This window comes from Collinsella sp. AF33-16, assembly GCF_003475325.1.
Lineage (GTDB): Bacteria > Actinomycetota > Coriobacteriia > Coriobacteriales > Coriobacteriaceae > Collinsella.
In genome coordinates this window covers 1-57,671 of record NZ_QRQC01000015.1, presented here as the reverse complement: position 1 = coordinate 57,671, position 57,671 = coordinate 1, and the positions used below count along the sequence as shown (strand labels likewise).

The window sequence follows — 57,671 nt, the reverse complement described above, 5'->3', positions numbered from 1 at the left end:
CGCCATCTACGTGGCGACCGGCGCTGGCCTGCCCAAGTTCCTCAACGTCCCCGGCGAGAACCTGCCCAACGTCTTCTTCGCTAACGAGTACCTCACCCGCGTGAACCTGATGAAGGCCAACAAGTTCCCCGAGTACGACACCCCCACCAAGCACGGCAAGAGCGTCGTCGTCTTTGGTGGCGGCAACGTGGCTATGGACGCCGTCCGTACCGCCAAGCGTCTGGGCGCCGAGCACGCCATCATCGCCTATCGTCGTACCGAGGACGAGATGCCCTGCCGTCGCGCCGAGCTGCACCATGCTAAGGCCGAGGGCGTCGAGGTTCTGCCGCTCGTCTCCCCGCTCGAGTTTGTCGCTGGCGAGGACGGCTCCGTGTGCGCCGTCAAGGTCCAGAAGATGGAACTCGGCGAGCCCGACGAGTCCGGCCGTCGTCGCCCGGTGCCCATCGAGGGCGCCATCGAGGAGATCCCCTGCGACGTCGCGATCTCGGCTATCGGCACCAACGCCAACCCCTTCGCAAAGAAGATCGGCGGCAAGATGGAGCTCAACAAGTGGGGCTACATCGTTGCCGACGAGGAGACCGGCCAGACCACCGATCCCCGCATCTGGGCCGGCGGCGACATCGTCACCGGTGCCGCTACGGTCATTCTGGCGATGGGCGCCGGCAAGAAGGCCGCTGCTTCCATCACCAAGAGCCTGCTGGGCGAGTAATCACCCACAGCGCTAGCCATCAAACGGCAGAGTCCCCGTCGAGCACACGCCCGGCGGGGACTTTTTCTATGCCGACCGCCCAAACCACCACGATGGGGCAGACACCTTTGTGGTGGTTTGGGACTTGCCCGGTCGTTTTGTCTCAATCTGTAACAGCTGGAGTCCGTTGAGCCCTGCAGTTGTTACAGATCGAGATATTGTGCCGGCCGCCCACGCCGCATCTCAATCTGTAACAGTTAGAGACCAAATATGCCGCCTGGTGTTACAGATCAAGACGTTGGGCTGACGGCCGAACGGTTCATCTAAATCTGTAACAGTTAGAGCCATTTTCGCTGGCTTGGTGTTACAGATCGAGACTATGCAAAAGCCGAGGATAGGCACTGCCGCCAAGGCCTTCCCCTCGGCCTAAAACAAAAACCACCACAAAGGTGCCTGTACCCTTTGTGGTGGTTTTTGGTCGGCTAGCCTTCGAGTTGAGCCACTTTGTAGCGGTAGGCAGCGGCGATGACGTCTTTACAGCCCTCGCGTCCCAGCTTAGCGCGGTTGACGACGATATCCTTGCCGCTCGTCATCTTCCACTTTCCGGCGCTATAGCGCTTATAGAACGCCTCGCGCGCCTTCTGCTGCTGCTTGACCAGCTTGGCGCCCTTCTTTTTGTTGAGACCACGCTTTTTGCGCACAATCTCGACGCGGTCCTCAAAAGGAGCGGTCACCAATACGGCAATGTGGTTGGGGTTGTTACGCAGCAGGTAATCGGACAGGCGGCCTTCGATAATGCAGCTCTCGGTCTCGCCCAGGTCCAAGATCACCTGGCTCATCTTTTGGAACAACTTGTCCGAGTACGAACGCGCATCGTAGCGGTCGGGTAGGAACGCCATGTTCTCCACGGCCAGACGCTCGTCGTAGGCGGCCATCTTATCGAGCGACTCGCCCGCGCGCAGCGACGCACGCACCAGCAGCTCGTTATCGTACAGAGGAATCCCCAACTCGTCGGCAAGCATGCGACCAATCTCGTGGCCCTCGGCGCCAAAGTCGCGCGCGATGGTAATGACCACAGGATTCTTCTTGTTCTCCAGATCGCTCATCGCGATTCCTTTCTCTATGTGACAAAGGGGCTGTCCCTTTGCCACATTCTACGCTGCCACGATACGACGTTGATACGCTCGGACCAGCAGCGAGATACCAAAGTTGAGCACAAAGTACATCGCAAATACCAGGCCGTAGAGCATAAGCACCTGCGACAGGTCAATCGCGTGGGCCATCACGACGTTTGCCGTGTACATGAGCTCGGCCACGTTAATACCCGAAAGATACGAGCTGTCCTTAATGACGGTCGTGCACTGGCTAAACAGCGCCGGAATGATCGTCTTAAACGTCTGCGGCAGAATGATGTAGCGCATGGTGGCAAAGAAGCCAAAGCCCTGGCTCTGCGCTGCCTCAAACTGGCCGCGCGGAATCGAGTTGAGGCCTCCGCGCACAATCTCGGCCATAACGGCGCTGGTAAACAGCGTAAAGGCGATGGTCGAAATCACAATGTCCAAACCCTGCACCGTAAAGTAGATAAAAAGGATCCACAGCAGGTTTGGCGTGCAGCGGAACAGCTCGATATAGGCGCTCACCAAAATACGGAACGGGCGGGGCGCATAGCTTTTAACGAGCGCCAGCACCGTGCCAAAGATGAGCGAGAAAAAGATCGACAGCGCCGAGATCTCGATCGTCTTAACAAAGCCGCCCCAAATGTAGAGCAGGTTGGTCGCGTTGAAGATTTCCATGCGCTAGGCCTCCTCTACGTTGTCGAGTCCCAGCTCGGCCAGGCTCACGCCGCGCGGGCGCTCCTTGGAGCGGCGCTCGAGCCACTGCACCAGCATGGCGAGCGGAAAGCAGATGATGAAGTACATAAGGCAGCAGACGATGTATCCCTGCAGGTAACCGTACAGACTCACAAAGTTGTCGGAACGGTACATAAGGTCGCCGCCGGCCACAAGCGCCAGCACCGACGTGTTCTTGACCAGGTTAAGCGCCTGGTTACACAGCGGCGGCAAAATGATCTTGAATGTCTGGGGCAGCACGATGTACCAGTACGCCTGCGCACGGGTGAAGCCCTGGCTCTGGGCCGCCTCCATCTGACCGCGCGGAACCGCCTCGATACCAGTGCGGATGACCTCCGAAATGTAGGCCGCGTGATACAGGCCCACACCCAAGAAGCCCAACACGAACGGCGCGATGCGCACCGGCTGGTCGGCACCGGTTATGGCCTGCAAAAACTGCGGACCGGCCATGTACATAAAGAGCACCTGCACGGGCAACGGGGTGTTCTGGTAAAACTCCACGTACACGCGGCTTATGGCGCGCAGCACGCGCGAGCGAGTGGTAGAAAACACGCCCAGCAGCGTGCCCAGCACCAGCGACAGCAGCAGACCGGCAACGACCACCTGCAGCGTCACGCCAAAGCCCTCCCAGAAGGGCCCCATGTTTTGAAATGTCGTCGACCAACGGTCGGCGTCAAATAATCCTTCGAGCATTTGATTCCTTCCTTGGACGATGCGCCTATACAAGACCCCAGGTCTTGACCTCTTGGTCGAGCCAGCCGTCGGCCAGGCGATCGCAAATCACCTGATCGACCACGGCCGAAAGGTCGCAGCCCTTCTTGGTCGCCACGCCGTAGCCCTGCTCGCCAAACTTGACCTCGGGCTGCAGCAGCTCAACGGTCTCGTTCATGTAGCCGGCCAGCGTGGAGCGGTCCATGGCAAAGACGTCGATATTGCCGGCGTCGAGTGAACTCTTGATGATGGGGTAGCCGCTAAAGGCCCTAAACTCGGGCTTGCAGCTAAAGCCGTTGTCCTTGATCATCTGCTCAATCAGGCCCTGCGTGGTAGCACCCTGGCTCACGCCGATGACCTTGCCGTCCAGGTCCTCAATCGAGGTAAAGCCCGAACGCTTCTTGACCATGAGTCCCACGTAGTCGGTGCGGTACGGCGTCGAGAAATCCCAGCTCTTCTTGCGCTCGTCGGTGATGGTGTAGGTCGCCGCGACCACGTCGAGCTGGCCGTTATCGATCAGCGGGCCGCGCGTCTTGGGCGTTACGTCGGTAAACTCGACAAGCTCCTGGGCACGGGCCTCCTTGTAGCTCACGCCAAAGACGGCGGCCGCGATCTGGTAGCACAAATCGACTTCCATGCCCTCAAAGCGACCCTTAGCGGTGTCGTAATAGCCGTAACCGGGAACGTCCTTCTTAACGCCGGCATTCAGATGGCCACGCGACTTAATGGCCGCAAGCTTAGACCCCTTGTCGGAGCCCTCGCCGCTGGTGGAGTTGCCGCAACCGGTAAGCGCGGCCCCCGTCAGCGTAAGCATACCGGCGCCCGCCAGCTGCAAAAAGTGACGGCGCGACACGGCCGCCCTCGTCATATCCGTCATGTCCACCACCGCACCTAGTGCAGAATCTTGGACAGGAACTCGCGGCAGCGCGGGTTCTCGGGATTATCGAAGAAGTGCTCGGGCGTGCCCTCCTCCAGGATGCGGCCGTCCTCCATAAAGATGACGCGGTCGGCCACCTGGCGCGCAAAACCCATCTCGTGCGTCACGCAGATCATGGTGATGTCCTCCTGCGCAAGCTCAATCATAACGTCCAGAACCTCCTGGACCATCTCGGGGTCGAGCGCCGAGGTCGGCTCGTCAAACAGGATGATGGGCTGCTTGGTGCACAGGGCACGGGCGATGGCGATGCGCTGCTGCTGACCGCCCGAGAGGTTCTGCGGATACTCGCCGGCCTTATGCGCCATGCCGACGCGCTTGAGCGCGGCGATGGCGATCTCGGTCGCCTCCTCCTTGCTCTTCTTTTGCAGCTTGATGGGCGCGAGCGTCAGATTGCCCAGCACCGTCATGTTGGGATACAGGTTGAACTGCTGAAATACCATGGAGCTATACTTGCGAGCCATCTCCAGGTGGTTCTTCTTGGTAAGCGGCGTGCCGTCGATGATGACCTCGCCCGACGTGGGCTCCTCAAGATAATCGACGCAGCGGATGAGCGTCGACTTACCCGAACCAGAGGGCCCGATCATTACGAGCTTCTCGCCGCGCTTGACGGTGAGATTGATATCTTTGAGCACATGCAGGTCGCCAAAGTACTTGTTGAGATGCTTGATCTCGATCATGTCTGCCATGAATGTCCCTTCCCTGCGTTTACACGAGTTGAACTATTGTACGGAAAGAACGACGTTTCCGCAGCCCACACTACATTCCCGTAAAGAACCCGCAACCTTTAACCCACTCATTGGGGACAGACTTAAATGAGTACCCACTCATTGAGTACTCATTTAAGTCTGTCCCCAATGAGCGCCGAAAATAATACAACCGCCCTTGTTGAGCATAAGTCAGCGAAAACCCGTACACGCGAGCAAGGTGACGTGAAATGAAAGGGCGCAGACCTTATGGTCGCGCCCTTGAAATTGAACGTCAGATTGCCGCGTGTACGGGTTTGCAGCGTCGAGCCGTTACGCGATTTGGTAAAACCGCGTAACAAATTACGCGAGTTTAGCTCCGACGATCTTTGCCGCCGCAGGCTTGTCGAAGTTGCCGCCGGTGGCCTTGCCGAGTGTTCCCATGACCTGGCCCATCCGCTTCTTGGACGTGGCGCCCAGCTCGGCGATGACCTGCTCAATCAGGGCCTCGAGCTCCTCGCCCGAAACCTGCGCGGGCAGCAGGCTCTCCAGAATCTTGACTTGCTCGGTCAGGTTGTCGGTACGCTCCTGGTCGGTACCGGCCTTAATGGACATCTCCAGCGTCTCGCTCGTCTGCTTAATCAGACGCTTGATCATGCTGTTGACGTCTTCCTCGGTCACATCGCGACGCTCGTTGACCTCGATGTTCTTCACTTCGGCCTTAACCTGGCGAATGATAGACAGGCGAACCTTGTCCTTGGCCTTCATGGCCGCAATCATTTCCTTCTGCAGCTCTTCGTTGGTCATCTGCAAATCCTCCTCAATAGTGCGGGCGGCACTCACACGAGCGCCGCCCCATGGTTACTCAGTCGTCGACGAATCGTCGGTCGAACTCTTGGTGACGCCCTTCAGGCTGACGTTGTACGGCACGTCCTTGGGCATGGGGTTAACGGTGATGTCGGCATCCTTCTTGTACTGCTCCAGCCACTCGCTGTACGCAGTGCTCTCTGCCTGCGTCTTCACCACGTTGGAGACATACTTCTTGATGGCCTTGGGCACCTGTTTAACGTCATCAACCTGATTATCAACGTGGAAGTAGTCGGTGCACTTGATGACATGATAGCCATACGTCGACTCGACCACGTCGCTCACATCGCCCTTGCTGAGCCCCTCGAGCGCAGTCTGGTAACTGTCGACGAAGGTGGTGAGCTTATCCCAACCCACATCGCCCTTCTTCTCCTTGGAGCCGGTGTCGTCGGAATACTTTTCCACGGCGTCCTCAAAGCTCAGCTCGCCGGAGTTGATCTTGTCCAGGCACTCCTGCGCCTTGGCCTTGGCGGCAGCCTTGTCCTCGTCAGATGCGTCGGAATCGACCTTGATCAAGATGTTCGACGAGCGGCGGGCATCGTTGTAGTTGGACAGGTTCTCATTGATGTAATCGACAATCTCGCCGTCCTTGGGCTTGCTGGTGGGTGCCACGGCATCCTTGAGCTTCTGCTGCGCCAGGCTCTCCTTGAGTGAATCCTTGTAGGTGTCCTCGGTGTAGCCGTAGGTCTTAAGCGTCTTCTTAAAGGTCTTGGCGCCGCCCGCGCTCTTGCACGCGTCCTTCCAAGCCTTCTCGACCTCCTCGTCCGACACCGTCACGCCGTTTTCCTTCTGCGCCTGCTGAAGCAGAATCTGCTGCGTGTAGGAGTCGATGAGTTGCTTGCGGTACTTCTTGGGTGTGAGGTCGTTGTCGACCAGATACTGCGCCCAGTCCTTGTCCTTGGTGTAACCGTAGGACGTGCGCATGCTCATGATCTGCTTGGTCACGGTGTCCTCGGTGAGGTTGGTGCCGTTGATAGTAGCAGCCACACCGCCGGTAAGCTTGTAGCCCGAGGTATCCTCTGCCTGCGACATGAGACCGGAGCACGCCATGGCCGAGACGGAAAGCAGCATCGCCAGCACGCCGATGACCACCAGAACGATCTTGACGGTCTTAGACACGTACGTCTTGCGCTGCTTCTTACGAGAGCTGGAGGCGGCGCAAGCCTGCTGCTCGGGCGTCGGCGCGGCCTCGGAGTTCTTTTTCTTATTTGCCATAGTTGGCCTTTCGCATCACGAATCGAACAAACGCCATTGTGTCACAACGCAGCCCCCGCGACAAAGGGGCAACCCTGGCACTTGGGGACGTTCCTTTTCTGCCGGCAGTTAGGGACAGTCCCCAAGTGCCGGCTTTAAAAGTGGCGACGGATGGCGTCGACCATGCCTTGGGGCGTGGTCTGGCCGAGCACATCGGCTGCGACATCCGCGTCCATAAAGATATTCATGAGCGCTTGCAGGGCCTCGACCTGGCCGCCCGGCTCGGCAATACCCAAATTGATGACGATCTGCGCCGGCACGGGGGCACCCATGCCGGCCATAGCATTGAACGTCACGGGCGCGGCGGGCTTTACCACCGCGATATAGGGCTTGGCCACAAACCCCGGGTCGGTATGCGGAATGGCAATGTTTGCCGCCGGCATGGCAAGGCCCGTGGGATAGGCATCCTCGCGCGTGCGAACGGCGTCGAGCCAACCGTCGGCAATGTAGCCACGTGGTGTAAGCTCGCCCTCGAGCCGCGCAAACACCTCATCCGGCATCGCACACTCCCAATCAAAAAACACCAGCTCAGGCGTAAACAGCGCTTCGTTATCCGCCATACCGTCCTCCAAAGTTGCATGAGGGCCACAATGCTCAATATGATAGCGAAACGGGGTATGCAAGGTTAGCCGAGGATCCCGATGAGCTCGAGTGCGCGCGCGGGCGTCAAGCATACCTCGGGCATCGTCTCCAACATGCGTCGGTCGCTCGTGACTACGTAGTCAACATCCACCGTATCGCCCGAGGCGATAATGAGATTGTCCTCGAGGTCCGGCATGCGCTTGCCAAGCATGCGCGCCATCTCGCACTCCGCCATCGAAAGCGGGGAAGCCGTTGCCACCTGCATCATATGCTCGACGCATGCCCATGCAGCCGGACCGAACGAAGTGTTAATCCCATTCACATTCCGTCGAGCTAGACGCCGAGGCAAGATGTAGAACACGTCCTTTGCCGTCGTTGGCGCGTACAGAAGGTCGATCTTTCCCGCTTCGGCCAGTTCAACCAATCTTCTCACGTTGTCGAATGCGCCCTCTTGCAGGTAGTAATCAAGCCAAACATTCGTGTCCACCAAGAGCCGCTTTGCCTCAATCATCGGCAATTCGCCTCTATGTCGGCAATCATCGCGTCATACATATCATCGCGTACGGCATCCCAGTTGTCCGCCGATGATTCGCCTGGCGCAAAATCTGAGAAGCTCAACCCCAATGAGGAAAAAGCCAGACCACACCCCTGTTCGGCAAGACTCTTCGCACGGGGCGTCTCGCACTTATCCGTCACCATAAATCCCGGCAACGTTTGATGCTCGGCAAGATAGGTCCAAAGCGCACGAATGGCGTCACTCGGCCCCAGCCCATTACGAGTCAGGACCGCATCGCCACCGGCCTTGAGCATAGGGTCGATTCGTGTGTTGAGCTGCACCGTTGCTGTACCCATAGCGGCTCCTCTCTACTTGCTAGCAGTATAGCAAACAGAGTAGACCACACAAAAGGGCCCTGCCCGCGCACGGACAGGGCCCTGTCAGATTGGTGGTCTCGAGAAAGTTGGTGTAGCGCCCGATCCGAAGCGAGTCGGCCTGGCGTCCAAGAACCTAGAATACGGTTGATGCCCTATGCCGCCGACCGGCATATGAAAGACAGCGGGCCAAAAGCCCCATGGCTTCTAGCCCGCAGAAACATCGATGTTTCCAAATGATCGCAGCTTGTGTTTCAAGCGCTTTTCTACGCTACCGGCGGATGCAAATCCCAATCGGGAAAGCAGTTTGCAAAGCCTGAGAGATTTTGAGTCAAAACATTGTTCTCAGCTTGCTTCAGTCGCTCGTCCTCTTCAAACAGACTATCGAGCTCGCTCAATGCATCGAAGTCCTGCATCGCGGCATCGTTATGGTCGAAATCAGTCACTTCATCAGTCATCTATTTCACTCCATTCATGGTTATCGAGTCAATCCTATCGGCTAGGCAACCTTATCGAGCTTAAGCAGGTCGCTGCGCTCGGCCGCCGCTTCCTTCGCGCTCTTCCACTGATTAAGCGCCAGATCGATCTCGGAACAGCCTTCCTGGATCCGTTTGGAGTATTTGGCCTCGATCTCTTCTGCCTCCGCAGCGCGCTGCTTGCTCGAGAGGCCCGTCTTTACTAGACAATAGCCAGCCCCCGCAAGAAGCAGAATGCCAATAACCTGGTTTACAAACGCAAAGAAAGCTACTCCCAAAACAGCGAGGACAACGGCCGCTATCTTGTGGCTCTTGTTGCCCTTCGCAACCTTGACATCAAGCTCAGCGAGCTCCTTTTTCTTCTCTTCACCGACATAGCGAACATAATCGCCGCGCAGCGCATTACCCTCATCGCCGGTAACCGCCCTGCTTGTCCATCCGTCGAAGTCAAGGGTGATCGCCTGCGGAAATTCGGGGATATCGCTCTTGCGATACCGGTTGAAACCACCGTTGATATAGGAACCCAAAAACTGAATCGCGGTCTTCTTCTTATGCACATCCACAGACGCACTCTGGTCGCGCATCGAGCGTGTCATCTGGTCGATGATGTTCATCGTCTGCTGACGCTTCTCATCGCGGCGACGATTGACGAGCTCTCGGGCGCGCTCTACGTCTCCGCCAAATGCCTTGACCGCAAGAAGATACTCCTCCTGGCGGCGCAAATTTCGCTCCTTGGAGTCATCGGAGTTAACGAGCTCCATCAAATGCCTGTCAACCTGCTCGGCAAGCGTCCTCTCGTCAACATCAGAAGCCTTGAGGTCGGCGAAGTCATTGGAGATGCTCTCGATTGCCTCGACTTTTCCGAGATACTTATTGATGTAGTCAAACTCCTTGACCACCACCTTGAGCGCCGGATATCTCGAGCTCATATCCTCCTCGTAGCCGGTAAAGTACTCCGCCCATGACTCTGACTGCTCATTCTCGAACTCAGGGCTCTGATTTCTGATCTGCTCGATCCAGCCCGCCATATAGTCGTCGCACAGGTGCTTTTCGTCGGTTCCGAAGATGCCGTTGATATAGGCATCGATGTAGACCATCGCATCGGCATCGATGCGGGCGGCGTTTTGCGTCGAGAAGTAGCGCGCTAGCCATTCGTAGCACGTAGCCGTGCGGTTATTACGTCTGCAGATCAGAGCCATCGCAAGCGACGTGTGCTCGTTGTCACGTTTGACAGCCTCACGTATTGCGCGCTCCGCAAGATCTCGGTTGTTGTTGATCCATGCCGCAAGGGCAACCAGGACAGGCGCCAGCCAGTAGTCCGGGGTAGAAATCATTAACTCCTCGGAGACCGTCGAAATCGTCGCCTTGCGCACGAGCGCTGCATCGGTTGCCTGGAGAATACCGACCATGGTGTTTCGAACCACCGAGTAGTTGCCGAATTTCTTGTCCATCTCCTGCCGGACGCTCACGAGCTCCGTAGTCGCCTGCTCAAGTGCGGCGGTACGACGCTGTTCGAGCATCATCTCGAGAAAGTCCTTTCGGAGCTTTTTAAGGTCCTTCCGCACTTCCTCCATTTGGGATTCGACCTTATCGACCTTCGTGGTCATCTGGTCAACTTTTGTTCCAATAGCGGCGATCCTGCGCTCGATAAGGGCAGTATCTAATCCCGAATCACTCATCTGTACCACCTTTCAGTTTGAACTGTTTAGATCATCCAATAGCTTTAAGCGAGTAAGCACCCGCCATCCGCTTTATTGAGAGGCCATGCTTCGGTATTGCTCGGACACCTGCTGATAGGCCACAAGAAACTTCTGTTTGTATTGGCTTGCCTTCATCGAATTGACGATGCGCCCGACGGGCTCCACATAGTGTTCGAGAAAGTACGAGGTCCTTCTTCGTAACGCAAACGAACCATTTTTATAGGGGGACCCGGGGTTCTCTCTAATGCCCTTGAGTAGTGCGAGACACGTTTTGGGTATGTTGCAGTTGGCGGCGATATCTTGATAGAAGCTCTCCCGCTCTGCGGTCATAAAGTCTTCCGAAGCATACCGCGCTATGCAGAACGGGCACACAGCATCGATAAAGCTCTCAAGCCGAGACCGATCCTCCATGCTCTGCATATTGGCGACCACGAGCGATACCATCTGAACCTCAAAGTCACGCATGTTGTAGAGCGTCGACTCAAACAAGTCGATCAAGTCACGCACTTCGTCATATTCGAGAGGGATATCTTCGGCCCTTTTAAAGAAAACCGTCATCGAACCCGAAAGACCTTCGCAAAACTCATCGCAGTACGCAACCATAAACTGTGCTGCCGCGTTGTCTTGCATCATATTGAGCACGTCCGCGGCAAATTTGCGGGCCTCCGGAAAGTTACCACCCTTAAAAAACTTGATGGCATTGTCCTTGGCAAACGCGATTTTGCCCGTGGCCCCCAGACGCGCCCGCGAATAGTACATCTCGCGACCGCACTGGTTGCAATGAACCTTTCGAGTTGCGGGGTCAAACTCGACATCGGTGCTGCCGCAGCCCTCACAAGTTATACCGTTGATTTCCAATAGCTTCCCCCACTTCAACCATCAAAGTGCCCTGGCAAAAAGCAGCGCGAGCCCTTATTTGACAGCGGTCAGCGCCGCATTGCGCTTTTTCCAGATATTGCGCGCATCATGGACAAGGCCAACCGTAACATCTGCCGGCTCATCGGCACTCATGGAATTCGAGACCGCCTCAAGCGCGGCGGAGAACTGTCGCTCGATCTCTTGAACATGGGGTTGCGACATGTTGGAACTAAAGGAGATGTCATCCTTAAGCGCTTTGAGTTCGGCTTTGACCTGAGCGTCCTGCGCCACGGCGAGGAGCTGTCCCACATACGATCCGAACTGCGCCGTTTGGACCGTCTTTGCGGCCACGGCAGCAACCTTTTGGTCAACCTGGCGGCCATTGAAGCTTAGACCCATCTGCACAAGGACAAGCACAGCAAGAAGGACAACGTTTACGACGACTGGAATCATGCTGCCGCCCCACCCATATGCCGCAAACACAAAGTACGTGTTGGCCAGAAGGGCAACGACAAAGTAGGCACAGCTGGATGCGACCGGCAAATAATGGATTTCGGTCGTGCTTTTGACCGTGGACTGCTTATCGGACATGGCAGCCGAAATCGAAGCCGCCGCAAAAGCCAAAACCCCAAAGCCAAGCGACATAGCAAAGACGATAGGGTTCATCAGCGCGTTTTTGCAGACAAACATGATTACAAGCCACGCCACCAAGACGATTGCCTCGCCCAAAATGACACGTTTAACAGAACCGTTCATCTTTGTTTCTCCTTATTGGATCTTAGTTCCACAATCGGGGCAGAATTTGGTCCCTTCGGGCAACTCGGCTCCGCAGCTCGGGCACCTTGGCGAGATCAACCGGTTCCCGCATTCCAGGCAGAACTTGGCACCGACCGGGTTAAGATGCCCACACGCCAAACACGCAACACCCTGCTCGAGCTTTTGTCCGCATTCCAGGCAGAACTTAGCACCCATCGGATTAACGTTTCCGCAACTGGGACACACGGGACCGTTTTGCATACCTGCGGACGCGGAAGCCGTTCCAACCATGGGAGCAACAGCGCCCATGGCCTGGTTGGCCAAGTTGGAGAAGCCAGCTCCAAATGCACCGCCCATGCCAACGCCCATGCCGAGTCCCATGCCGGCTCCCATGAGGCCCGATGCGGCACTCCCCTCATTGCCCGCAGCACTCTCCATTACGTCCATGCCGCGCTCCTGCTGATAGTTGTAGCCTTCGCGCGCACGCTTCCTGGCAAGTGCCTCGGACTCGATGTCCATCTGGGCAGCGTTACCCTGCGCCTCGAGAATGCTCCGCTTACGCTGGATCTTCATCTCGTTGATGGCAGCAAGATCCTCTTCGAAGGGCTTGATGCTGTTGAACGAGAAGTTATCGAGCGTGAGACCAAACTCATCGAAATAGTTAACGAGCTTGCCCTGCATCTGAGACGAGAAGTCGCTCAGATGCGTCGCAATTTTAAGAACGGAAACCTCCTGGTCAACAATCGCCTTGGCAAGCAGGTCAGGAACATACTCAAGGATTTTTGCCCGCATAAAGGAAGTAAGTTCTTCTCGCGTATAGCGATCTCGCGTGCCCACGACCTTAACGAGGAACTTCCTCACCTGAATGGGAACCAGGCTCGAGTCATTCTGCTCGATATGCGCGCCAAACAAACCGAAGGCGCGAACATGAACGTTGACGTCTTCCTCAGGGTCTTGGACAATGATGGGCTCGGTCGTGCCCCAGCGCAGCTCGTTCATGTAGTTAGTATTGATAAAGTACACAACGGAATGAAACGCCGAGCTACCGCCGGTAAGCGAATGGGCGGCATTGCGGAACGGGGCGAATCGGCTGTCTCCCGTGTCGAGCTTGATCTTGCACGGACCGACAAACACGCTTACCTGAGAATCGCCGGCACCCGTAGCGTCAGTAGAACTGCCCGCCCCCATATTGTTGGTAAAAACGGCAATCTGCGATTGCGCAACCTGAAGATAGGACCCGTTGGGAAAATCCTCGTAGGGATAGCGGAATGAGACAAGCGAGGCATCTTCGTCGTTGCCAGGCTCCCATTTGATATTGTCGACAGAAAAGGCACCGAGAATTCCGCTGTGCCTTTCTTCCTTTTCGTTATCGCTATGGAACAGTGACATGCTGATTCCTTTCGTTAATCCCAAACCACGCGTTCCGCGTGTCTAATAAATTGTGAACTGCCGAGTCGACAGGCGCATCGAAAGCCTGTGCGCCTCAATCTGTCCCCAACTTAGCTTGGCTAATTATAGCCCTCAAGTCATCTCATTTAGCCACCCCCGATGAGCGGCAATAATGTCGCACCTTTGGTCAACTGACGAAGAACCGGGAGGGTTCGAACCCCAGATGCCCTTTTGGGGCATACCCGCTGAGCGGGCGAGCGCGTTCGGCCTCTCGGTCAGCTCTTCGTAACGTCCGTTTTAGCCGCAACTAAACTCGTCGGATGGAACAAGGGGAAAGGCATAAGAGCTGCGCGCGCTGTAATGCCAAAACGGCTCGGTTAAAGTTACCAGCTCTCGTGATAGGCCATAATCGACCGACATGGGTACCCTTCGGAGCCGCATTCCGCAGACGCTACGACCTTTCCGTCTTTATAAAACTCGACGTACCAAACGTACGTTGCCGCCCCCTCCCAATAGTTTGGCTTATCAGCGACCTTGTACGCAATAGAGGCGTCATCTGGCACAATCAACTCGCGCTTGGCGTTTGCAATGAACGCATCCATGTCGGCGATCACGCCATCGCCGCGCGCAGCGGCCTCCCCATCGTCGCTGCTATCGGATGCCGCTTCAGATGGTGCTTGAGATGCGCCAGATCGATCGTCCGCAGTGCCAGAGCCGTCCTTCAAAGAGCCCTCCGAAGGCTCCACCCCTTTGAATGCCTTCCACATATCGCTGCTTGCGGACGGCATTTCAATGTCGGCCTCCGGATACTTCCCGGCGAGCTCGTCAAGAATTCTGCACGCTTCCTCACGCCCCTGGACCATCGCCTCCTGCGGTTTGCCACCATCCTCAACGGTCCTCACCAAGTAGGCGCCATTCTGCCTATCGAATTCCTTATTTTGAATTTGCACCGCGTCTACGACCTCAGGACCCTTTGCAGTAAGCGAAATATAGAAATCTGCCTGGTTACAATCCTGACTACAAGTAAATTTAACGATGCCGTCCTTACAGACAGTAATGACTTGGCTCTCACCCTGAGCAATAAAACCGTCATACTGATTCGTCATATTGCTGGAGCCTTCTACCATCTCTGACGAAGGCATAACCGAAACGGCCTCTCCATCAACAAAGCAGTAGGCACCCACAATCGCCGAAATATCGTTCTGCGCATCGACAAACCCAACAAGCAGCTCGTCAATTCCGTCGCCATTCAAATCATCGAAAGCATAGTAGTAGCTTAAAAAGCCGGGGGCAGTCTGGTTGTTATAAACGAATATCTGCCCCAGTCCAGAATCATCACCGCGTCCCTGGGCCCAGTCGTCGTAGCTGGCAGCACCAGCCCCCTTCCGCTCGCAATAGCCCGCAAAGTCCTCGTAACGCGCAACCACGCCCTCGTAAGCCCTGCGTGCTTTCTTGTTTGTTGCCGCGACTTTCTTTTTAGACGACTTCTCCTCGACTGCAGCCGGCTGCTCCTGCTGCTGCGCTTGAGGCAGCACAAAGGCTTCGTAAGCTTTGGCCAGGGCGTAAGCGACACCAGCGGTAAAGATGATTGCTGCAAGAATGGTGACAAACGTAGGCACAGCAAAACGGCCGATCTGCCGACGCTGCATCATAAAGGCCGCAAAGGACATATGATCAGAGGGCGCCGGAGAAGCGCTCTCTGCACGAGATGCAGCAGGATCGCTTGTCGCTTTTCTATCAGCAGATACCTTTGGTGTACCTGAAGGAAGCGGCTGCTGAGCATTCGCCGGCGCATCATCCACATCCAACGGTTTTCCGCATGCGGAACAGAATCGCGCCCCGTCTTTGATCTTTGCCCCGCAGCTTGCGCAGTACATAAATCCCCCCTAGAACTTCAGCATATCGAAACGGTAGCCCACAGCCTGCAAACAGGAAAGGCCCAGGAACAATTTGCTCGACTGTAAGCCTTTTCTTTCACCTTTCAAATTCGCCTGGCCCCATGCGGAAGGCATGCGACGGGCTACTTGCTAGGCGCGAACCATGTGCAGCTTGATTGCCTTGAAGATGATGTTGGCAACCGAGGCGATAGGCCAGAGCGCCACGATCGTCATCGGAACCGATTCGGGAATAACAGGAACCGCCCCGTGAATCACGCTGCCCAACCAGTAAAAAAGCATCAGAACCACGACAGGAAGGCCTACGAGAACCACAAGCTCGATTAGCATAATCGTGATACCGATAATGCCGCTACCATAGACAAAGGGAAGCCTTACACCGCTGCGGTACAGCGAGATAATCACCTTCCAGGGGCCAATCAGAAGCAGCGCCAGCGGAATCATATTGTTAAGTCCCAGCGAGCCACCTCCCAGCACGTAATTGAAAAAGAGCACATAGAGCAATGAAATCACCGCTGCTCGCCCAAGCGACCCGATGGACTCGTGAAGCGAATCCTGCAGGCAAGCAGCGGCCTCTGCATCCTCCGCCGCTTGAAACTGAGCCTCGACAGACTGGCTCTCAATCGGCTGGGCCTCGACGTAAATCGCATCCCCCACCGCACTGGCCGCAGCCGCGACCGTAGGCGTTCCGCACACGCCGCAGAACTTGGCGCCGTCGTTAATCTCTGCTCCACACTGTTTGCAATGCATAATCGGGTCCTTTCTCGTTACCCCTTTTCTTGACGATCACAAGATACGATTTGTCGTTTATCCGATATAGAGATTTTGACCGGGTAATTTTCCTAAACGTGCTACGCTATTAAATCTGCAGCTAGAGACAGGGGTAACAATGTTTGAGTTCTCCCAAACACGCACCGTTGAAGGTTCGATTCCGTTCAAGAAAGTCAACCTCATAGAGAACGAACCCAATAGGCCCGTTGGCGAGGCCCAGCTTGTCTTTGAACTCTACATGCCCACCGAGCTGGCCGGCAACAAAAGCAACGAAGGGCCCGCACACAGCGAGCGCCATGCCGATCTGATCAGGCTGGCATCATGCATCGAACCCACCGCCGTTAAAGAGCAGCCCTTCCGCGCAAGCCTCTTTAACGTACTTGATTACGCCGAACAGACCGGGCCGCTTTTTGGCAAGCACGCAATAGAATCCGTACGCGATTGGGCCAATGCCGCGATGGCAGCACTTATTGCCATGCGCATCCAGGAATACCTCAACGGGAGCTGCACAATCGCAAAGGTCTCCGCATTGGAAAGAATCGAGAAATCAGTGGTGACCTGCGCGGCAAACGGGTCATCCTTCAAGATCTACACCACTATCCTGAGGGCGGGCGGTGATTATACCGACTCATTCAAAAGCCTGCCCATCGTGCGCAAAATCGAATCCGATGCGGGATATTTCTACGCCTTTATGTTTATGATCGACGAGGAAGAATCCCTCGTTGCACTCAACGTGCTCTCTTTTGAACACGAGCTCACCGCCAATGACTTCAGTGTTTTGCAGGCGATGTTCTACATGGACGAAGACTCCAGCTCGGAGATTTCAGCGCGACTCAAGGTCAGCAATAGCGAGGAGAGCTTCTATGTAATCGACCCTCAAGCAGATATCCAGGAGCGCCGCGAAGAACTTGAAAATGATGACTGCGATGCACTCACCGCTTTGGTGCAGGCACTCGTGATCTCGCATCTCTCGGGCGCGCACGTGGATGTGTTCCAGGGTAACGAGTCCACAGGGTTCCTCTCCTTTGACAGCTATCTCTCGTGGCTCTGGTTTGATTTTTCACGCAAGCTGAGCACCGTCAAAATTGGTTATTGCGAGCAGTGCGGACGCGCCTATTCACTTGCCGGGCATCGTGGCGTCAAACGGCACTACTGCAGCGATCGATGCAAGACCGATGCCAAAAATGAGCGCACGCGCAAGGAGACGGCAAAGATACGCGAGTTGTTTGGAACGGGCACCAGCGTACGCGACATCGCCAACGAGATAGAACGTCCCGCGGCCTACGTGCGCTCGCAGCTCAATAAATGGACCAAGCTCAAGCACGATCTGGATGAAGACATTGAGTCAAACGGCTTTGATAGCTCCGCGCTACTCAAACGCTGCACCGTTGAGAAGCTCGACCTCAACAACCTCCTCAACGCCAAGCGCAAAAAGCAAATTCAGGACTATGCCAAACTCAAGCGCCTCGTTAAGTAGAAACGCTGTCATTTCCTTGCCATCCGATTGACGGGTGGAAAGTTGCTCATATACGTGTTAGTAATATATATGTTAGTAATACGTATATGAGCGAGGCACATCATGTTTGTTGGACGTCGGGAAGAGCTTGAATCCCTGGAAACCGCCTATCAAAAGGGTTCCTTTCAGTTTGCTGTAGTCTATGGAAGGCGTCGCGTAGGTAAAACCAGCCTGCTTCACGCCTTTACACAGGGCAAGCCCCATGTGATCTTCTTTACTGGGCAGCAAACCGTTGCAAGCGAAAATCTCGCGCTGCTCAGCCGCGAGATACTTGGCGATAGCGCCGCAGGAGCAGCGTTCCCCTCTATCCAGGTTGCACTCGAATCCGTCTTCGAACACTCCAAGACAGAGCGAATCGTTCTGATTATTGACGAGTATCCCTACCTCGCCGAGAGCGATCCGGGCATCTCTTCGTGCCTGCAAACGCTTATCGATCGACATAAAGACACGAGCAAGCTGTTCCTCGTACTCTGCGGGTCGTCCATGAGCTTTATGGAACACCAGGTACTAGGACACCAAAGCCCTCTTTATGGACGCCGCACCATGCAGCTGCGCATTGACCCCTTCACCATCTTCGACGCGGCGCTCATGCTTCCCGACGCACCCATCGAAAGGGTCATCGAGCTGTATTCCGTTGTTGGCGGGATGCCGCTCTATCTATCACAGCTCGATGGCACGCGTTCCACTCAATGGAACCTTGAGCATGCGCTGTTGCGTCAAGATGCGTTTTTGTATGCCGAACCCCAGAACTATCTGCTGCAAGAGGTCCGCAGCCCGGCTATCTACAATGCCGTCATAACCGCCATTGCCAACGGCTATGTACGCTCCAAAGAGATTGCCGATGTTACCCACCTCGCAACGCCACAGGTCGCGCGACTGCTCGACGCATTGATCGAGCTGCGAATCGTTGAGCGCGTCACGCCTGTTATAAAGGCAACAAAACGCCAGGTAGTCTATCGGATCTGCGATAACCTGTTTAGGTTTTGGTATCGTTTTGTTCCACAGTACGCAGGAACAATTGAGGAGGGGCTCGGAGCCGCTGTGGCCGCGCGTATCGCCAAGCATGATTTGTCCACCTTTGTAGGTCCTGCATTTGAAGAGGTATGCCGCCAGTGGTTGATGCGGCAGGTTGTTGAGAGCGAGCTGGATGTGCTGCCCAAGGCAATCGGCTCTTGGTGGGGCACGAACCCGAACACGCGCCGGCAAGAAGAGATTGACGTTGTGTTAGAGGGCGCCGATGGGGAGCTCATCGTTGGTGAGTGCAAATGGAGAAACGAGCCCGTAAATATCGATGTTCTTGAAACACTCGAGCGGCGCAGCGCGCTGCTGGGTCGGCCGATCAAACAGTATTACTTGTTTAGCAAGAGTGGATTTACCAAAGCGTGTCAAAATAGAGCGGCTCAAGCAAGCAGCGCGAGGCTTGTTGGACTCGAACAACTACTATAAGAAAGGGGCTTGGAAACAGTTTTCCAAGCCCCTTTCAGTTTTTATTCGATTCCCACCTTTTTGAGCGTATCTTTGGTGACTTCCGCAACTTGATTGGGATCAACGTGGGATTCCCCCGAAATAGAGCCGTAACCTGAGGTTGAAAAATCAAAGAAGTAGTATGTCCGGTAATTGTGCCCATAGCCAAATTGCTGATATAGGGCATTATAGTCCGTCTCGGAAATGCCCTTGCCCTCCGACGCATAATAGTATTCGTAGCCATTGCCCTCGCTCGGCGCAACTCCCCAGGACTCGTAGTTGCTTACAAGCGAAAAAACATCGCCTTTCTTGCCGTATACCGAAGTATTGTCCCCAGCCAAAGCCTGCCTGCCAGCAAGCAATGCCGTAATCGCATTGCTCATCTCATATGTTCTTTGGCTTACGAGGATGCTGCCGTCATCCGCTTTAATCAGCGGAAGAAACATCGTTCCTCCGTTGCTGTTATCAAGCCAATTTTGACTGTAAAGCCTCTTGACGCCACCATCAGCTGCCGACCAAACCTCTACGGTGTAGGACTTCTGAAGTCCCTCTATATCTCCATTCCAAGCACTCTTTAATTCGTCATCGCTCATACCGTTCACAACGGTCAAGAGCTCAGGCTGGCCATCCTGATCAAAATCAACGAGGTCGACAAGACAAAGCCCCCGCATCGCATAGACAGAATCAGTCACCTCAACAATTCGTGGCTCTCCATAGCACGCGAGATATTCCTGGCACTTTTGCTTGTAAGCGGCATACGCAGCGGTATTGTCCGCAGCGGCGCCTCCATCCTTCTTGTCGCCTTCGCCTGTCTTTGTATCGGCCTCGTTGGCCTTAGGCACCTCGAGGGAAACCTCTTTTACGGCATCAGTGGATTTAGAGTTATCGACGACTTTGACGGGAATGCTCCACTCGACTTTTGACTTGGAGTCCCTAACGGTGAGGGTATATTTTCCCGGTTTGATATCGGGAAACTGGCTTACCGTGAAGCCCTCGTCACCCTTAATCTCAGCATTGGTGCTGTAGCCGTTGTCGCCGTTCAGGGTCACCGAGTACTTCTTGATCTTCTCGCCCTTTGCGTCGGTCGGGGTAATCTTGGATTCTTGGGCCACCACGATGGCCTTGTCCTGGCCGTAATGGGCAACGTCGTCGCTGGACTTGCTAAAGAACAGCAGGTAGCTAAAGATGGCAATGGCTGCCAGGCCAACGATGATACCGACGATATAGAGCGCCTTGGGGTCCTTTTTCTGTGCGGATACATTCGCCGCAGGCGCAGGGGCTGGCGCCGCGACGGGCTTGGCGACCGGATTGCTCGGCTTTGGCCGGTCGGCGCGCACGGCTGGAATCGAAGGCGTTGCATCGGACGACACGTCGTCCTTGGGCCGGTCGTCTTCTTCGTCCGCTACGGGCTCGCTCTCCACGGGCGACTTTTCCTCCCCCGCCTCGGCACCGGCGGAAGGCTCCTTCTCCGTTTCGTCACTAGCGAAAATCTCTTCCGCAACCTCATTGATAACGGAAGGCTCTTCTGCCACTTCGTTGCTGGCAGAGTTCAGCACCGCCTTTGCATCTTCGAGTGCATAGCCACACTCGGTGCAGTATCGCAAATCGCCATCAAGCTCAAATCCACAGTTGGGACAGAACATGTTAGTCCTCCTTATCGACTTTCACCGTTGTACCGTCCTTGACCTCATCAGGGGTTACTTCGGACCCAACTTGAGACTCATCATCCCAGGACGCAACCAAAATCTCGCAATTGCCGTCCGCAAAAGTACCGAGCTCATAGTCTTCGGTGCGATACACCAGCCCCTTGGATGTCACATACAAGCATGTTGAACCCTTGATTGAATAGTCTGAAGAATTGCTCCGCATGAGCATAGAGTTGTAGTCAGACGGATACTCTCTGGCTATTTCCGTAAGATACGGCCAAACTGCCGAACTCATAGAACTGGCAAGATCCTCGGTATCAATGCCAAACATGTCCTGAGGACTAACAGTATCACCCGTATGCAAATCAAAAATAACACCAGTCACAACCGTGTCGCCATGCGGGCCCCATCCCGTCGAATAGCGCTCGTCACGGATACAGAAATAGTTCTCATCCATGTACGTAACCGTCACGTTTCTCGATATGCAGGGAAATTCGCCGTCGGGGTACAACTCAGCATCTGATTGCTCATTATCTGATGCTCGATTCGTTCGTTCCGCGTCAATTTGAAGGGGCTCGAAAATCGCCTTGTTAATTTTGTCTGCGGCGTCGTCTTTGGTGGAGCTCTTAAGTTGCGGATAGGACCATTCCATGTCAGTCCGCTCGCCCTGATTGAGCATAGGCTCGACCGGAGCAGACACCGTCAATGACTTTGCCTCCAACGTATAGACAACTTCTTCGACCGCTCTCTCGTCCTTCTTGGGCCTTTCGGTCGCTTGCTCCTGTTGCACGGATTGCTGCTGGAGATTGGGCTCGATGACGTTCTTGTAGAGCATGAAAGCAGCGTAAGCGATGCCTGCCGCGGCAATAAATGCGGCGATCATGATGGCAAACTGCGGCACTAGGCGGTTGCCGACCTGACAGCGTCGCATAAAGAAGTTGTACATCTGGGAGTGACCGCTACTCGCGGTCTTCGAGACCGGCTCGGGGCTCGGTTCTGCTGTGGACTCGGCATTCGCGGATCCTATCGCAGAGTCCGTTTCGGTATCTGTAGGTTCCATTATGACTTCAGCGGACGATGATTCTCGCTCCGACGGCTCGGCCTTGGGCCCCTCCTCGGCCGCAGTCTTGCCCGAGAGCCCGCCCAAAGGCAAGCCGCATTCGGTACAGAACCGCGCATCATCACCAATCTTGCTGCCACATTTGGGGCAAAACATGAACCTTCTTCTCCTATCCCTTTTACTCTCACTGAGTCGCGAGTTACTCACATGCCGTTTGTTTCGTAGTTTAACTATTTCTTAAACAAATCGATGGGTCACTTGAACAGCCGCATACCCGCTCAAGCAACTCTATACCGGCTAGTTATCCTTGCTCACGTTGTAGGTGTCAGTATTAAAATTCCAGTTGGACAGGGATGCGTCCCCCTCGCAGTCCAAACCGACGCTCACCTGAAGCCGTCTTCATCCATCGAGACGGTAAAATCGCCACTGCTATCTTTATCACGCTCACAGTTAACAGCCCTCTCATCTTTTGAAGACAGTCTGTATTTCAGCAACCGCACTGTTTCTGAAGCGTTATCCCATATTTCGTCTTCGATTAGTTTTACAACCAGAGAAAGGGTCATAGACATAGATCAGCCCCGGGACTCATCGATACGATTCCCCATAAACACGTAGCTTCTTTTCTGGGAATGGCACCCGTCACGCTATCCAGAGTCAGAAATCAAAGGGATATTAAAAGCCGCTTGGCGCACATATAATTCCATATGCCCCAAGCGGCTTATTCGATTATTTAAGTCGTAAGTCCCAAAGAGCGCTCAGCGAACGCTCTTACACACGAGTTAACGCGCCGCATCAATTGCGACCTTGCCGCTCTCCAGCACGTGGACGCGGCCGTCGGCGAGCATCTGCACGACCTCGGGATACAGTACATGCTCGATCGCGTGGATGTGCTCCTCGAGCGTGTCGACGTCCCAGCCCTCCTCGACAGCCAGCGCGCGTTGGGCGATGATGGGGCCGTTGTCGTAAATCTCGTTGGCAAAATGCACGGTCACGCCAGTTACCTTGACGCCGCGCGCAAAGGCATCGTCAATCGCATGCGCACCGGTAAAGCTCGGCAGCAGCGCCGGATGCAAATTGACCACGCGATTGGGAAACGCCGCCAGCAGAGGCGTGTGCACCATACGCATGTAGCCGGCCATGACCACATACTCGCAACCGCGTTCGAGCAGCTCATGCGCGATGATCTCGTCGGCGGCAATAGGGTCGGCATAGACGTCCTTGGAAAGCGTGAGCGTCTGGATGCCCGCGCGCTCAGCGCGCTGCAAACCCTTAGCCGAAGGACGGCTCGACACCACAAGCTCAATCGAAGCGTTGAGCTTGCCGGCGGCGATCAGATCGATCAGCGCCTGCAGGTTGGTACCCGAACCGCTGATGAGCACACCGATCTTGAGCGGCTCGTCCGTATCGGTGCCGGTCGGACGGGTATAGGGCACAAAGTCCAGGCCCTTGGCGGCAGCCATCTGCTCGTTAGCGCTCATCGGAGTACACGACCTTACCGGAACCCTCGACGCACTCGCCCACGCGGAACGGCTTCTCGCCCAGCGCGACCAGGGCCTCGGTAACCGCGGCCTCGTCCTCGGGGGCGACGATCAGGCACAGGCCAACGCCCATGTTGAAGGTCTTGCACGCCTCGTTGGGCGCGAGCTCGGCCTGGCGCGACACGTAGGTGATGACGGGCGGAACGTCCCAACCCATCTCGGCACCGTTGCGGGTGACCACAGCGTCGACGTCGTCGGCGAGCGCGCGGTTGAGGTTCTCGGTAATACCGCCGCCAGTGATGTGGGCGATAGCGTGCACGTTGGCGCCGCCGCGCAGCAGCTCCAGAATCGGCTTGACATAGATGCGCGTGGGGGCCAGCAGAGCGTCTGCCAGCGATGCGCCGCCGAGCTCCTCGAGCGGACGGCTCAGCTCCTCGGCCTTAGCGGTGGCCTCGGGCGTGCCCGGCTTAATACCGTCGACGCCGATGACCTTACGCACGAGCGAGTAGCCGTTGGAGTGCACGCCGGTGGAAGGCAGGCCCAGGATCACGTCGCCGGGGCGGACGTTCGCGGGGTCGAGCATCTTGGGACGATCGACGACGCCCACGGTAAAGCCGGCAAGGTCGTAGTCGGCCGGAGCCATAACGCCCGGGTGCTCGGCCATCTCGCCGCCCACGAGCGCACAGCCCGCGAGCTTGCAGCCGTCGGCCACACCCTTGATGATCTTTGCCATGTGCTCGGCCTCGATGTGACCGATGGCAACGTAGTCCAGGAAGAACAGCGGCTCGGCGCCCGAAGCCAAAATGTCGTTGACGCACATAGCGACCAGGTCCTGGCCCACCGTCTCGTGACGGTCCATGATCTGGGCGAGGACGAGCTTGGTGCCCACGCCGTCGGTACCGCTGATCAGAATCGGGTCTTCCATATCCTTAAGCGCGGCGGCCGAGAACAGGCCACCAAAGCCACCGATGCCGCCGATAACCTCGGGGCGGTTGGTGTCCTTGACCATCTGCTTAATAGCGTCAACGGCGCGGCCGCCCTCGGCGGTATCGACGCCGGCGTCCTCGTACGTCACATGCTTGCTGTCGCTCATCTGAGCCTTCCTCTCCCACTACCGTGGCGCCGCGCGGGCGCCAAGCGGTGCTCATAGTTGCGTTCATTTCGGCGCGCGCCATAACAGCGCGCGCCGTCATATCAACAAAACAGCAGGTGAAACCTACCAAAATAAACCTGTCCCTAAATGGCAGGTTTTAGGCCTCGCCGTGTTCCTCTTCCCAGCTGCGGTCGTCGTATTTCTCGACCACGGCGTCGTCGTCAAAGTGAAGCGGCTTGTCCAGGTTGCGGGGCTTAAAGCCCTCCATGAACTTGTCGCGGCCAAAGCTCTCGGGAATCGCCACGGGGTAGCGTCCGGTAAAGCACGCATCGCAGTAACCGCCCTTGGGCATGACCTTAAGCAGGCCCTCGACCGAAAGGAAGGCCAGCGAATCGGCGCCGATATACTCGCAAATCTCGTCGACCGTCTTGTTGGCGCTGATGAGCTGCGACTGCACGTCGGTATCGATGCCGTAGAAGCACGGCCAGATGACCTCGGGCGAGTTGATACGGATGTGAATCTCCTTGGCGCCAGCGTTGCGCAGCATCTTGACGAGCTGCACCATGGTGGTGCCGCGCACGATGGAGTCGTCGATGACGACCAGGCGCTTGCCCTCGATGTTGTCGCGCAGCGGGTTGAGTTTCATACGCACGCCCATGGCGCGCAGCTCCTGCGTAGGCTCGATAAACGTACGGCCCACATAGCGGTTCTTGATAAGGCCCTCGCCAAAGGGAATGCCGCTCTCGTGCGAATAACCCTCCGCGGGCGGCAGGCCGGAGTCGGGCACGCCGATGACCAGGTCGGCCTCGACGGGCTCCTCGTGCGCCAGCTGGCGACCCATGTCGTAACGGCAGGCATAGACGCTCTTGCCGTTCATGATGGAATCGGGGCGAGCGAAGTAGACCTGCTCAAAGATGCAGTTAGCAGGCTCTTCGGCGGCAGGCACGCCCTGCTCGGACACGAGACCCTCGGCGCTGATGCGCAAGATCTCGCCGGGACGGACGTCACGGACGTACTCGGCACCCACGATGTCGAGTGCACAGGTCTCGGAGGCAACGACCCAGCCTCCGGCGCGTGTGACATGGACGGCGGAGTCGACCGTCGCGGCGCCGTCTTGCGAGGGCAGCTGCGAAACAGAAGCGGCGTCGGCCTGATCCAGGCCCTCATCCACGAGCTTGCCCAGCACCAGCGGGCGAATGCCGTGCGGGTCGCGGAATGCGTAGAGCGCCTGCTCGTTGATGAGCGTCATGGCGTAGCCGCCGCGCACGAGCTCCATGGTCTTACGAATGCCCTCGCGCAGATGGCCTGTACGCTGAGTAAAGTAGCCGATAAGCTTGGTCGCGACCTCGGAATCCGAATTGGAGAGGAACGGCACGCCCAGCTCGATCAGCTGGCGGCGCAGCTCGTCGGTGTTGACCAGCGTGCCGTTGTGAGCAAGCGCGATAATGACGCTGTTGATGGTAGAAAGATGCGGCTGAGAGGCTTCCCAGCTCTTGGCGCCGGCGGTGCCATAGCGCACGTGGCCCACGGCCAGCTGGCCGGAGAGCGTCGACAGGTCGGCGTTGGAGAACACGCGATCGAGCAGTCCCAGGTCTTTGCGAACCATAACCGTGCCGCCGTCGCCCACGGCGATTCCCGCCGATTCCTGGCCGCGATGCTGCAGCGCGCGCAGACCAAAGTACGTCAGTCGAGCCACATCGCGATCGGGTGCCCACACACCAAAAATGCCGCATTCCTCATGCAGCTGGTCGGAGTCCGGATCATACGTCGACATGGTCTTCACCTGTCCCGCGGCACGCTCGGCCGCGTGGATGGTTTCTTGAGACATGGCATCCCCTCAGAGCCTCGTTATTTGGCGTTACCTGCCCTATTATACGCACGGCAAGACAAGCACTCCCGCGCATGAACAGCGCTTTTTAAAAGCCCACCGAGCTTATAATCCGTTTTGCAGCCAAACATTTTATTGGGCAACCGCCTCGGGGCCGACGATCCCGCATACTTCCGTTACGACGCGTCTCGCCCGCCGTTGGGGCTTGCATTGTTGCAATTGGGACGTTCGTCCTGTCTTTTGGCAGGTCGGCGGCGTATCCTTGTACCTACAGCAAAACGAGAAAGGTTATGTATGGATCGAAACGAACTCGACCCCAGCGTCCCCAGCGCCACGGAGGTCAAGAAGATCCCCCTCATCATTAAGGTGTACGCCGTCCTGTGCATCCTGTCCGGCGTGGGCACGCTCCCTTCGGTCGGCGCCTTTATGTGGCAGGTCATCACCGCGCTCATCAACGGCAACGCCGCCGCCAAGCTCGGTGACAACACGCTCGTCGCGGTCGGCCTTATCGTCGCCGGCATCATGCTCTCTGCGGCAAGCGCCGTCATCCTGATCATCTTTGGCCTGGACCTTATCAAAAACCAGCGCCGCAACGCCGCTCGCCTGTCCTATATCCTTATCGCGTTTACCGTCGTCGAGCTTTTGGTTGACGTGATGCTCCAGGGCATCGGGCCCTTCTTGCTTCGCCCCGCCATCCAGCTCGGCATCCTCGTCGCGCTTTCGGCCACCGTCGACCCCACGCTGCGCCAGGAGCGCGAGCTGCAGCGCCGCCTGCAGGAGATGCTCGATCGCGACGCCGCCGCCGAGGGCATGCTCGGGCGCGATGAAACCGGCGAAGGCTACATCAAGCTCAACTACTTCAACCTGTTCTGGGTATTCTTTGTCTGCTGCATACTCGGCCTGATCGCCGAGGACATCTGGCACATGACGGTCGACGACCCGGGCGTCTACCAGAACCGCGCCGGCATGCTGTTTGGCCCCTTCAGCCCCATCTACGGATTTGGCGCCGTGCTCATGACCATGGTGCTCAACCGCTTCTATAAAAAGAACCCCATCATTATCTTTTTGGTGAGCGCACTGCTCGGTGCAAGCTTTGAGGTGTTCGTGGGCTGGTTTATGCAAACCTCGTTTGGCGTGGTCTCGTGGAGCTACTCGCATATGAAGCTCTTTGGCATGCCCGATCCGCTCGCCGTCCTTACGGGCGGACGTACCTGCACGGGCTTTGCCTGTCTGTGGGGCCTGGGCGGACTCATCTGGATCAAGCTGCTGCTGCCGAGGCTGCTCAAGCTCATCAACATGATTCCATGGAAGAGCCGCTACTCGGCTACCGTCATCTTCACCATCATTATGCTGGTCGATGGCGTTATGACGCTGCAGTCGCTCGATTATTGGTATCAGCGCGTCAACGGCACGGAACCGGATATTCCCGTTGCGCAGTTCTACGGCACGTACTTCGATAATGACTTTATGGAGAATCGCTTCCAGAGCATGACCATGAGCCCCAAGGATGCGACGCGCGTGTAGCGCCAACCGCGCCCAAAACGCAAAATGCCCGCCGGTATCACACGTACCGGCGGGCATTTTTATAAGCGATCCTTCTATCGACGCAAGCCTCTACGCCTCGCGCTCGACCTCACTCACGCATTCATTCTTGATGGTGCCAACGAGCGCCTGCAGCGCATCGACCACATGCGGGCGGATGTCCCCGCCGATGAGCACGAGCATGATGTCGTCGCCCACGGTAAGCTCGCCGCTTGCCAGCCACACGCGCACATAGCCGATACCCGGCATCGCGCGCGTGGCCTCGATGGCAGACCGTACCTTTTCGGCGTCATAGTCAAAGACCATGCCGCCCACCTTGTGACCTGGCGCCACGCCATCGGTCTCGACTCCGCGCACCTCGGCCTTGGGCGTCGCACGCACCACACCGTTGTGTGTCAGGTACATGCCGCAGCCAGCCGCCGAAGCATCGGCCTTAGCCTCACGCAGCCAAGCATCAACCGAAGGCATCGATTTGCCACTTTCAAGCATCGTTTCTCCTTTGATTTCCAGGGTAGTCTTTTTGGGACGGGACCCTCGGACACTTTATTCCTCGACCGGTGTGAGCACCATGACGGCGCGTGTGTTGCTCAGCGACAGCGAACGACAGGTCACAAGCGTTACGACCTTGGTTGCCGAAGCGGCACGATCGGTGGCATCGCTCGCCACGGCCGAAGCGCCGTCGAGCATCTCGGACAGGTAGTTCTTGAGCCCGTCGTCACCCTCAAAATTAGGCGTGCGCGCCTTGGCATACGTGTCCTCGACGACTTTGGTCGCCAGCGGCCGTAGCTTATACGTAGCGTCGCGCGTAATGTAATACACGTACTCGATGCTATCGAACGTCGCCTGATCAGTCGTATCCGAAATCACGTTGAACATCGACCCGTCGTTCATATGGTGGCCGTAGATCGTGGTCTGCTGGTCAACCATTCCCGGCGCGGTGTCATCACTATCCAAGAAAATGGCACCGGACGCGTTAGATGTACCGTCAAACAGCGTGTTGAGGTATTTGGAGTTGTTGTTGGTCTGCACAACGGGATAGTTGATGTTGGTGCTGGGCGCGTAAATCCAACCCACAACCTCGGGATTCGTCTGGGCAAGTGCATCAAAGTCGATAATCGGCACGCCGCTGGCGTCCTTGTCGCTCACATATTGTTTTTCGATCTTTTGATACGAATCGCTCGCCTGCTTATAGCCAATCTGAGCATTGATAAAGATGGCAGCGGCGGCGACAATCAGACCGATGCCCACGATGATGAGCAAGATGGGAATGATGGATCGGCGTTTCTTACGCGGCTGCTCGGCATAGTTGGACGGCGCGTCACTCAGCTGCCTCGTCGTCCGAGCCTGCTTCTTTGCCGTGCCATATGACGAAGGGCGATACGCAGTCGGCGTATCCTGACGACGATGGGACGTCGGCGTTACGGGACGCGGCGCATGCGGCTGCTGAGGAGAGGATGTCCGACCCTGCCGTACCGCACGGGCAGCACCCGGCTTCGACGGATCGGGAATCTGAGAAGCCTTGAATCGTTTTCCCTGATAGTCGGACATGGCTCTCCTTATACTGCGGTGAAACGGCGGAACGCCTAGGCGTCGGCCATCTCCTGCTTCATCTTCTCGATAACCTTGCGGTACTCGGGGTCGCATGCACCCAGAATCTGCGTGGCGTAAATGGCGGCGTTCTTGGCACCGTTGATGGCCACACAGGCCACGGGCACACCCGAAGGCATCTGCACCATCGACAGCAGCGAATCCATGCCGCCCAGGTCACTCGTCTTCATAGGCACGCCGATAACCGGCAGCGGCGTAAAGGCAGCTACGACACCGCCCAGGTGTGCAGCCTTGCCGGCTGCAGCGATGATCACTTTGATACCGCGATCGGCGGCAGTCGAAGCCCACTCATGGACCTTCGCCGGCGTGCGGTGCGCACTTGCAATCACGAGCTCATAGGGCACGCCCAGTGCCTCGAGCTCGTCGGTGCAGCCTTCCATAACGCCCAGATCGGATTTGGAGCCCATGATGATCCCGACAACCGGCTTCTGATCTGCCATAAACAAAGACCTCCTGTTGAGAGCGGTGACGCGGCCAATCCGCGACCCTTAACTGCAAATAATTCAAGTATAGCCGCCGATGCTGATGTGTTCGGCGGGAGACGGAACGCTTTGCGAGATTAAGGCCGAAGGGTCGGAGCTTTCTGCCTACATTCAAAAAGCGTGCCCACCGTCCTTGGGTGGGACGGCGGGCACGCTTGCTTAGCTGTTGCTGGGGCTACTTAGCCTTGCTGCGACGATGGAAGAAAGCGCCGATCGCGGCGATGATGGCGCCAAGACCACCGACGGTCGCGACGGTCGCCGCCGTCTGGTCTCCGGTATTGGGAATCGCCGAACCGTTCTTCTTGCTGCCCTGGGCCTTGTCGCCTGCGGGCTTGCCCGCCTGGTTGCCGCCGTTCGAGCCATTGCCGGAACCCTGGTTGCCCGAGCCGCCCTGGTTGCCGGAATCGGCATCCTTGAGGCTCTCAATGGCCAGCTTGAGCTGGCTATAGGCCGCCTGGATCTGGGTGTCGGAAGCATTCTCATCACCCAAGACGTCCTCGGCGTAGGTAATGGCATCCGTCAGGGCCTTGACAGACTCGGCCGTCTTGCCCCTGGTGTCAGTCTCCTTCGCCTGCTTGACCAGGGCCTTGAGCTGCTTCTTAGTCGGATTCTCGACCGGGACCACCGGGGTCTTCTCGAGCGCGTCGCGGGCGCTCTCGAGCGCCCTGAGCGCCTGGTCGACCTCGTCCTGCGTGGCATCCTCGTCGCTCAAGATGGCGCGGGCGCTCGCCAGGGCGTTCTCGAGCGCCGTCCAGGAGGCCTCGGTGTAGTCGCCGGCCTTGAGGTCGCCGGCGGCAAGCTCGGCATCAACCTTTTCGATCGCGGCAGTGAGATCATCCTTCGCCACCGGATCGGGGACGGCCGTACCGTAGAACTTGAGCTCCGCCATGCTGCAGTAGGCATCAACGTCGCCCCCGCCGGCGTGAATCACCTTGACGGTCACGTAGCGACCGCGCGCGGCGCCAAAGCTCATCTGTTTCCAGTCGCCACGGTCGGTGAGCACGCGGCCATCGTTGTCGAAGGCGAACGTACCCATCGACGCGGCGGTGCCCTTCTCATAACCGTCGGCAGTGTCGGAGACCAGTATCTCGGCCTCGAAGATATCGCCGTTAGTGCCGCCGTCCTGGCGCGGCAGGAATGTAACGTCGGTGAGATCGTAGTCGCGGCCCAGGTCGACACTCAGATACTGGGGCATACCGGTCCCATGGGCCCAGTCGCTGTGCCAAAGCGTCCGCTCGTCGCCGTCGAGAGCGTTGACGGCGTTGCTGCCCTCGTAGTCGGCCTCACTCGAGAAGCCGGCCACCTTGACGTTCTTGCGGTTCTCGGGCGTGTTGATGAGAATCTTCTCATCAACAGGGCGCATCTTGAGGCCGTCGATTGCCTTCTCGATCTTGGCTGTGGCGTCTGCGACATCCTTCTTGCTATAGCTGCCCTGGCCGCTGTCGAGGAGCTTCTGAGCCGCCTCGACCGCAGTGGTGAGAGCTGCATAGGAATCCTTGGTGTAGACGGACTCGCTGTAGCCCGCGGCCTTGGAAAGCGCTGCTACGAGCGCAGAGGTATCGACACCAGCCTTGACCTCGACCTCATAGGATGCGGTCTTGGAGGGGTCGAGTACCGACGCCACCGTGATCTTTGCCTTGCCGGCCTTGTTGGCACGCAGGTAGTAGCTCACGCTATCGCCAGCCTGAACAGCGGAGACGCTTACCACAGAGGGGTCGGAGCTCTCGACCGTCACATAGGGGTAGCCAGCGCTCTCAGGCGTAGCCTTGGCGTCGACGGGCGTAATGTCGCCTTCAAAGAACTCGGTCTGGTTCTTGCCTAGCTCGACACCCTCGATGGCCTCGACACCCTGCGTGTAGTTGAAGTTGACCTCACGCAGTGTGAGCATCTGGTCACCCGATGCCTCAAGCGGCGTGACCTCGACCTTGGTCGCCTTCTTGCCCTTGTTCTCGGCAGAGAGGTCAAAGGCGTAGCGAGCAAGGAAGGAATCGTACTCCCCGCCCGCGAACTCTTGGGTCGAGCCATCCTCGAACGTCACGACAGCCTTGATCTTCTGCACGGTTCCGTTGCCACCGTTGCGGTTAACGACCTCGACACTATCGAGTTTCGACGGCGTCTTAAATGCGAATGTCATCGTGGTGGGAAGCTTCACGTAACTCGGAAGCTTACCCTCGCTGTCCCAGTTGCCGCTCCAGTTCCATAGGAACTCAAAGCCGTTGTCGCCCTCGTTATTATCGAACAGCGCGTTATAGCTCTTCTGCTGGATAAGTTTCTCGACGTTGGTCCCGTCGTCGGTCGTGAGCTCATCGTTGGTCATCGTGATGTTGAAGGCGTCCTGACCGTACTCGGCGACCGTTGGCTGAGGAACATCCGGCATCGTCACCGTGCCGTCGCTCGCAAACTCAAGTGCGTCGCATGCCGGACCGATGAGCCAAGATGTCGAGGGCAGTTCGACCTTGCCGGCGGTCTTGGCCTTGAGCTTGAAACTCGCCACCGCGCCGGTACCGTTGTAGAGCTTGCCATCGCCGCGGTTGGCAAAGGCGAGATTGATAGTCTGCGTTCTGTCCGCGAACTGGACCTTCTCGCGAGACAGGTTCTCCATGCCGGCAGTCGAGCCGTCCTGCGCGATGCTCTCGGACACAAACTCGAACTGGTCGCTCTTGAAGTTGACGAGAGCGCCCAGGGCGTTGACGTTCTTGGCGTCGGCCGCATAGACATCAACGGTGATCTCATCACCGGCCTCGACCTCGGTCTTGCTCGGAATCACCGCGAGCGAACCGGCGACCTTGCCCTTTTGTTTAGTGCCGCCGTCAAGACCCGCCATGGTGAACGAGTAATCGTAGACGTCGTAAACGCCGTTATCGTTGAGGTCGGCGAAGTGGTCGCGGATCTGCGAACCGAACGTCGGGGTATCGGGCTCGCGATTCTCGAGGCCCAGATAGTTCTTCATGTTGGAGTAGTCTCCGTCGGAGATCGTGGCCTTGTTGAGGTTGGAGCCCACGGCGAAGCCATCCGTGCCGTCGGTCTTGTAGATGGCAATCTCGGACGCGGAGAAGAAATTGCCGACCGAGGCGAGCGGTGTCATGCGCACGTAACGGGCGGCCACGGTGCCGTCAAACGCTACCGTCTTACAATCAGCGGAACGTGCCCAATCGACCTCCTGGCTCGTCCAGTGGACGCCATCGAGACTCGTCTCAACACGCATCTTGGTCACAGTGCCGTTGCCGGCGTCATCGCGCGGATAGTACTCGAGCTTATCGAGCTTGTAAGCGCGTCCATAGTCAACGGTAAGCGCCTTGCCCAGATCGTTGCCACCGGAGTGGAAACCGCCGTCGCCCGACTGGAACTCATGGTCGAAGGCGAGCTCGGCCTTATGGCTGCCGTAAAGCGAGCCCTCCCAGGTGATTTGCTCGGCGTCGGGGACGTTCCGCCACGGATCGAGTGCGGAGTTCGCCTCGAGCACATCGCTCCAGGCGGAGTAACCCTCGGCGTTGCGCGAACGAATCTGGTAGGTGTGCTTGCTATTGTAGGCGAGGTCGGTGTGCGTGAACTCGGCCGCATCACCCACGGCAAACACAGTGCCGTCGACCTTAAGGTCGTAGGAGGTAGCACCATCGACCTTTCCCCAGGTGAGCTTGATGCTCGTTGGGGTCGTGACGTCCTCGGGGGCAGCAAGGTTCGTGGGTGCGGAGAGGTTCTCGTTGAGGCGATCGGCTGTGAGCGTGGCGTCGGCGTTCACGAAACCGCCCAGCTCAAGCGTCTGCGCCGCTGCAGCAACATCGGTCTTCGCGAACTTGACGTAGACCTTGGGGTTCGTGGTGATCTTGGTGTTGTTGAAGCTCTCGCCCTGCTCGGCCTCGGTGCCGTCCGCATCGCTGCCGTAGTGGTTGAGGTTGGGGGTCTCGCTGTAGAAGTAGACCGCCTGGCCGGCCTCGGGGGTCGCGGCGTCAAAGGTCTCCTGCGAGTCGACCTCAACCACGTTGAGTGCGGATCCGCCGTTCTTGGCGACAACGCTCGTGGGCTTGGCGGACACATTGGCCACGAAGGTCGTGGTGCGGTTGGAGTCGTAGCCGTTGTAGCCGCCCTTCGAGGCCTCGGCGGTAAAGGTCGCGGTGCCGCCTGCGGCCTTGGAGCTGTAGACGGTGCTCACATGCTCACCGTAGGAGATATTGTCGATCGTGCCGTAGGAATCGTCCTCAGTCGTGTTGTTTTCGATGGAGGAGCCGTCGTCCTCGTACTGCGTAAAGGTGCCGTCGCCCTCGGTGGCGAAGAACTCGACGATACGCTGACTGCGGTCGGTACCCTTGGTGTTGGTGTCGCTCACTGCCTCGGGGTTGTTGTTCTCGGCGTACATCGGCACGATAGCGTTGGCCTTCACAAACAGCGGCAGCTTCCAAAGCGGAGCCTCGTAGTTGTTGAGAACCTGGCCGCCGCGATACTGCTTACCCGAGAAGTAATCGATCCAGATGGTGGGATTCTCGTCGGTGCCGTAGTTGGGGAGGTAAATCCCATTGCGAATGTCGTTGCCGTTCTCGTCTGCCTGGGTATCCTGATACACCGGTGCCACTAGGAAGTTCTCACCGAACATATACTGGTACTGCGTCGAAGTGCTTGCGGCGTACTCGGAGTTGTCGGAAAGCAGCATGGCGCGGATCATGGGCAGGCCGGCATCGCCGTTACCCGTGTCGATGTTGGCCGCCGAGGCCGCGCTCGTGTAGATATAGGGCATGAGCTGCGCCTTGAGCTTGAGGTAGAAGCGCGAGATGCCTGTGTAGGGATCGCCGTGCGTCATGGGCGATTTACGGTAGGTGCCCCAACCGTCCATGTCAAGCATGGAGGGCGTGAACGTCTTCCACTGGTAGTCACGCGCAGAGATGATGGGGTCGCCGCCAAAGATGCCATCCATGTCGGAGCCGATGTTGGGGTTGCCCGAAAGACTCTGACCGATATACGTGGGGATATGGAAGCGAATGTACTCCCAGTTACCGCCATACTGGTCGCCGGTCCAAATGCCACCAAAGCGCTGCGTGCCGGCCCAACCATCGAGCGTGATGATGTTGGGGCGCTTGTTAGCGCCGGTCGTCACCGTGTCATAAGCTGTCTTGATGCCATTAAGACCAAAGGAGTAGCCAGATCCAACCCAGGCAACGTCGGTCTTAAGGGTAGAGATGCCCCCCCGTCTTGACCTCGGCGTCGAAGTCGCGAAGCAGGTGCCACGGGGTCTCGGAGTTGCTGTCGGGCTCAAGGTTGGACTGGGTCCACAAGCCCGTGCTCACACCCTTTGAGTTGGCATACTCGGTGAACTTCTTAAGGTTGTCGACATTGGCACGCACAGCGTTAAGACGGTCGGCCGAGCTCGTTCCGTCGGAGTTGACGCCGCCGGTCTTGTAGTAACCGTTCTGGCCATAGCCGGCGCCGTAGCCGTCGTTCGGCAGGAACCAACCGAGCGGCATGTCGTTGTCCTCGTAGTCATCGATAACCTGCCGAGCAGAGAACTGGCGGTCGAAATCGGTCGCTTTCATGTTCTCGGTATCAACCGAAGGGCCCTCACCGTTGAGCGTCTCGGCCGCAAGTGTGCCGTCGAGCTTGTAGCCCGTCGACATGCCAGACTCGTACTTAACGTCGCCCTTCTCGCTCGAGGACTTGCTGCCCTTGGTCTCCCACTTCTTTTGACCCGAGGTCGTTGACCAGCCATCACGGTTATAGGCATTAAGATGACCAAGGTAGAACCCGTACTCGGGCAGCAGTACCGGGTTACCGGTCACCTTGTAGTAGTCCTGCAGCATCTCGGTTGCCACGTTCGAAGCGCCCTCGTTGGTCGCCACGAAGTAGTAGGCATCAAACTCATTCTCGCTGTGCAAAGTCGTGACCGTCGATGAGTCCGTGGAACCGAAGTCGTAGGAACCCTCTGCAAACGTGTTTCGGAGTACGCCGTAGCCGTCACTCGTCCAATAAAACGGGTTGGGCGAGGCAACGCCGCCATCAGTCCAGTTGTTCGTGTTGGAGATGGCGATGGTCTGGTTGGTGTGCAGGAAGCGTCCGTTCTGGGTGCCGCCGCCAAAGAAGTTCTCGGACTTCTCCTTGGCGAGCGTCTGGACGGTACCCTTCTTATCAAGGTCGAGGGACGCGGACTCGGAAACCACGACACGGTCGCCTGACTTGATACTCATCTTGCCAGTCGCCTTGTCCAGGATCACGGTCGCCTTTCCGCCGGTGATCTCGATAGTGTCGCCCTTGTCGGCAACCGTCGCGCTCGGCTTGCTGTAGGTGTCCGAGGTATCGGGCTGAGCCTGGATTTTAGCCGTGTGGGACTTACTGCGCGGTGTGGCGTAATCGGAAAACTCACCCTTGGGGTCGACGTTATAACGGAAAATACCGTCCTCGAGGAACGTAATACGGCCCTTGATGCCGTCAGCGAAATCGATGTCGACGACATTCGAGGCAGACTGGGACACGGTCGCTGAGTCGACGCCCTTGAGTGGCGTGGCAATCGCCTGCTGGGGATTGGCAAACACGAGCGTCGCTGCAGTGGCAACGAGGACCGCGCTTCCCTTCACCCACCGTTTCGTAAAAATGGAATTCCTGCGCACCTGGGCTCCTTTCTTCCGACATGCCGAGGACGCCCCCCCGGCAGCATGGGAAAACGTATCAAACGGGGATGTTCGGTACATTCCGCACAATGGGGCCACCCGTTACCAAGGGGCCAACTGGTAGTAACCAGATAGCCACCTACTAGGTCATATCAATATATGGGAGCACTTGCGCAACCAAGTTCGGAAGTCCACCAACGGCAGTAAAATGAGCGTCAACGGCAAGGTAGGCTTAATAAGCCATACCAATTGGTTCTTCAGTCAAATACCAATCTAGCAAAAATGTACTGTTTATCTGGTATTACACAGACCATACCTTTCCCTCGGGAACTGGGCTTCGCGAAGTTTCCCGAGGGAAAGGCTCAGCCGCCACCCTGCGACCTACCGGGGGTTGCCATGGCGTACGTTGGCTGATTTGGTTTGGAATGAGATGTTGACGGTGGCTGATGGGCACAACTGTCCCGGGTGCATTTCATGATGCACCTAAATGTCTGTCTTTATCCTTATAGATTGTCCAGGTAGTCGTCGGCATCATAGGTAAGGCTGTAGGCTTTATTCAGGATGCGCACGAGCTCCTGAGCATCGTGCTCGCCGAGCGCTGAGAGTTGTTTCGAGAGCGATGCCACACTCTCGGCATTTTTTTTCGCCGCGAAATCACGGCCTTCCTCGGTAATGCTCACCAGCACACGCCGACGATCGTTTGGATCGGTCCTGCGCTGAACGTAACCCTTGCTCTCGAGTGAATCCAAGATATGCGACATGCGCGCACGGGAGAATTTCAGCTTCTTGGCAATCTCGGAGGGAATGACATCACCGTCAATACCCGATAGATACTGTAAAACCGGCGCCTCGCCCACACTGGCGCCGCCGGCAGCACTCAAGGATCCCTTGGCAAGGGAACGTGAGTACACGATCAGTTTTCGAGCAACGTCATCGTAATCCACTGGGGATATTGTCCTTTGCAACTCTAGAAGGGCCATAAAACCGTCATTTGCCGTACATTAGTTAACATTCGCAACAATTATTTATGATACCCCAACGCGGAAGTCTATTGCTCGTCCTTCTTGCGTCGCATAAGCTCCTCAACGTCGATACCCGCGGCCTCAAGCATGCGCTCGACATTCTTTTTGGCGTTGGTCGTGCCAACCTTAAGCACGATCGAAAGCGGAGTGCCCACCACCAGGCACACGATGCCCACGGGGACACCCCAGCCGGGGCCTCCCTGCATACCCCACATCCCCATCAAAAAGCCAATCGCCACGAGCGAATAGCCCAGGCGCAGCCAAACGTTGAGCCGCTGAATAGCATCGGTCTGCATCTTTGCCTCGCGGATCAAGTCGTCGCGCGAAAGGTCGTGTCCGTGTTTCTCGTGCATATGGTCCTCCTCGTGCAAAGTGTGCATCATGCGCAAGTCCATCGTTTATCGAATACGTCATCTTTCAAGAGCAATATAGCGGGTGTCGTGTAGGCGATGGAGGTCGCTGGCCATATTGCCCTTGAAGGGCGGCGCAAAATCAGAAGGCCGTGCGGTTGAGGCCGCACGGCCTTACAGGGGGCCAGGGGATGATGACTAGTAGCTCAGTGCCGGGTCGAAGAAGCCAATAACAACGCCCACAAATGCGATCACAACGAGGATCAGCATCATAACGATGGGGTTGACCTTCTTCTTGGTCATCATGTACCAGCAGAAGATGATGAAGATCATCGGCAGCAGGTGCGGATAGATGCCATCGAGCGTGTCCTGGAACTTACCGCCACCGGGCAGCACCAGGTTGGGGCTGCAGGTGATGGAGACCCAAGTTGCGCCCACGGCACCGATGACCATGGTACCGACCATCACGATGGAATCGCGAAGAGCCTTTGCCTTGGGGCCAACGAGGGCCTCGACCGCCTTGCCGCCGAGCTCATAGCCCTGGTTGTAGGCAAAGCGCATGCCGAGGTACATGAGCAGGTTCCACACGACGATATAGAAGATAGCGCCGAGCGGGGAGCCGCCGGTCGAGAGACCGAGGGCGATACCGAGCAGGATCGGGATCAGGGTACCGACGATCAGCGAGTCGCCAAGGCCGGCGAGCGGGCCCATGAGGCCGGCGCGGATGCCGTTGATGGCGTCGTCGTCGATGGCCTCGCCGTTTGCGCGAGCCTCCTCGAGGCCGGCGGTGACGCCGACAATCATGGTGCCGATCTGCGGCTCGGTGTTGAAGAACGCGGAGTAGGTCTGGAGGGCCTGCTTCTGCTCCTCGGGCGTGTCGTAGAGCTCCTCGACGATCGGAAGCATGGCGCACAGGTAACCGAAGGTCTGCATGTGCTCCTGCGAGAAGCAAGTCAGGTTGCCATAGGACCAGTTGCGGAACGACTTGGCAAGCGTTTTCTTAGAGAGTTTCTTCTTCTCTGCCATTAGATGTCCTCCTCTTCCTCATCATCGGAGCCCGAGGCGATAGCTGCCTTGGGAGCGTTTGCGAGGTCGATCTTGAGCGAAGCGATCTCATAGTTGATCAGGGCGAAGAAGCAGCCGATGCCGGCAGCGGCAATCAGGTTGCATCCCATGACAGCGGACAGGGTGAAGCCGAAGAAGAACGTGAGGAAGTCCGTCGGCTTGGAGATGACCTGCTTGAGCAGGATGGCGATACCGACGGTAGGCAGCAGCGAGCCGACGGTGAACAGCGTCTTCATCGCGATGCCGTCCATGGGCATGTAGGTCTTCATGAGGTCGACCATGGCGGTGCCGCCCATGGTGATGATGAACGTCGGGAGGAACGAGCAGACGATGTGACCAATCCAAGGCAGAACGTTGTTGACCAGGTAGAGCTTGTGGAGATCGCCCTTCTCGAGCCACTTCCACCCCATGCCCTGCCACACCAGGTTGATGGTGGCGGTGCCATAGAAGAGCACAGTGCCGAGCGTGCCGACGGCGGCACCGAGGGATGCGGCCATGCCGGCAGCCTCAGCGGAGGCGGGATCGATGCCCGAGTTCTTGATGGCGAGGATCGCCAGCGGGATGCCGATATAGGACACGGCGCGGACGTCGGCGGAGACGGTTCCGCCGGGGGTCACGAGAGCGATGTAGACAACCTGGATGGCAGCGCCGACGAGGATGCCCGTCTGCATATCGCCCATGATGATGCCGACGATGAGGCCGGCGACCAGAGGACGACCCAGAGTGTAGTTGCCGATCGTCGTGCCGCCCATGCCAGGCAGTGATGCCAGGCAGGCGAACAGGCCGAACAGCGCGGCTTGGAATGCATTGATTGCCATGCTTTCCCCTTTCTTTATTCCTCAGCCCCTTTCACCAAGGGCTGTAGATACCAAAATGCGGCTGGCGCCTAACTAGAAGCCAAACTGACCGCGGAACTTGGGCCACTCACCGATGGACTTCTCCTTGATAAGGGCGAACTCGACCGTGTAGCCGGCGTTGGTGAGGTCCTCGAGCGCCTGGGCCTCTTCCTGCGTGATCGACTGGTTGTTGCCGAGCTTGGTGGTGCCGGGACGATCGTTGCAGGGACCGACGATGATGCGGTCCATGCCGGGCTTAAAGCCAAAATCGACGAGAAGTTCCTTCATGTCGAGCGGGTTCTTGGTGATCAGGAAGTACTTGGTGTCGGACTTGAGAACCTTCTCGGAGACCTCCTTGAAGTGCTCCTTGGTCCACACGAACGTCTTCTTGCCCGAGGCACTCTTGTAGGCCTCCTTGAGCACGGGGTTGGACGCTGCAGCGTCGTTGACGGCGATAAGACCGTCGCAGGGATACTCGAGGGCCCAACGGGTAACGGTCTGTCCATGGATCATACGGTCGTCAATACGGATGAACGAAATCATGCGTTCTCCCTTTCTTTATCACCAGGGGTCTTTCCTCTTAACCCCCGCTCCATCACAAAAATTTGGGCGGATGCGCTGCCTAGATGTCGTCGTCCTCGTCGTCGGCGTCATCGGTCGGGACAACGAGCTCGGACATACCGTTCTTGCCCTCCTGCAGCATCATCTGCTTGAGGGAATCCAGGTCCATGGTGGCAAGCCCCATCATGGCGGTCATAGCCATGGGCAGGTTCATGCCGCCGAAGGCAATGGTGTGGGCGAGCAGGCCCTTCTCGGCCAGCGTGTTCATGGCATTGGTGAGCGGCGATCCGCCCAGGATGTCACCAAGCAGGACAACCTCGTCATCGGCGGTAACGGGAGCGAGCATCGCCTTGACGTTCTCGACATACTCGTCAGCGCCCATGCCGTCCACGAGACTCGTCGACAAGATGTTCGGGGCGTCATTGCCGAGCATCTTGAGGACACTGTGCAGTCCGGGAGCGAGCGTTCCGTGACTGACCATTACCAGATACCGCATGCGGTCTCCTCTCGACCTGCCGTGTGTCGCACGGCTTTGCTTTTTGCTGAGATTATTGTTGCGCCGGGGCATGTTCGGTACAAGAAAATAGTTGCGAACGGCAACTATTCATCGGTTAACGGTAGCAACTATTTTTGTGCCTAAATTATTTTTTCTTCCAATTATTTTTAAAATAGCAGGTAGATTGCCTGGTAAATGTTTTATGTTCCTTATGTACCATACATACCGACAAGAATCGGGCCTGACATCACCGGTTTGTCCCGCAGTGTCAGACCATGTCACGTATGCTCACGACATGGAGGTACCCCATGGACATGATCTCGTTTCTCGCCTCCGAACCCTTCGATCGCAGCGGTGATACGCCGCTCTATGTCCAACTTAAACATCGAATCGCCCTGCTTATCGCCAGCCAGGCGTTCGACACCAAGACGCCGCTGCCACGCGAGCTCGAAATCTGTGAGCGGCTGGAGTTATCGCGCGCGACCGTGCGCCGTTGCTTCCAAGATCTCGTCATCGAGGGGCGCGTGGTGCGCAAACGCGGGCAGGGCACGTTCATCAAGCCCCAAACCTCAGCGCCCGGCATCGACCTGGCCCTGAATTTCAGCGCGCGGATGCGCGAAGCGGGACGGGTTCCGAGCTCACAGATTCTCGCCTTTTCAAGCATACCGGCCGTCCGCGGCATCGCCTCTGGGCTCAAAGTGTCCGAAGGGACACCCGTCTGGGAGATTCGCCGCCTGCGTCTCGCCAACGACAAACCCATGGAGCTCAACTACGTCTATATCCCCGTGTCACTTTGCCCCGAGCTCACACGCAAAGACGTGGATGGCTCGCTCTACGCCTACATCGCGGAAAAGACCGGCATCCTGCCCGCAAGCGTCGATGCCGTCTACGAGACGGTCAACCTCGACAAGCATGAGGCGCGCCTTTTGGGACAGAACACCGGTAAGGCGGCGATGCGCATCGTGCGTTCGACCTACGACAAGACGGGGACCCCGTTCGAGGTAGGCGTGCTCATCAGCTGCGACGGTCAGGCAAAGCTGCGCGTGCACATCGCCGCCGACAAAACAACCTTCACCGCCACAGCCCAATAAATCCAAAACGTGGGATCCGCCGTTCGAACGAACGGCGGATCCCACACTCACTTTCTTTTTCAGCCCTAGTCATCGCGCAAAGCCCCTTCGGCAGCACACGGTGCGGCCAAGTCACCGCAGGCCGGGGCGGGAGGGGCCGAGTTTCCTCCTGAGCGACTCTGCTTGCAGCCGGAGCGAAAGGGGGAAATCTCGGCCCCTCCCGCCCCGGCCGGACAGGTCACGCTACACCGTGTGCTGCGGCAGGTCCTGCAGGGCGATGACGTCCATGCCCATGTCGTTGGCGCTGCCGTGACCCTGCTGGTCCTCGCGCACCGCCTCGATGGCACTCACATACGTGTTGGCGGCAGACATCGCGGTCACGCAGGTCACACCGCGGCGCACCGCCTCGGTGCGCAGCAGATAGCCGTCGCCACGCGAGCCCGGACCGTACGGCGTGTTGATGATCACCGCGATCTTGCCATCGGCGATGAGGTCGCCGATGTTGGGGCGCTCGCCGTCGTGCGGGCCGCTAATCTTCTCCACGATCTCGCACGTCACGTTGCCGCCGCGCAGCACGCGCGCCGTGCCCTCGGTGGAGCAGATATCAAAGCCCAGGTAGCGCAGGATACGCGCGACCGAAAGGATATGACGCTTGTCGCGGTCGCACACGCTAATGAACACCTTGCCGGCGCTCGGGTCGGGCAGCTTGTAGTCGATCGCCAGCTGCGTCTTGGCGTATGCCTCGGGATAGCTCTTGGCGATACCCATGACCTCGCCCGTCGACTTCATCTCGGGCCCCAGGATAACGTCGGCGCCCGGAAAACGGCCCCAGGGCATAACGGCTTCCTTCATGCAGAACCAGTCCAGCTGACGCTCATCGCTCGGCAGGCCCAAGCTCGCGATGGAATCGCCCGCCATGATACGCGCCGCGCACTTGGCCAGCGGCACGCCGGTGGCCTTGGAGATAAACGGCACGGTACGGCTGGCACGCGGGTTGGCCTCGATCACGTAGACGGTCTCGCCCTTGATGGCATACTGCACGTTGACCAGGCCGCGTACGCCCAGCGCCATCGCGATGCGGCGCGTGGTCTCGCGGAGCTTCGCCTGCAGGCTCTCGCTAAAGCTAAACGGAGGGATGCAGGTCGCAGAGTCGCCGGAGTGAATACCGGCCTCCTCAATATGCTCCAGGATGCCGCCGATGTAGACCTCTTCGCCGTCGCACAGGACATCGACATCGGACTCAATCGCACCCTCCAGGAAGCGATCGAGGTACACCGGGTAGTCGGGGCTAATGCGCGCGGCCTCGGCCATGTAATCGCGCAGATGCTCGGCATCGTAGGCGATCATCATGCCGCGGCCGCCCAACACATAGCTCGGACGCACCAGAAGCGGATAGCCGATGTGCGCGGCCACGGCCTCGGCCTCCTCAAACGAGGTGGCCTGGCCCGCCGGCGGGTACATGATGCCCAGCTTGTCGAGCAGAGCGGCGAAGCGCTCGCGGTCCTCGGCAAAATCGATGGCGTCGGGCTTGGTGCCCATAATGTTCACGCCGCTCTCCTCGAGCATGCGCGCCAGCTTAAGCGGAGTCTGGCCGCCGAGCGTCACCACGACGCCGTCGGGGCGCTCGACATCGATAACGTCCATGACGTCCTCGTAGGTGAGCGGCTCAAAGTACAGACGGTCGGACGTGTCATAGTCGGTCGAGACGGTCTCGGGATTGCAGTTGACCATGATGGTCTCGAAGCCGCGGGCCGCCAGCGCGTAGCTCGCGTGCACGCAGCAGTAATCGAACTCGATACCCTGGCCAATGCGGTTGGGGCCGGCGCCCAGGATCATCGCCTTGGGCTTGTCCGCCGGCGTGGTCTCGTCGGGAGCCACGCACTTCTTGGCATCCGGGCTCGTGCGGTAGATGTTCTCGTACGTCTTGTAGTGGTACTCCGTGGCGCTCGAGAACTCGGCCGCGCAGGTATCGACCGTCTTCATGCTGGGAACCACGCCCAGACCCTTGCGATAGGCGCGCACAAAGCGCTCGTCCGAGCCGGTCAGCGCGGCAATCTCGGCGTCGCTCGTGCCGTATTGCTTGAGCAGGCGCATCGCGTCGGCGTCGATATCCTCCACACGCAGGCCGCGGATGCTCTCCTGGACCTGCACCATGTCGTTGATACGATTGAGGTACCACGGATCGATACCGCAGATGGCATGGATGCGGGCGATGTCCCAGCCACGGCGCAGGGCCTCGACCACAAAGAAGATGCGGTGCTCGGTCGGGGTTGCCGCGGCCTGAGCGAGCTCATCGTCGCTCAGCTTGTCGGCACCCTCCTTGCCACCGGCGCAGATGCCCTGGTGACCGTCCTCCAGTGAGCGCATGGCCTTGCCGAAGGCCTCCTCAAAGGTGCGGCCGATCGCCATGATCTCGCCCACGGCCTTCATGCGCGTGGTGAGCGTGGGGTCGGTACCCTTAAACTTCTCGAAGGCAAAGCGCGGCACCTTGACCACGCAGTAGTCAATCGTGGGCTCAAAGCAGGCGGGCGTTGCCTTGGTGATGTCGTTGACGATCTCGTCGAGCGTGTAGCCCACGGCCAGGCGAGCGGCGGCCTTGGCGATGGGGAAGCCCGTGGCCTTGGAGGCCAGTGCGGACGAACGGCTCACGCGCGGGTTCATCTCGATGACGATCAGGCGGCCGGTCTGGGGGTTCACGGCAAACTGCACGTTGGAGCCGCCGGTCTCGACGCCGATCTTCTCCAGAATGGCGAGCGACGCGACACGCATGCGCTGGTACTCAAGGTCACTTAGTGTCTGCGCCGGCGCCACGGTGATGGAGTCGCCGGTGTGCACGCCCATGGGGTCGAGATTCTCAATGGAGCACACGATGATGCCGTTGCCGGCGTGGTCGCGCATGACCTCCATCTCATACTCTTTCCAACCCTCGATGGACTCCTCGACCAGCACCTCATGGGCAGGCGAGAGCTCAAGGCCCTGGCTCACGATGGAGACGAGCTCCTCGTGGGTGTGCGCGATGCCGCCGCCGGCGCCGCCGAGGGTAAAGCTCGGACGCAGCACGCAGGGATAGCCCACGCGCTCGGCGATAGCCTCGGCGTCGGCCACGCTGTAGGCATAGCCCGAGCGCGCGACCTCCAGGCCGATCTCGGCCATGGCCTCGTTAAAGAGCTTGCGGTCCTCGCCGCGCTCGATAGCGGCCAGGTCGCAGCCGATCATCTCGACGCCGCACTTGTCCAGCGTGCCGTCTTTCGCCAGCTCGACGGCGGCGTTCAGACCGGTCTGGCCACCCAGCGTGGGCAGCAGCGCGTCCGGATGCTCTTTCTTGATTACGCGCTCGATAAACTCGGCGGTGATGGGCTCGACATAGGTGCGGTCGGCCAAGCCCGGGTCGGTCATGATGGTCGCCGGGTTGGAGTTGACCAGGATGACCTCAAAGCCATCCTCCTTGAGCACCTTGCAGGCCTGGGCGCCGGAGTAGTCGAACTCGCAGGCCTGGCCAATAACGATGGGGCCCGAACCAATAACGAGGATGCGCTTGATGTCAGTACGTTTAGGCATGTTAAAAACCTCCTAGAGAGGCTGACTCAATGTTTTGGAAAAGTCAGCGAGGGTGCAGCTGGTGCATCAGGTTGCCGTGATGCGAGGGCGCGCTGGGCTTATGCCCGCGCGTCCGAAGCAGAACGGCAAGATGATGTGCCAGATGCAGCCGCAGCGTCGACCGGTCCGCCGTTCGGTAGAACGGCGGAACCATCGTCGGCGAAATTCCAGCCGGCGAGGCGGTCCTTCGCGGTGTCGATGTCCAGGTAGTTCTCCTCGCCGTCCATGAGTCGCGTAAAGGCGGTAAAGAGATAGTGGGCATCGGTGGGGCCAGGCGAAGCCTCTGGGTGGTACTGGACCGAGAAACACGGGGCGTCGAGCAGCTGGATGCCCTCGGCGGTGCCGTCGTTGAGGTTCACATGTGTCAGGCGAATGCGACCAAAGCGCTCGTTCATCACGACCGGCGCGATGCCGCGACGCACCCAGGCGCGCAGGTCACCGTCGGCCGCATGCTCGGTTTCGCCGCCGGAAAGCTCCGGAATCAGTTTGCCCAGACTGGGGAACAGCAGGCCAAAGCCGTGGTTTTGCGCGGTGATCTCCACGCGACGGCTCACCAGATTCATAACCGGCTGGTTACCGCCACGGTGACCGAATTTAAGCTTTTCCATCTGGGCGCCGCAGGCCAGGCTGATCATCTGGTGACCGAGGCAAATGCCAAAGACCGGCACCTTGCCGATCAGCTGCTGTACCTGCTCATAGGTCTCCACCACGGCATCGGGGTCGCCGGGGCCGTTGGACAAAAAGACGCCATCGGGATTCATGTCGAGTACCTGCTGGGCGGGCGTATCCCACGGCACGACGGTGAGATCGCAGCCGGCACGGACCAGGCCCTCCAGAATACCGCGCTTCACACCGCAGTCGTAGGCGACCACTTTGTGACGGGCAGGAGCGGCAGCCGCAAGCGCAAAGTCATGCGTGGCAGGCAGGTCGGCGGCCACAAACTCGTGAGGCGCGGGGCAACTTACGGTCTTGACCAGGTTCTCGCCTACCAGCGTGGGCGCAGCGGACAAGCGCTCGGCAAGCTCGTCGACGTCGAAGATCTCGGTCGAGATAATGCCCATCTTGGAACCATTGTCGCGCAGATGGCGCACCAGAGCGCGGGTGTCGATACCCTCGATAGCGACGATGCCGTGAGCGCGCAGGTACTCCGGCACGCTGACGGCCGAGCGCCAGTTAGAAGGCGTGGCGCACATATCGCGAACGATCATGCCGCGCATAGCCGGAGCGCTCGCAGGGCGCACGGCGTCGCCGGGGAAGGCCGACTGGACATCGGTCTCGTCGATACCGTAATTGCCGATCTGCGGATAGGTCATGGTTACAATTTGGCCGGCATAACTCGGGTCGGTCATGACCTCAAAGTAGCCCTCGAGCGAGGTGTTGAAGCAGACTTCGCCGGTCGCGGTGCCCTCGGCGCCGCATGCACGTCCATAAAAAATGGTCCCATCCTCAAGATACAGGATACAGGGACCGCAGGTGCCCTTGCTGGTTTTGGCCAGCATACGCTGGCAAAGCTCGCTGGGCGCGAAGGTGCGGGCGGCAGCGCCCGCGGTATGGTTGTTCGCCATAATTCTCCTTCCCGGTCTCACAGGACCGGCTTAAAGGTGTGTAGTTAGGCCTCGCGGTATTGTAACCGCAAGCATGCCTCATGGCGTTAATTTCATCGAAATGTTTACGAAATGATAATTATGACTTTCTATGCATAATGATTATTTAATCCCCGTCCCAGAAAAATTATCCCGCGTGGGCTTGTGGCTCACGCGGGATAATGGCCTCTTACTTTTGCTTGTCCTGTTCCAGCAGATCGGACGGTGAGCGATCGGGCTTGCCGCCGCGGAAAATCTCGCGGCCATGCAGACGATGCTCCAGGTCACGTTCGGCCTTTTCCTCGTCAATCTTGGTCTGGCTCACCACCGGGTCCTCGATCAGCGACGAAACCGAGTTCACCTGTTTTTGAATGCGCTCGGCAATGGTGTCGTCCATGCTTACGATGCGCATCTTCCAGTCGATACTCGTGGCGTTGGATGAGCTCTTGGTCCACACAAACGTCAAAATGGCGCTCTGATGACCCCGCGCGGGAAACATGCCAAAGAAGGAATCGTGCTGAATGTTGCTATCCTCGTCGATATAGGCGTGAACGTTATACACCACGCGGTCGATCTTATCGTTGAGCAGCGCGTTGGTCGCAAGCGCAGCGGCCTGAATCTGCCCGTTGGACAGCAGCTCGAGCTCGTTGGCAGACGATGTGTCCAACACCGTCACCTCGACCGTGCCCGTACGCTCATCAGCTTCATCGACGGTAAAGTCGAGCGGGAACTGCGTAAAGCCGTTGCCCCACTCAAGGCCGCCCTTCAGCGCCGTCGAAACGGTATCCACCGAAACGCTCTCGGACAGGTTGGCGGTGTTCAGGCGTCGCATCACGCCGTAGCCAATCTGCATGCCCACAATCAGCACCAAGATGCCAATGACCACGGCCATGGCAGTCTTCGTAATGGTATGGCTCACCTGCGAGCCCGAAGGGTCGTCCTCGGACAGCGGGTCGATATGTTTTGCCTGGCTCGCGCGGTCCTCGCTGCGCAGCTGCGCTAGCGCCGCTTTGTCACCGCGCTTGGCCGCAGCCTCCTTCTCACGCATGCGCTCGGTGCGCTTTTTGGCAAGCGTGGGATCCAAGACACCGGATGCATCGATTTCGGAGAATAACTCCGTCACTTCTTCCGGAGTCAAAGGGTTCTTGTCAGCCATAAACTTCCTGTCATATCAATCAGTCGAGCTCGTGCGCACGCGCACCTTCGAACTGCATTCGATAGTAACGGGCATAAGTGCCGCCACGGGCGAGAAGCTCCTCGTGCGTGCCACGCTCCACAACGCGACCATGCTCAACGGTCGCGATCTCATCGGCATGCTTAATGGTCGAAAGACGGTGGGCGATGATAATCGTGGTGCGGCCGCGTGCCAGCTCTTCGAGCGACTCCTGCACCGCCTCCTCGCTCTCGTTATCCAAAGCACTCGTCGCCTCATCCAAAATAAGGATCTTGGGGTTCTTGAGAAACACTCGCGCGATGGCAACACGCTGCTTCTGTCCGCCCGAAAGACGGCTGCCGCGCTCGCCCACGACCGTGTCATAACCCTGTGGAAGCGACTCGATAAAGGCATCGATGTTGGCGCGACGGGCGGCCTCGGCGATCTCTCCTGCCGTAGCGCCCGGCTTGCCGTAGGCGATGTTCTCGCCAATCGTGCCGTCAAACAGATAGACATCCTGCTGCACCAGGCCGATGGCGCGACGCAGGCTCTGCTGCGTCACATCGCGCACGTCCTGGCCGTCGATGCTAATGGATCCGGCAGCCACGTCATAAAAGCGCGGCAGCAGCGAACAGGTCGTGGACTTGCCACCGCCCGAAGGGCCAACCAAAGCGATGGTCTGCCCGGGCTTGATGGACAGATTCATATGGTCGATAACGGGACGCTCTTCGGCATCGCCCTCGCCCAGCTCAACGTCCTCGTAGTTAAAGCACACGTCGTGATATTCCACGGCGCCGGCAGTCACCTGCAGATCCGTGGCGCCCGGCTTGTCCTGGATATCCGGCACGGTCGAGAGCACCTCGTCCATACGCTTAAAGCCGGCGATAGCCTTCTGATACGTTTCGGCCGAATTGACGAGCGTCTCGAGCGGCGTGCAGAACAGCGAAATATAGAGTGCAAAGGTCGCCATATCGACCGCCTGCAGCTGTCCCTGGGCGACCAGCCAGCCGCCCAGCAGTACCACGATCACATAGAGCACACCCGAGAGCAGGCCATACGTCGCAGTATAGACGCCCATGGCGTGATACATGTTTTCCTTGGACGAAAGGTAGCGATTGTTGGAGGCGCGGAACTTAGAGCGCTCGGTCTCCTCATTGGCAAAGCTCTTGACCACGCGCATGCCCGCCAGCGAATCCTGCAGCTGCGCATTGATGCCGCTGATTTTTTTGCGATTGTCGCTAAAGACCTCGCGCATGCGCATGTTCTGCCAAAACATGATGACCGCAAACGCTGCTGTCACCACAGCCATGGCAAGCGCCAGCACCGGGGCGATGGTAAAGAGGATCACAAACGAGCCGATAATCTCGATGCCGCAGATGATGATCCACTCGGGCACATGGTGCGCCGCCTCGCAGATATCGAACAGGTCGTTGACCACGCGGCTCATCATGTCGCCCGAGCTGTTGCGATCGAAGTATGCAAAGCTAAAGCGCTCGTACTGATCGAACAGGTCCTCGCGCATCTTGGACTCCATGCGCGCGCCCATCACATGGCCCCAGTAGCTCACAAAGTAGCGGCAGGCGCAGCGGATGGCATACATCAGCACCAGTCCCACCGCAATCATACCGAGCGCCTGCATAATGGCAGCCTGACCCTGGGTAAACAACCCGCCGGTCAGATTGCGCAGAATAATAGGAAACGCAAGGTCAATGGCAGCAAGCACCAGAGCACAAACAGTATCGGCAACAAAAAGCCCCGTCTGGGGCTCGTAATACGAGAGAAACCTTTTAAACATGCAATCCTCGAAGAGAAATAAATAGCGTGAGAAATCCGGTTGAACCGGTCAGGCTGAAAACAAAGCGTCCCAACAAGCATAACGCCGATGTTCTGGCAGCGTCAGCGAAAACGTCCCTAAGCGAGCAAGGTGCCTTGAAAGAGGAGCGACGCGTACTTCGGTACGCGAGCGACGATTGAAAGGCAGATTGCCGCTTAGGGGCGTTTGCAGCGTCGACTCGTTACGCGGTTTGGTAAAACCGCGTAACCTAGAGCTCGGCCCCACCCAAGCGGTGCGCGATGCTGTCGCAGGCAAGCGCGCCTACGACGGTCTTGGCGTCTTCGATCTTGCCGTCGAGCACGGCGTCGATCAGCTCGTGCAGCGGCACCAGGTCCACGTTGACAAACTCATCATCGTCGGGGTTGGGCGCATCAAACTCGAGCTTGGTGGCCAGGTAGATGTGGATAATCTCGTCGCAGAAACCGCAGGTCGTGACAATCGACGTCAAAAAGCGAATGCGACCGGCCCTAAAGCCCGTCTCCTCATGCAGCTCGCGTTTGGCGCAATCGAGCGGGTCCTCGCCCGGGTCGAGCTTGCCGGCGGGAATCTCGACCGTCACGCGGTCGATAGCGGTGCGATACTGACGCACCAGCACGATCTTGCCGGTCTCGGTCAGCGCGACAACGGCCGCCGCGCCAGGATGACGAATCACATCGCGGGCACTGCGGTGGCCGTTGGGCAGTTCAACCTCAAGACGGTGGACGTCGAGGATCTTGCCCTTCCAGGCGCACTCCTCCGAAAGAATCTTCTCGTGCAGCAGCGCGTCATGCGGGTCTTCGTCCCCCAGCACCAGCACCGGCTCATCGGCAACCTCGCCGCCCGGCTCGCCCTCTGCGTGTCCGTACGCGCGGCTGTCTTCCTCGACGATCTGCGCGTCCACGAGCTCTTCGTTCTTATCGTCCATCCGTCTCATTCCTCCCGGATTTTAGGCATCCCAGGCGTCGCGGCCGCGCAGCGCGCGCAGACCAATGTCGTGACGCAGGGTCTTGCCCTCAAAATCGATCTTCTCGCAGGCCTCATAGGCAAGGTTGCGGGCGTTCTCGAACGTGTCGCCCAGCGCGGTCACGGCGAGCACGCGGCCGCCGTTGGTCACGAGCTGGCCGTCCACCACGGCGGTGCCGGCGTGGTACACCGTCACGTTCTCCATGGCCTCGGCATCCTCGATACCGGTGATGACCTTGCCCTTCTCGTAGCTGCCGGGATAGCCCGCACTCGTCAGGACAACGGCCACGGCCCACTCGTCACGCCAATCGAGCTCAATCTGGTCGAGCTCGCAGTTAGCGCAGGCGAGCATGACCTCGACCAGGTCGTTCTTAAGGCGCGGCAGCACGACCTGCGTCTCGGGGTCGCCAAAGCGGGCGTTGAACTCCAACACCTTGGGGCCGGCGGGGGTAAGCATAAAGCCGCCGTACAGGCAGCCGCGGTAGTCGATGCCCTCGGCAGCGAGCTCGGCCACGGTCTGCTCCATGACCTTCACCATGGTGGCGTGCTCCTCGTCGGTCACGATAGGCACCGGGCTGTAAACGCCCATGCCGCCCGTGTTGGGGCCAAGATCGCCCTCGAGCGCGCGCTTGTGATCCTGCGAGGTGGCCATGGGGCGCACGGTCTTGCCGTCGGTAAAGGCCAAAAGCGAGCACTCAGGGCCGGTCAGCATCTCCTCGATAACCACGGTGTTGCCGGCATCGCCAAAGGTGCCGCCAAAACACTCGCGCACGGCCTCCTCGGCCTGCGAAAGCTCGGTTGCCACGATAACGCCCTTGCCAGCGGCAAGACCGTCAGCCTTCACGACCAGCGGAGCACCCTGCTCGCGCACATAGGCGAGCGCCGAGGCCTCGTCGGTAAACGAGCCGTAGGCGGCCGTCGGGATGTTCGCGCGCTCCATGAGCTGCTTGGAGAACAGCTTGGAGCCCTCCATCTGGGCACCCTCGGCACCCGGGCCAAAGCACGGGATGCCCGCCGCGCGCACGGCGTCGGCCACGCCCACCACGAGCGGGGCCTCGGGGCCGATCACCACGAGTCCGCATCCGTGGCTCTGGGCAAACGCCGCCACGGCCGCAGGATCGCAATCGTCGAGAACCACGTTCTCGCCGCAGCTCGCGGTGCCGCCGTTGCCCGGCGCAATGTAGAGCTTGCCGGCGCGCGGTGATGCTGCGAGCTTGGCCGCCAGAGCGTGCTCGCGGCCGCCGCTGCCCAACAACAGGATGTCGATGGTTTGAGTGTCCGCCTTCAAGGGTGCCTCCTCTATGGATTAACGGCCCGCTCCGCGCGAGCCCTTTGCAAGCAAATATACCCCTCGGCCGCCCGCTTGGGCTGCAAAGGGGTATATCGCAATAACCAAATAGTCCCGATTACTTCCAGAATCGGTTGATGATCTGCTCGCGACCGGCGCCGACGCCAATGAACGTCACGCGGGTGTGTGCCAGATCCTCGATAAACGCCACGTAGTCCTGAGCCTCCTGCGGCAGCTCATCAAAGCTGCGGCAACCGGTGATGTCGCACTTCCAGCCGGGGAGCTCCTCGTAGATGGGCTTGGCATGCTCAAAGCGCACCTGATGCTCGGGCACGCTGGTGTAGCGCTCGCCATCGACGTCGTAGGCCACGCACACCTTGATGGTGTCGAAGGCCGAAAGCACGTCGAGCTTAGTCAGGGCGATATCGGTGAGGCCGTTGACGCGTGAGGCGTAGTTGGCGATGGGGCCGTCGAACCAGCCGCAGCGACGACGGCGACCGGTGGTCACACCGTACTCATAGCCCTCCTCGGTCAGCGTGTGACCGGCCTCGGACTCATAGGAAAGCTCGGTGGGCATGGGGCCCGAACCGACGCGGGTGATATAGGCCTTCATGACGCCCAGCACGCGGTCGACGTTCTTCATGCCCACGCCGGAGCCGGTGATGGCGCCGCCGGCGGTGCAGTTGGAAGACGTCACGTACGGATAGGTGCCGTGGTCGATGTCGAGCAACGTCGCCTGGGCGCCCTCAAACAGCAGGTCCTTGCCCTCATCGATCATGTTGTTGAGCAGCAGGCTCGTCTCGGTGATGTAGGGACGCAGGCGCTCGGCCATGGGCAGGTACTCGTCGCAAATCTGGTCCACGGTGTAGGTGGGCAGGTTGTAGATGAGCTCAAGCTCGGGGTTCACGCGGGCGAGAGCGGTCTCCAGCTTGTCGCGGAACAGCGCCTCGTCCAGCATATCCTGCATGCGCAGGCCAATGCGGGCCATCTTGTCCTGATAGCACGGACCGATACCGCGCTTGGTGGTACCGATGTTCTTCTTGCCGAGCTTCTGCTCAAAGGCGCCATCCAGGTCGATGTGGTACGGCATGATGACATGCGCGTTGCCGCTAATCTTGAGGTTCTTGGTGGTGATGCCGTCGGCCTCAAACATGTCGATCTCCTCAAGGACAACCTTGGGGTTGACGACGCAGCCGTTACCGATCACCGACACATGGTCGGAATACATGATGCCGGAGGGCACCTGGTGCAGGCCGTACTTCTTGCCGTTGACGACGATGGTGTGGCCGGCGTTGTTGCCGCCCGAGTAGCGCACGACGGCATCGAAGTCGCCGGCGACCAGGTCGCAGATCTTACCCTTGCCCTCATCGCCCCACTGGGCACCGACCAAAACGGTTGACGGCATGTTTACTCCTTACATTCATGGACTGTCTACGCGCCACGCCGGCACGCAGAAGCACAAAACATTCCCAGTATACCCGTGCAACGGGCGCCTGTCCTACTCCTCGGCATGTGCCCCATCAAGCTCATAGAACTTGGTGGATGCCGGCAGGAACATCAGGTCGACGTCGCCGATCGGGCCCGAACGGTTCTTGGCCACGACGATACGCGTAACGCCCTCGTCGGGTCGATCGTCGCGCGAGGCTTCGGCCTCGTCGGCGGAGCGGTCCAAGAACATAACGATATCGGCGTCCTGCTCGATGGAGCCCGATTCACGAAGGTCGGAAAGCTGCGGGCGCTTGCCGGTACGGGATTCGACCTGACGCGAGAGCTGCGACAGCGCGATGAGCGGGATCTTGAGTTCCTTGGCCATGATCTTCAGACCACGCGACATCTCGGAGACCTCGACGGTACGGCTCTCGGAGCGGCGTCCCGGCGGAGGACTCACCAGCTGCAGGTAGTCCAGGATGATGATGGCCTTCTCCTTGTTGTGGAGCATGCGGCGGCTCTTGGCGCGAATCTCGGTCACTGTGGTGCCGGGCGTATCGTCAATCAGAATATCGAGCTTGGACAAGGTCTGCGTGGCCTCGTTGATATTTGCCCACTGCTCGGGGCTAATGCGGCCCATGCGGAAGTCACTGATCGAGATCATGGCGTAGGCGCAAATCAGACGCTGGGCAATTTCCTTGCCCGACATCTCCAGCGAGAAGAAGCCGACGGTATAACCGGCAGCGGCAGCGTTGAGCGCCAGATTCAGGGCGAACGACGTCTTACCCACAGCAGGGCGGGCGCCGATGATGATGAGCTGGCCCTCGCGAAAACCCATGAGCATGCGGTCGAGCGACGGGAAGCCCGTGGGCACGCCCGCAGCCTGGCCGCCTGCCTGGCACACTTCCTCGGCCTCGTTATAGGCCTCGACCATAAACTCGGTCAGCGTCTTGTAGCTCGACTTGACCTCGCGCGCCGTGACCTTGAGCAGCTTGCTCTCGGCCAGCTCCACGACCTCCTTGGTGTCGGTAGGGGCGTTGTAGGCCAGCGCATTGATCTCGTTGGTGGCGCCGATCAACTCACGCAGCATCGAGTCGCGGCGAACGATGGCAGCATGGTGCTGCCAGTTCACGAGCGACAGAGTCTGACCCATCAACTCCAAAATGTACGCTTCGCCGCCCACGGCATCGAGCTTGTTGATGCTTCGCAGGTAATCGATCAGCGAGATGGAGTCGATGGGAATGCGGCTGTTGTACATATCGACCATCGCGGTATAGATGGTCTTATGAATGGGCCGGTAGAAGTCATCGGGCTGCAGCTCGACCTGGGCCTCTTCGACCACCTCGGGCGATAGCAGCATAGCGGCCAGTACATTGGCCTCTGCATCTTGGTTTTGGGGAAGACCCAACTTGGAGCCGCGGTCCTCAACCGTCAGCCCGGTCTCCCTATCGTCATATGCCATGAGCATCCTCATTCATATCGCTTGCGAGCATCCATAGTATCAGCCACGGTCCCAAAACGCGCCGCGCGCCGCCAATCATCACCGAACCAAACGGATGAACGGTCCTGTATATAGGACTTCGACGCAACGTTCACCATGACACTCACTCAGCGCAAAAAACAAAAGGGCGCCCTGGTTTCCCAGAGCGCCCTTCTTAGAACAAGATTGTTGCGTTGCAGCAAATGCTACTCGGCAGCAGCCTCAGTCTCGACCTCGGCGGTCTCGGCCTCGGCGACCTCAGCGGCCTCCTCGACCTCAGCCTCGGCAGCGAGCTCCTCGGCGGTAACGCCGACGAGAACGACAACCTCGGCCTTGATCTCGCGGTACAGCGAGATGGCAACGGTGTGGGCACCGGCAACCTTGATGGGCTTACCGAGCTCGACGCGCTTGCGGTCGATGTCCATACCGAGCTGAGCCTTGATGGCGTCAGCGATCATAGCGGCGGTAACGGAGCCAAAGAGGATGCCCTCGTCGCCGACCTTGACGTCAACGGTGACCGTCTTGCCCTCGAAGGCAGCCTTGGTCTCGTTGGCGGTAGCCAGACGGACGGCCTCGCGCTTGGCGATGTTGTTGCGACGCTCGTCAAGCTGCTTGAGGTTGCCCTTGGTGGCGGCAACAGCGAGCTTCTTGGGGAACAGGAAGTTCTCAGCGTAACCCTGAGCGACCTCTACGACGTCACCCTCGCCGCCCTTGCCCTTGATCTCATCGAGAAGAATAACCTTCATGATGCGTCTCCCTTCTTAGCCGCGGTCGCGGTTGCCACGAGAGGAAACCACGGGGACGGTGTACGGCAGGAGAGCCATCTCGCGGGCGCGCTTGATGGCGTTGGCGATGTCATGCTGATGCTGCGTGCAAGCGCCAGTGACGCGACGGGGCTTAATCTTGCCACGGTCGGTCATGTACTTACGGAGAAGCTGAGTGTCCTTATAGTCGATGAACTCAGTGTTCTCCTTGCAGAACTGGCAGTACTTACGACGCGGCTGACGTGCAGAAAAATCATTAGCCATGTCAAAATACCTTTCGTTTGGCAACTTCGGCGAACCGAAGCCGCCTCTCACTCAAAAATAGGTGAACAACCCTTAGAACGGGATGTCCTCATCGTAGACGTCGACCGCGGGCGGCGTAGCCACCGGTGCGGCAGGACGTGCTGCGGGCGCGGGAGCTGCGGGGGCGTAACCGCCCTGGTCGTAGCCACCCTGGCCACCACGGGAGCTCATAAACTCGATCTCATCGACGATGACCTCAAGCTTGCTCCGGCGCTGGCCGTCGCGCTCCCAAGAGCTGTAGCGCAGCTTGCCCTCGATCGCGACCTTGTTTCCCTTTGCCAGGAAACGGCTCACGGCCTCGGCGCGGGTGCCGAACATGGTGCAGTCGACAAAGTTGGGATAGTCCTCCCACTCGCCAGTCTGCGCGTTGCGGCGACGATCGTTCACGGCGACGCCAAAGGACAGAACCTGGGTTCCGCCGGCGGTGGCGCGCAGCTCGGGATCGCGGGTGAGGTTACCGGTGATGTTCACTCGATTGATGCTCATAACTCACTACTTCCTCTTGGGGCACAAGCCCAGTCCAAAACGACAGTCTTACTCCTGGTCGTCGCGACGGACGATCATGTGGCGGACCACAGCGTCGGTGATGCGCAGGACGCGATCAAGCTCGGCGATCTGGGTAGGATCTGCGTGGAAGTTGATGAGGGTGTAGTCACCATCGGTGAGGTCGTTGATCTCGTAGGCGAGCTTGCGCTTGCCCCACTCGTCAACGGAGTCGACCTTGCCAGCGCCCTCAGCGATCGTGGTATCGATACGCTTCATAACAGCGAGACGAGTCTCGGGGTCGAGCGACGGGTCAACAAAGAACAGCAGTTCATAAGCCTTCATATTGTCACCTCCTCTGGGCAAATGTGGCTTCAGGTCGTGAAGGTGCGCCTGAAGCAGGAAAAGACTTGGTAATAATATCTTTCAACCTCCTAGACTGCAAGAATATGCAGCTACAACCTCATGACCTCCACATATGTCCATGCTCACACGGCACTTCATGCGCATTCCAACCAAATGCTGACCAAATGCTTGACGGATCTGTGTTCAAGATACGGTGCCGTGGGGACAAGCTGAGCCAAGCCGCAGGTCAGCGGGCACAAGGCTGTGGTCGCAAAATGCATACCAGTGGCCCACAGCACCACCCAAAGATTTTTAAATTCATTGCCAAGTCGCTTATGAATACCCTTTTTTGAACAATTGAGTTGATCAACCACGCTGGTCGGAAGCCGTTTTTTGGGACCTCAAGCCCCACTGCAGCGCCAAGCACGGCCAAGCGTGGTTGATTTTCAATCTCAACGCAACAGCCTGAACGGGTCC

The 57,671-nt window shown here is 58.4% G+C and carries 50 protein-coding genes (1 of these 50 running past the window's edge); 5 read left to right on the top strand and 45 right to left on the bottom strand.

Translation table 11 applies throughout. The features are described 5' to 3' along the window. Positions 1-709: the 3' portion of an NADPH-dependent glutamate synthase gene (gltA, locus tag DWZ52_RS07070; RefSeq protein ID WP_117640982.1), read on the top strand. It extends 701 nt beyond the left edge of the window; 709 of the gene's 1,410 nt are visible here — the last part of the coding sequence; the start codon falls outside the window, past its left edge; it ends in the stop codon at positions 707-709. Positions 710-1,170: 461 nt separating this feature from the next. Here gltA and DWZ52_RS07065 read toward each other — a convergent pair whose 3' ends face one another. The 17 genes from DWZ52_RS07065 to DWZ52_RS06985 form a co-directional block, all read right to left on the bottom strand. After that, positions 1,171-1,794, bottom strand: a complete 624-nt coding sequence (locus tag DWZ52_RS07065; protein ID WP_055251542.1) for an AAA family ATPase — start codon at positions 1,792-1,794, stop codon at positions 1,171-1,173. A 48-nt stretch (positions 1,795-1,842) separates the two neighbouring features. Beyond that, entirely contained in the window at positions 1,843-2,481 is a 639-nt protein-coding gene (locus DWZ52_RS07060) for an amino acid ABC transporter permease (RefSeq protein WP_055285379.1), read from the bottom strand. A gap of 3 nt (positions 2,482-2,484) precedes the next feature. Next, positions 2,485-3,231, bottom strand: a complete 747-nt coding sequence (locus DWZ52_RS07055) for an amino acid ABC transporter permease (RefSeq protein ID WP_035136546.1) — start codon at positions 3,229-3,231, stop codon at positions 2,485-2,487. A 25-nt stretch (positions 3,232-3,256) separates the two neighbouring features. After that, positions 3,257-4,126 (bottom strand): transporter substrate-binding domain-containing protein, encoded by an 870-nt coding sequence (locus DWZ52_RS07050; RefSeq protein ID WP_233524975.1) that lies wholly within the window; start codon positions 4,124-4,126, stop codon positions 3,257-3,259. Positions 4,127-4,140: 14 nt separating this feature from the next. Further along, entirely contained in the window at positions 4,141-4,872 is a 732-nt protein-coding gene (locus tag DWZ52_RS07045; protein ID WP_055251548.1) for an amino acid ABC transporter ATP-binding protein, read from the bottom strand. Between the two features lie 360 nt (positions 4,873-5,232). Beyond that, entirely contained in the window at positions 5,233-5,676 is a 444-nt protein-coding gene (locus tag DWZ52_RS07040; protein ID WP_118385214.1) for a GatB/YqeY domain-containing protein, read from the bottom strand. 54 nt (positions 5,677-5,730) lie between these two features. Continuing rightward, on the bottom strand, positions 5,731-6,951 hold the full coding sequence (locus DWZ52_RS07035) for a peptidylprolyl isomerase (protein WP_118385213.1): 1,221 nt from the start codon (positions 6,949-6,951) through the stop codon (positions 5,731-5,733). 134 nt (positions 6,952-7,085) lie between these two features. Next, positions 7,086-7,550, bottom strand: a complete 465-nt coding sequence (locus tag DWZ52_RS07030) for a PTS sugar transporter subunit IIA (RefSeq protein WP_118385212.1) — start codon at positions 7,548-7,550, stop codon at positions 7,086-7,088. A 65-nt stretch (positions 7,551-7,615) separates the two neighbouring features. Further along, a complete protein-coding gene (locus DWZ52_RS07025; RefSeq protein WP_199579188.1) occupies positions 7,616-8,083 on the bottom strand; it encodes a PIN domain-containing protein in 468 nt (155 codons plus the stop codon). Beyond that, the gene (locus DWZ52_RS07020; RefSeq protein ID WP_117584050.1) at positions 8,080-8,424 is read right to left on the bottom strand and encodes a type II toxin-antitoxin system RelB/DinJ family antitoxin; all 345 of its coding nucleotides are present in this window, start codon (positions 8,422-8,424) and stop codon (positions 8,080-8,082) included. The genes DWZ52_RS07025 and DWZ52_RS07020 overlap by 4 nt, the downstream gene beginning before the upstream one ends. A gap of 284 nt (positions 8,425-8,708) precedes the next feature. Beyond that, positions 8,709-8,900 (bottom strand): hypothetical protein, encoded by a 192-nt coding sequence (locus DWZ52_RS07015; RefSeq protein ID WP_089572626.1) that lies wholly within the window; start codon positions 8,898-8,900, stop codon positions 8,709-8,711. 41 nt (positions 8,901-8,941) lie between these two features. Continuing rightward, entirely contained in the window at positions 8,942-10,597 is a 1,656-nt protein-coding gene (locus DWZ52_RS07010) for a hypothetical protein (protein ID WP_117640764.1), read from the bottom strand. A gap of 72 nt (positions 10,598-10,669) precedes the next feature. After that, the gene (locus DWZ52_RS07005) at positions 10,670-11,476 is read right to left on the bottom strand and encodes a hypothetical protein (RefSeq protein WP_147325197.1); all 807 of its coding nucleotides are present in this window, start codon (positions 11,474-11,476) and stop codon (positions 10,670-10,672) included. A 54-nt stretch (positions 11,477-11,530) separates the two neighbouring features. Further along, positions 11,531-12,232: a hypothetical protein gene (locus DWZ52_RS07000; RefSeq protein ID WP_117640762.1), complete on the bottom strand. Its 702-nt coding sequence runs from the start codon at positions 12,230-12,232 to the stop codon at positions 11,531-11,533. A 12-nt stretch (positions 12,233-12,244) separates the two neighbouring features. Then, positions 12,245-13,621 carry an SPFH domain-containing protein gene (locus DWZ52_RS06995; RefSeq protein WP_117640761.1) on the bottom strand — a complete coding sequence of 459 codons (1,377 nt, stop codon included), beginning with the start codon at positions 13,619-13,621 and terminating at the stop codon, positions 12,245-12,247. Positions 13,622-14,004: 383 nt separating this feature from the next. After that, positions 14,005-15,498 carry a zinc ribbon domain-containing protein gene (locus DWZ52_RS06990; RefSeq protein WP_117640760.1) on the bottom strand — a complete coding sequence of 498 codons (1,494 nt, stop codon included), beginning with the start codon at positions 15,496-15,498 and terminating at the stop codon, positions 14,005-14,007. A gap of 150 nt (positions 15,499-15,648) precedes the next feature. Next, positions 15,649-16,266 carry a zinc ribbon domain-containing protein gene (locus DWZ52_RS06985; protein ID WP_117640759.1) on the bottom strand — a complete coding sequence of 206 codons (618 nt, stop codon included), beginning with the start codon at positions 16,264-16,266 and terminating at the stop codon, positions 15,649-15,651. 139 nt (positions 16,267-16,405) lie between these two features. On the opposite strand from DWZ52_RS06985, the gene DWZ52_RS06980 reads away from it, so the two are divergent. After that, positions 16,406-17,764 (top strand): hypothetical protein, encoded by a 1,359-nt coding sequence (locus tag DWZ52_RS06980; RefSeq protein WP_117640758.1) that lies wholly within the window; start codon positions 16,406-16,408, stop codon positions 17,762-17,764. 102 nt (positions 17,765-17,866) lie between these two features. Continuing rightward, entirely contained in the window at positions 17,867-19,249 is a 1,383-nt protein-coding gene (locus DWZ52_RS06975) for an ATP-binding protein (protein WP_117640757.1), read from the top strand. Positions 19,250-19,290: 41 nt separating this feature from the next. Here the strand turns inward: DWZ52_RS06975 and DWZ52_RS06970 are convergent, their stop codons facing one another. The 5 genes from DWZ52_RS06970 to purF all read right to left on the bottom strand — a co-directional run bounded on the left by DWZ52_RS06970 (position 19,291) and on the right by purF (position 26,372). Beyond that, entirely contained in the window at positions 19,291-20,910 is a 1,620-nt protein-coding gene (locus tag DWZ52_RS06970; protein ID WP_118385210.1) for a zinc ribbon domain-containing protein, read from the bottom strand. Between the two features lies 1 nt (position 20,911). Next, positions 20,912-22,129, bottom strand: a complete 1,218-nt coding sequence (locus DWZ52_RS06965) for a zinc-ribbon domain-containing protein (RefSeq protein WP_118385209.1) — start codon at positions 22,127-22,129, stop codon at positions 20,912-20,914. A gap of 623 nt (positions 22,130-22,752) precedes the next feature. Beyond that, complete coding sequence (gene purN, locus DWZ52_RS06960; RefSeq protein WP_118385208.1) at positions 22,753-23,451, bottom strand: phosphoribosylglycinamide formyltransferase; 699 nt, start codon at positions 23,449-23,451, stop codon at positions 22,753-22,755. Next, positions 23,441-24,544: a phosphoribosylformylglycinamidine cyclo-ligase gene (purM, locus tag DWZ52_RS06955; RefSeq protein ID WP_118385207.1), complete on the bottom strand. Its 1,104-nt coding sequence runs from the start codon at positions 24,542-24,544 to the stop codon at positions 23,441-23,443. Before purM ends, purN begins: the two co-directional genes overlap by 11 nt. Before the next feature lie 157 nt (positions 24,545-24,701). After that, entirely contained in the window at positions 24,702-26,372 is a 1,671-nt protein-coding gene (purF, locus tag DWZ52_RS06950) for an amidophosphoribosyltransferase (RefSeq protein WP_022094211.1), read from the bottom strand. Between the two features lie 294 nt (positions 26,373-26,666). On the opposite strand from purF, the gene DWZ52_RS06945 reads away from it, so the two are divergent. Further along, positions 26,667-27,896, top strand: a complete 1,230-nt coding sequence (locus tag DWZ52_RS06945; RefSeq protein WP_118385206.1) for a putative ABC transporter permease — start codon at positions 26,667-26,669, stop codon at positions 27,894-27,896. Between the two features lie 90 nt (positions 27,897-27,986). On the opposite strand, the gene DWZ52_RS06940 is transcribed toward DWZ52_RS06945, so the two are convergent. The 11 genes from DWZ52_RS06940 to DWZ52_RS06890 form a co-directional block, all read right to left on the bottom strand. Next, positions 27,987-28,382 carry a molybdenum cofactor biosynthesis protein MoaE gene (locus tag DWZ52_RS06940; RefSeq protein ID WP_199579185.1) on the bottom strand — a complete coding sequence of 132 codons (396 nt, stop codon included), beginning with the start codon at positions 28,380-28,382 and terminating at the stop codon, positions 27,987-27,989. Positions 28,383-28,457: 75 nt separating this feature from the next. Next, positions 28,458-29,462 (bottom strand): class B sortase, encoded by a 1,005-nt coding sequence (locus DWZ52_RS06935; RefSeq protein WP_118385204.1) that lies wholly within the window; start codon positions 29,460-29,462, stop codon positions 28,458-28,460. A 35-nt stretch (positions 29,463-29,497) separates the two neighbouring features. Continuing rightward, positions 29,498-29,962, bottom strand: a complete 465-nt coding sequence (gene purE, locus DWZ52_RS06930; RefSeq protein ID WP_118385203.1) for a 5-(carboxyamino)imidazole ribonucleotide mutase — start codon at positions 29,960-29,962, stop codon at positions 29,498-29,500. Positions 29,963-30,179: 217 nt separating this feature from the next. Continuing rightward, positions 30,180-35,249 carry a discoidin domain-containing protein gene (locus DWZ52_RS06925; RefSeq protein ID WP_118385202.1) on the bottom strand — a complete coding sequence of 1,690 codons (5,070 nt, stop codon included), beginning with the start codon at positions 35,247-35,249 and terminating at the stop codon, positions 30,180-30,182. Then, the gene (locus DWZ52_RS06920) at positions 35,161-36,561 is read right to left on the bottom strand and encodes an alpha-glucosidase domain-containing protein (protein WP_158572424.1); all 1,401 of its coding nucleotides are present in this window, start codon (positions 36,559-36,561) and stop codon (positions 35,161-35,163) included. Before DWZ52_RS06920 ends, DWZ52_RS06925 begins: the two co-directional genes overlap by 89 nt. Positions 36,562-37,097: 536 nt before the next feature. Continuing rightward, a complete protein-coding gene (locus DWZ52_RS06915; protein ID WP_158550938.1) occupies positions 37,098-37,538 on the bottom strand; it encodes a MarR family winged helix-turn-helix transcriptional regulator in 441 nt (146 codons plus the stop codon). Positions 37,539-37,642: 104 nt separating this feature from the next. Further along, the gene (locus tag DWZ52_RS06910; protein WP_089572607.1) at positions 37,643-37,969 is read right to left on the bottom strand and encodes a hypothetical protein; all 327 of its coding nucleotides are present in this window, start codon (positions 37,967-37,969) and stop codon (positions 37,643-37,645) included. A 195-nt stretch (positions 37,970-38,164) separates the two neighbouring features. Next, positions 38,165-38,992 (bottom strand): PTS system mannose/fructose/sorbose family transporter subunit IID, encoded by an 828-nt coding sequence (locus DWZ52_RS06905; protein WP_117759528.1) that lies wholly within the window; start codon positions 38,990-38,992, stop codon positions 38,165-38,167. Beyond that, positions 38,992-39,849: a PTS sugar transporter subunit IIC gene (locus DWZ52_RS06900; protein WP_089572605.1), complete on the bottom strand. Its 858-nt coding sequence runs from the start codon at positions 39,847-39,849 to the stop codon at positions 38,992-38,994. Before DWZ52_RS06900 ends, DWZ52_RS06905 begins: the two co-directional genes overlap by 1 nt. Before the next feature lie 72 nt (positions 39,850-39,921). Further along, on the bottom strand, positions 39,922-40,410 hold the full coding sequence (locus DWZ52_RS06895; protein WP_089572604.1) for a PTS sugar transporter subunit IIB: 489 nt from the start codon (positions 40,408-40,410) through the stop codon (positions 39,922-39,924). A gap of 79 nt (positions 40,411-40,489) precedes the next feature. Beyond that, complete coding sequence (locus DWZ52_RS06890) at positions 40,490-40,924, bottom strand: PTS sugar transporter subunit IIA (RefSeq protein WP_089572603.1); 435 nt, start codon at positions 40,922-40,924, stop codon at positions 40,490-40,492. A gap of 308 nt (positions 40,925-41,232) precedes the next feature. On the opposite strand from DWZ52_RS06890, the gene DWZ52_RS06885 reads away from it, so the two are divergent. Then, positions 41,233-42,015, top strand: coding sequence for a GntR family transcriptional regulator (locus DWZ52_RS06885; RefSeq protein ID WP_158556893.1), 783 nt, complete (start codon positions 41,233-41,235; stop codon positions 42,013-42,015). A gap of 222 nt (positions 42,016-42,237) precedes the next feature. Here the strand turns inward: DWZ52_RS06885 and carB are convergent, their stop codons facing one another. The 12 genes from carB to rpsF all read right to left on the bottom strand — a co-directional run bounded on the left by carB (position 42,238) and on the right by rpsF (position 57,194). Beyond that, positions 42,238-45,552 (bottom strand): carbamoyl-phosphate synthase large subunit, encoded by a 3,315-nt coding sequence (gene carB / locus DWZ52_RS06880; protein ID WP_118385199.1) that lies wholly within the window; start codon positions 45,550-45,552, stop codon positions 42,238-42,240. 98 nt (positions 45,553-45,650) lie between these two features. Then, positions 45,651-47,156 (bottom strand): glutamine-hydrolyzing carbamoyl-phosphate synthase small subunit, encoded by a 1,506-nt coding sequence (gene carA / locus DWZ52_RS06875; RefSeq protein ID WP_233547286.1) that lies wholly within the window; start codon positions 47,154-47,156, stop codon positions 45,651-45,653. A 208-nt stretch (positions 47,157-47,364) separates the two neighbouring features. Then, positions 47,365-48,330: a hypothetical protein gene (locus tag DWZ52_RS06870; RefSeq protein ID WP_117564028.1), complete on the bottom strand. Its 966-nt coding sequence runs from the start codon at positions 48,328-48,330 to the stop codon at positions 47,365-47,367. Between the two features lie 19 nt (positions 48,331-48,349). Beyond that, positions 48,350-50,122, bottom strand: coding sequence for an ABC transporter ATP-binding protein (locus tag DWZ52_RS06865; protein ID WP_118065896.1), 1,773 nt, complete (start codon positions 50,120-50,122; stop codon positions 48,350-48,352). Between the two features lie 247 nt (positions 50,123-50,369). Continuing rightward, positions 50,370-51,065, bottom strand: a complete 696-nt coding sequence (locus DWZ52_RS06860) for an NUDIX domain-containing protein (RefSeq protein ID WP_199579182.1) — start codon at positions 51,063-51,065, stop codon at positions 50,370-50,372. Between the two features lie 21 nt (positions 51,066-51,086). Next, complete coding sequence (gene purD / locus DWZ52_RS06855) at positions 51,087-52,391, bottom strand: phosphoribosylamine--glycine ligase (RefSeq protein WP_118385198.1); 1,305 nt, start codon at positions 52,389-52,391, stop codon at positions 51,087-51,089. A gap of 118 nt (positions 52,392-52,509) precedes the next feature. Then, positions 52,510-53,796, bottom strand: coding sequence for an adenylosuccinate synthase (locus DWZ52_RS06850; RefSeq protein ID WP_055251352.1), 1,287 nt, complete (start codon positions 53,794-53,796; stop codon positions 52,510-52,512). Positions 53,797-53,889: 93 nt separating this feature from the next. After that, the gene (gene dnaB / locus DWZ52_RS06845) at positions 53,890-55,287 is read right to left on the bottom strand and encodes a replicative DNA helicase (RefSeq protein ID WP_006235827.1); all 1,398 of its coding nucleotides are present in this window, start codon (positions 55,285-55,287) and stop codon (positions 53,890-53,892) included. Between the two features lie 218 nt (positions 55,288-55,505). Next, positions 55,506-56,045, bottom strand: a complete 540-nt coding sequence (rplI, locus tag DWZ52_RS06840) for a 50S ribosomal protein L9 (protein ID WP_022094073.1) — start codon at positions 56,043-56,045, stop codon at positions 55,506-55,508. A gap of 15 nt (positions 56,046-56,060) precedes the next feature. Continuing rightward, positions 56,061-56,327, bottom strand: coding sequence for a 30S ribosomal protein S18 (rpsR, locus tag DWZ52_RS06835; RefSeq protein ID WP_006235829.1), 267 nt, complete (start codon positions 56,325-56,327; stop codon positions 56,061-56,063). Between the two features lie 72 nt (positions 56,328-56,399). After that, positions 56,400-56,852, bottom strand: a complete 453-nt coding sequence (locus DWZ52_RS06830; protein ID WP_006235830.1) for a single-stranded DNA-binding protein — start codon at positions 56,850-56,852, stop codon at positions 56,400-56,402. Positions 56,853-56,900: 48 nt separating this feature from the next. Continuing rightward, positions 56,901-57,194 carry a 30S ribosomal protein S6 gene (gene rpsF, locus DWZ52_RS06825; RefSeq protein ID WP_006235831.1) on the bottom strand — a complete coding sequence of 98 codons (294 nt, stop codon included), beginning with the start codon at positions 57,192-57,194 and terminating at the stop codon, positions 56,901-56,903. Between the last annotated feature and the right edge of the window lie 477 nt (positions 57,195-57,671).

Bases quoted from the DNA above. Each gene is read 5' to 3' on its own strand.
- DWZ52_RS07065 (WP_055251542.1), bottom strand. From the start codon at position 1,794: ATGAGCGATCTGGAGAACAAGAAGAATCCTGTGGTCATTACCATCGCG.
- DWZ52_RS07060 (WP_055285379.1), bottom strand. From the start codon at position 2,481: ATGGAAATCTTCAACGCGACCAACCTGCTCTACATTTGGGGCGGCTTT.
- DWZ52_RS07055 (WP_035136546.1), bottom strand. From the start codon at position 3,231: ATGCTCGAAGGATTATTTGACGCCGACCGTTGGTCGACGACATTTCAA.
- DWZ52_RS07050 (WP_233524975.1), bottom strand. From the start codon at position 4,126: ATGACGGATATGACGAGGGCGGCCGTGTCGCGCCGTCACTTTTTGCAG.
- DWZ52_RS07045 (WP_055251548.1), bottom strand. From the start codon at position 4,872: ATGGCAGACATGATCGAGATCAAGCATCTCAACAAGTACTTTGGCGAC.
- DWZ52_RS07040 (WP_118385214.1), bottom strand. From the start codon at position 5,676: ATGACCAACGAAGAGCTGCAGAAGGAAATGATTGCGGCCATGAAGGCC.
- DWZ52_RS07035 (WP_118385213.1), bottom strand. From the start codon at position 6,951: ATGGCAAATAAGAAAAAGAACTCCGAGGCCGCGCCGACGCCCGAGCAG.
- DWZ52_RS07030 (WP_118385212.1), bottom strand. From the start codon at position 7,550: ATGGCGGATAACGAAGCGCTGTTTACGCCTGAGCTGGTGTTTTTTGAT.
- DWZ52_RS07025 (WP_199579188.1), bottom strand. From the start codon at position 8,083: ATGATTGAGGCAAAGCGGCTCTTGGTGGACACGAATGTTTGGCTTGAT.
- DWZ52_RS07020 (WP_117584050.1), bottom strand. From the start codon at position 8,424: ATGGGTACAGCAACGGTGCAGCTCAACACACGAATCGACCCTATGCTC.
- DWZ52_RS07015 (WP_089572626.1), bottom strand. From the start codon at position 8,900: ATGACTGATGAAGTGACTGATTTCGACCATAACGATGCCGCGATGCAG.
- DWZ52_RS07010 (WP_117640764.1), bottom strand. From the start codon at position 10,597: ATGAGTGATTCGGGATTAGATACTGCCCTTATCGAGCGCAGGATCGCC.
- DWZ52_RS07000 (WP_117640762.1), bottom strand. From the start codon at position 12,232: ATGAACGGTTCTGTTAAACGTGTCATTTTGGGCGAGGCAATCGTCTTG.
- DWZ52_RS06995 (WP_117640761.1), bottom strand. From the start codon at position 13,621: ATGTCACTGTTCCATAGCGATAACGAAAAGGAAGAAAGGCACAGCGGA.
- DWZ52_RS06990 (WP_117640760.1), bottom strand. From the start codon at position 15,498: ATGTACTGCGCAAGCTGCGGGGCAAAGATCAAAGACGGGGCGCGATTC.
- DWZ52_RS06985 (WP_117640759.1), bottom strand. From the start codon at position 16,266: ATGCATTGCAAACAGTGTGGAGCAGAGATTAACGACGGCGCCAAGTTC.
- DWZ52_RS06980 (WP_117640758.1), top strand. From the start codon at position 16,406: ATGTTTGAGTTCTCCCAAACACGCACCGTTGAAGGTTCGATTCCGTTC.
- DWZ52_RS06975 (WP_117640757.1), top strand. From the start codon at position 17,867: ATGTTTGTTGGACGTCGGGAAGAGCTTGAATCCCTGGAAACCGCCTAT.
- DWZ52_RS06970 (WP_118385210.1), bottom strand. From the start codon at position 20,910: ATGTTCTGTCCCAACTGTGGATTTGAGCTTGATGGCGATTTGCGATAC.
- DWZ52_RS06965 (WP_118385209.1), bottom strand. From the start codon at position 22,129: ATGTTTTGCCCCAAATGTGGCAGCAAGATTGGTGATGATGCGCGGTTC.
- purN (WP_118385208.1), bottom strand. From the start codon at position 23,451: ATGAGCGCTAACGAGCAGATGGCTGCCGCCAAGGGCCTGGACTTTGTG.
- purM (WP_118385207.1), bottom strand. From the start codon at position 24,544: ATGAGCGACAGCAAGCATGTGACGTACGAGGACGCCGGCGTCGATACC.
- purF (WP_022094211.1), bottom strand. From the start codon at position 26,372: ATGTCTCAAGAAACCATCCACGCGGCCGAGCGTGCCGCGGGACAGGTG.
- DWZ52_RS06945 (WP_118385206.1), top strand. From the start codon at position 26,667: ATGGATCGAAACGAACTCGACCCCAGCGTCCCCAGCGCCACGGAGGTC.
- DWZ52_RS06940 (WP_199579185.1), bottom strand. From the start codon at position 28,382: ATGCCTTCGGTTGATGCTTGGCTGCGTGAGGCTAAGGCCGATGCTTCG.
- DWZ52_RS06935 (WP_118385204.1), bottom strand. From the start codon at position 29,462: ATGTCCGACTATCAGGGAAAACGATTCAAGGCTTCTCAGATTCCCGAT.
- purE (WP_118385203.1), bottom strand. From the start codon at position 29,962: ATGGCAGATCAGAAGCCGGTTGTCGGGATCATCATGGGCTCCAAATCC.
- DWZ52_RS06910 (WP_089572607.1), bottom strand. From the start codon at position 37,969: ATGCACGAGAAACACGGACACGACCTTTCGCGCGACGACTTGATCCGC.
- DWZ52_RS06905 (WP_117759528.1), bottom strand. From the start codon at position 38,992: ATGGCAGAGAAGAAGAAACTCTCTAAGAAAACGCTTGCCAAGTCGTTC.
- DWZ52_RS06900 (WP_089572605.1), bottom strand. From the start codon at position 39,849: ATGGCAATCAATGCATTCCAAGCCGCGCTGTTCGGCCTGTTCGCCTGC.
- DWZ52_RS06895 (WP_089572604.1), bottom strand. From the start codon at position 40,410: ATGATTTCGTTCATCCGTATTGACGACCGTATGATCCATGGACAGACC.
- DWZ52_RS06890 (WP_089572603.1), bottom strand. From the start codon at position 40,924: ATGCGGTATCTGGTAATGGTCAGTCACGGAACGCTCGCTCCCGGACTG.
- DWZ52_RS06885 (WP_158556893.1), top strand. From the start codon at position 41,233: ATGGACATGATCTCGTTTCTCGCCTCCGAACCCTTCGATCGCAGCGGT.
- carB (WP_118385199.1), bottom strand. From the start codon at position 45,552: ATGCCTAAACGTACTGACATCAAGCGCATCCTCGTTATTGGTTCGGGC.
- carA (WP_233547286.1), bottom strand. From the start codon at position 47,156: ATGGCGAACAACCATACCGCGGGCGCTGCCGCCCGCACCTTCGCGCCC.
- DWZ52_RS06870 (WP_117564028.1), bottom strand. From the start codon at position 48,330: ATGGCTGACAAGAACCCTTTGACTCCGGAAGAAGTGACGGAGTTATTC.
- DWZ52_RS06865 (WP_118065896.1), bottom strand. From the start codon at position 50,122: ATGTTTAAAAGGTTTCTCTCGTATTACGAGCCCCAGACGGGGCTTTTT.
- DWZ52_RS06860 (WP_199579182.1), bottom strand. From the start codon at position 51,065: ATGGACGATAAGAACGAAGAGCTCGTGGACGCGCAGATCGTCGAGGAA.
- DWZ52_RS06850 (WP_055251352.1), bottom strand. From the start codon at position 53,796: ATGCCGTCAACCGTTTTGGTCGGTGCCCAGTGGGGCGATGAGGGCAAG.
- dnaB (WP_006235827.1), bottom strand. From the start codon at position 55,287: ATGCTCATGGCATATGACGATAGGGAGACCGGGCTGACGGTTGAGGAC.
- rplI (WP_022094073.1), bottom strand. From the start codon at position 56,045: ATGAAGGTTATTCTTCTCGATGAGATCAAGGGCAAGGGCGGCGAGGGT.
- rpsR (WP_006235829.1), bottom strand. From the start codon at position 56,327: ATGGCTAATGATTTTTCTGCACGTCAGCCGCGTCGTAAGTACTGCCAG.
- DWZ52_RS06830 (WP_006235830.1), bottom strand. From the start codon at position 56,852: ATGAGCATCAATCGAGTGAACATCACCGGTAACCTCACCCGCGATCCC.
- rpsF (WP_006235831.1), bottom strand. From the start codon at position 57,194: ATGAAGGCTTATGAACTGCTGTTCTTTGTTGACCCGTCGCTCGACCCC.